The sequence below is a fragment of the Romboutsia weinsteinii genome, from assembly GCF_002250835.2.
Classification (GTDB): domain Bacteria; phylum Bacillota; class Clostridia; order Peptostreptococcales; family Peptostreptococcaceae; genus Romboutsia_A; species Romboutsia_A weinsteinii.
Map to the genome: position 1 here is coordinate 115,344 of NZ_NOJY02000001.1, position 57,671 is coordinate 173,014.

A 57,671-nucleotide genomic window follows, 5' to 3' on the forward strand; every position below is an offset into this window, starting at 1 on the left:
GATTACCCTGAGTACAATGGTGCATATTCAAGAAGTTTAGCTTCTATACAAAGTATAATGCCTAAATATAATAGTATAGACATTGCCATAGATTTACATAGAGATGCAAGGGATTTAGATAGTGAAGAAGTTAAAAAGTCTGAACATGATAAATTTACTACTACTATAGATGGACAAAAAGCAGCTAAGTTTTTCTTTGTTGTAGGTGAAAGAAATGAAAATGTAGCTCAGATAAATAAGTTAGCTCAAAGTATAACGGACTTCGCACAAAGTAAATATCCAGGTCTAGTATCACCAGTTGTTAAGAAGAAGACAGGTAAATACAATCAATTTGTAGCTAAAAATCATATGCTAATAGAAATAGGAAGCAATGCAAATAGTATTGAGGAAGCAAAAGTTACAGCTAAGTATGTAGCTACTATTTTAGATGAGTACTTCAAACAACAATAATATTAATTATTAGGTTGTGTATAATGAGTAGAGTAGAGAACAATTTAAAAAAACAAGGTGAGAAATATAAACTAAAAAAGAGAATGAAAATAGCATTTGTACTTTTATTAATTATAAATGTATCAATATGTATACTGATAATAGATTATAATGCGAAGAATATGCTAGGTGAAAAAAACATACTCTCTGAGGTAGTAGATAAAACTAGTTCAAGTATGAGAGTGATGATAAAAAACACAAATGATATCTATAAAAATATATCAAAAGAAATAGAAGAAAAATTAGGTAAATAATATATAAAAATAAGGCTTATTGAAAAAATAAGTCTTATTTTTATATATTTATAACTCAACTCTTATTTACATAAAAGAGGATATATTATAAAATAAAAGTTATGATAATAATAAAAGGAGGAAACAAGGTGGACAGCAAACAAAGTAGAACTAGAAATTTCAGTATAATAGCGCATATAGACCATGGTAAGTCTACCTTAGCTGATAGATTAATACAAAAGACAGGACTTGTTAGTGACAGAGACATGAAAGCTCAATTATTAGACAACATGGATCTTGAAAGAGAAAGAGGAATCACTATAAAGCTTCAAAATGTAAGATTAGTGTATAAGGCTAAGGATGGAAATGAATATTACCTAAATCTTATAGATACTCCAGGTCACGTAGACTTTAACTATGAGGTGTCTAGAAGTTTAGCGGCTTGTGAAGGTGCATTATTAGTAGTAGATGCAGCTCAAGGCGTTGAAGCTCAAACATTAGCAAATGTGTATTTAGCATTAGATCAAGATTTAGAAATATTACCGGTTATAAATAAAATAGATCTTCCAAGTGCTAGACCTGATGAAATAAAACAAGAAATAGAAGATATAATAGGTCTTGATGCAAGCGAAGCACCACTTATATCGGCTAAAAGTGGTTTAAATATAGAAGATGTATTAGAAGACATAGTAAAAAATGTACCAGCACCACAAGGTGATAAAGAAGCACCTTTAAAAGCTTTAATATTTGACTCTTATTATGATGCATACAAAGGTGTTGTAGCATATGTTAGAGTATTTGAAGGTACTGTTAAAAAAGGTATGACAATAAAAATGATGAATACTAACAAAAACTTTGAAGTAACTGAAGTTGGTGTTATGGCTCCTGGTCAAACAGAGCTTGATGAATTAATCGCTGGAGATGTAGGATACATTGCAGCTAGTATAAAAGACATAAGAAGCTGTCATGTAGGTGATACTATAACTGATGCAAATAATCGTACAGATGAGCCTATGCCAGGATATAAGAAGGCTACACCTATGGTTTACTGTGGTATCTACCCGGGAGAAGGAGAAAAGTATGAGAATGTAAGAGATGCACTTGAAAAATTACAAGTAAATGATGCAGCTCTTGAATTTGAAGCTGAAACTTCTGCAGCATTAGGATTTGGATTTAGATGTGGATTCTTAGGTTTACTTCACATGGAAATAATCCAAGAAAGATTAGAGAGAGAATTTAATTTAGATATTATAACAACAGCTCCGTCTGTTATATATAGAGTTACAAAGACTGATGGTGAGATTGTAATGATACAAAATCCTGCAAATCTACCTGAAGTATCTGAAATAAAGACAATTGAAGAGCCTATTGTTAAAGGTGATATAATAGTACCTAAAGACTATGTAGGTATAGTTATGGAACTTTGTCAAGAAAGACGTGGAAACATGATAAACATGGAGTACATAGATGAAAAAAGAGTTATGCTTCACTATGACTTACCACTTAATGAAGTTGTTTATGACTTCTTCGATGCATTGAAGTCAAGAACTAGAGGATATGGTTCACTAGATTATGAGATAAAAGGATATGTTGTATCTACACTTGTTAAACTTGATATATTAATAAATAAAGAACAAGTGGATGCACTAAGTTTTATAGTGCATGAAACTAGAGCTTACCCAAGAGGTAAATCTATGTGCGAAAAATTAAAAAATGAAATACCAAGACATCAATTCCCTGTGCCTATACAAGCTGCAGTTGGTAATAAAGTTGTGGCAAGGGAGACTATAAGTGCTCTTAGAAAAGACGTTCTTGCTAAGTGTTATGGAGGAGATATATCTCGTAAGAAGAAACTTCTTGAAAAGCAAAAAGAAGGTAAGAAACGTATGAGACAAGTTGGATCTGTAGAAGTTCCTCAAAAGGCATTTATGTCAGTTTTAAAATTAGACGAATAATAAAAATAAATTTTATATAAAAAAGATAGGCCAATTTAGCTTTTGTTAAATTGGCCTATTTTTATTTTATAAGAAACTTCTTAGTTTAAAAGTTACGAATACTAATAAAATTTTATATAGCAAAAAACTATCTTATTAAAATAACTTAAACGCTAAATTTTAATAATTAGAGAAAACTGGGGAATAATAAGAAAATAAAATTAAGATGTAATAATTTTATTTTCTTATTATTGAACAATTAGGAGGTCAGACATGGATAAGGAACTTAAAAAGACCCTAGGCTTCTCTGCAGCTCTTTCCACAGTTGTAGGACTAGTTATAGGGTCAGGTGTTTTCTTTAAACCGCAAGCTATATATACTGCAACTAACGGTGCACCAGGACTTGGAATAATGGCTTGGATAATAGGTGGAGTAATAACAATAACTGCAGGTCTTACAGCTGCAGAGATATCAGCTGCTATACCGAAAACAGGTGGAATGATGGTATATATTGACGAAATATATGGACCCAAATTAGGTTTTTTAACTGGGTGGATGCAGACAGTGCTGTTCTTCCCAGGGACATCAGCAGCTTTAGCTGTAATATTTGCCAAGCAAGTTGTAGAACTTTTTGGATCAGATTCAAGTAATATGGCATTTGTTTTACCAGTAGCAATAGGTGTAATACTACTTCTAGCAATCTTAAATAATATAGGTTCATCTTTTGGAGGTTCTATACAAACTATAGCAACAATAGGTAAAATGCTTCCTTTAATTTTAATAATAATATTTGGATTTATAAGAGGAAATAGTACATCTTTATTTAGTCCTATGGTAGGTCCAGGTACTACTACAGGTAGTGCATTAGGTCAGGTTTTGATTGCAACGTTATTTGCATATGATGGATGGATAAATGTTGGAGCCATAGCTGGAGAAATGAAAAATCCAGGTACAGATTTACCCAAGGCTATAGTAGGTGGATTATCTATAGTTATGGCGGTTTATTTAGCAATAAATGTAGCTTATTTATGGGTAGCACCAGCAAGCGATCTTGCGATGGCTACATCACCAGCGACTCTTGTAGCGACTAAGTTATTTGGATCTATTGGTGGTAAAATAATAACAGTGGGTATATTAATATCAGTGTTTGGGACTCTAAATGGTTACCTATTAACTGGTCCAAGAATACCGTATACTTTAGCTAGACAAGGTCTTATACCTGGAAGTAATGCTTTATCAAAGGTAAATAAGGGAGGATCTCCATCTAATGCTTTATGGTTGATTGCTATACTTGCATGTTTATATGCCTTATCAGGACAATTTAATTTACTTACGGATTTAACAATATTTGCAGTATGGGTATTTTATGTACTGACATTTATAGGGGTAATAAAGCTTAGAAAAGATAAGCCAGACTTATACAGACCATATAAGGTGCCTTTATATCCAATAATACCAGCAATAGCAATAATAGGTGGTTTATTTGTTATAATAAATCAATTATTAACAGCTACAATGATTGCATTAGGAGGTATAATTATAACTTTAATAGGTCTTCCTGTTTATCTAGTAATGAAAAAAGATAAATAACTAATAAAAAATCTCTGTCCCATATGGGATAGAGATTTTTAAATTGACAAAACTAAAAATATTACGTTAAATAAGTAGATATATTGGATAAATATAAAATGAACAGTTATAATTAACTTGGAAATATATTGAAAAGAGGAATAGATATGCTAGGATTATATATACACATACCATTTTGTGTAAAAAAATGTAACTACTGTGACTTTAATTCTTATAAAATGGATATAAATTCAAAAACTAGATACATAGAAGATTTAAAAAAAGAAATGAAACTTTATAAAACCGAACAAGAAATAACAAGTGTATTTTTAGGTGGAGGAACACCAAGTATCTTAAATTCTTTAGAATTAGAATCTATATTTGATAACATATATGAGAACTTTAATATTGCAGAAGATGCGGAAGTAACTATTGAATGTAACCCAGGTACTTTATCATTAGATAAGCTAAAAACAATGAAAAAAATAGGAATAAACAGATTAAGTATAGGTTTACAAGCTGTACAAGATTACCATCTAAAAGCTATAGGAAGAATACATACTTATGAAGAGTTTGAAAAAAACTATAGACAAGCTAAAGAGGTAGGATTTGAAAATATTAATGTAGACTTGATGTACTGTCTTCCTAATCAAACATCTGATGAATGGAAAGAAAGTTTAAATAAAATAGTAAGTCTGAATCCGTCACATATATCAGCATACTCACTTATACTAGAAGAAGGTACAGAATTATACAATATGCATGAGAATAATGAGTTTGAAGTTATTGATGAAGATGTAGATATGGATATGTATAATTACACAATAAACTACTTAAAGGATAATGGGTATAATCAGTATGAAATATCAAATTATGCAAAAGAAGGTTGTGAGTGTAATCATAATATTTTATATTGGAAATGTAAACACTATATAGGTCTTGGACCTGGAGCATCAGGTTATTTAGATGATACAAGATATAATAATGTAGAAGCGCTTGATGAATATCATACTCTATTATCTAATAATAAAAAGCCTATTGATCATAAAGAGTATTTGACTATTGAAGATAAGATTCAAGAGAAAATATTTATGGGTCTTAGAATGAATAGTGGTATAAAGTTTGAGGATTTTAAAAATGAATTTGATATTAATTTCAAAGAAAAATATAATAAAGTAATAGATAAATTAAAGTCTAGAAACCTTATAAATGAAAGTAAAGCTGGGATAAGTTTAACCCAAAAAGGTAGAGAGATATCAAATAGTATATTTATTGAATTTATAGATTAAAGCAAAAGTGTTGACAAAATAATTTTAAAATGATATATAATATATATAATCTTTTTAGCACTCGAATTTAGTGAGTGCTAACAGCGAGGAGGCAATATGATGGAATTAAACGAAAGAAAATTAAATATCCTCAAGGCTATAGTCAAAGATTATATAGAGACAGCTGAGGCAGTAGGCTCTAGAACAATATCAAAGAAACATGATTTGGGAGTAAGTGCCGCGACAATTAGAAATGAAATGGCTGATCTTGAAGAATTAGGATATTTAATACAGCCTCACACATCTGCTGGAAGGGTTCCATCTGAAAAAGGATATAAACTATATGTAGATTTGCTAATGGGTAAAAGTGAGTTAACAGCTCAAGAAAAGTTATTAATTGAACAGTCTATAGATAACAATGTAAATCATATAAATGACTTAATCCATGAGACTTCAAAACTTTTATCTCAGCTTACTAATTATACAACAGTGGCTGTTACTAAAAATATGGTAAAACAAAGTGTTATAAAACATATACAGTTAGTGAGTATGAGTGATAATAACATACTTTTAATTGTAGTAACAGATAAGGGTGACATTAAAAATGCAAATCTTTCTACTAATGTTTATTTAGATCAATCTAAGCTTAATTTGATTTCTGATAATCTTACTAATAAGCTTCTAGGGAAATCTATAACAGACTTAGATGATAGGTTAATAGCATTTATTAAATATGAAATAAGTGAATATTCTATGCTTATAGATGAACTTATAGATGCACTTAACTTTAATATGACAGAGGACGATGCTAGAGTGTCCTTAAGTGGAGCTACTAATATTTTCAGTTATCCTGAGTTTAATGATATATTAAAGGCTAAATCTTTTTTAAATATGTTAGAAAAAAAAGAGACAATAGCTAGTATGATTAAAACTGAGGGAATAAAAAAAGAAAATTTAAATATAATCATTGGTAGTGATAATATATGTGAAATAGCTCAAGATTGTAGTATTATTACTGCAACTTATAATATTGATAAAGAGCTAGTAGGTAAAATAAGTTTTATTGGTCCTACAAGAATGGATTATTCAAAGATTTACTCAATAATAAATTATATGAGCTTACTACTTAATAAAAAATAAAGCATTGCTTAAAAAATAGACTGAGAGGTGTAGAGATTGGAAGAAAAGAACATACATCAAGAAGAGGAAAATAAAGACATCAATGCTTCTGTTAATGAAGAGTGTGAAGTATGCACTGAAGAAGTTAACGAAGAGATAGAAAAAGAGGATAATGTGACTGATATAAATGAGAAGCTAGAAGAAAAGAAGTTACAAGATGAAGTAGACTCACTAAATGACCAATATCAAAGACTACAAGCAGAATATGCAAACTATAGAAGAAGAACTCAACAAGAGAAAGAAACTATAGGAGTATTTGCAAATGAAAAGATAATAAAGGATTTAATACCAGTTATAGATAGTATGGAAAGAGCATTAGATGCTTGTGAAGATAAAGAAGATACTATGTATAAAGGTATAGACCTTGTTTATAAGCAATTAAATGATACTCTAACTAAATTTGGAGTTGAAGAAATAGAATCACAAGATCAAGACTTCGATCCAAATGTACACCTAGCTGTAATGCAAGAAGCTATAGATGGTGTTGATGCAAATAAAGTAGTTATGGTTATGCAAAAAGGATATAAGCTAGGAGCTAAAGTTATAAGACCAGCAATGGTTAAGGTTTCTTGCTAATAATAAATAAACAAATTATAAAATTAATAAATATAGAAAATCCATAAGGAGGATATTAATCATGGGAAAAGTAATAGGTATAGATTTAGGAACAACTAACTCTTGTGTAGCAGTGTTAGAAGGTGGAGAAGCACAAATAATAGCAAACAACGAAGGTATGAGAACTACTCCTTCAGTAGTAGCCTTCACTAAAGATGGAGAAAGAATAGTAGGTGAGCCTGCTAAGAGACAAGCAGTTACAAATGCAGATAGAACTATAATATCAATAAAAACTCACATGGGAACAGATTACAAAGTTGATATAGATGGTAAAGGATATACTCCACAAGAAATATCAGCTATAACTTTACAAAAATTAAAAGCAGATGCTGAAAGTTACTTAGGTCAACCTGTAACAGAAGCTGTTATAACAGTTCCAGCTTATTTCACAGATGCTCAAAGACAAGCTACTAAAGATGCAGGTAGAATAGCAGGACTTGATGTTAAAAGAATAATAAACGAGCCAACTGCAGCAGCTCTTGCTTACGGAATGGATAAATTAGATCAAGAAAAGAAAATATTAGTATTTGACTTAGGTGGAGGAACTTTTGACGTATCTGTACTTGAAATAGGTGATGGTACTTTTGAAGTTTTAGCTACAGCTGGTAACAATAGATTAGGTGGAGATGACTTTGACCAAGTTATAATAAACTATTTAGCTGATGAGTTTAAGAAGACTGAAGGTGTAGATTTAAGAAATGATAAAATGGCTCTTCAAAGATTAAAAGAAGCTGCTGAAAAGGCTAAGAAAGAATTATCATCAACAATGAGTTCTAACATAAACTTACCTTTCATAACAGCTACAGCTGAAGGACCAAAACATTTAAATGTAGATTTATCAAGAGCTAAATTTGATGAATTAACTGCTAAGTTAGTTCAAGATACTATGGAGCCAACTAAGAGAGCTTTACAAGATGCAGGACTTTCTACATCTGAAATAGATGATGTATTATTAGTAGGTGGATCTACTAGAATACCAGCAGTTCAAGAAGCTGTTAAGAAATTTATAGGAAAAGAACCTCACAAAGGTATAAACCCAGATGAATGTGTTGCTGCAGGTGCTGCTATACAAGCTGGTGTTTTAACTGGTGAAGTAAATGACTTATTATTATTAGACGTAACTCCATTATCTTTAGGGATAGAAACTTTAGGTAACGTATTTACTAAGATAATAGAAAGAAATACAACAATACCAACTAAGAAGTCTCAAGTATTCTCAACTGCTGCAGATAACCAAACTGCTGTTGATATACATGTTCTTCAAGGTGAAAGAAGTATGTCATATGACAATACTACTTTAGGTAGATTCCAATTAACTGATATACCACCAGCTCAAAGAGGTATACCTCAAATAGAAGTTACTTTCGACATAGATGCAAATGGTATAGTTCATGTTACTGCTAAAGATTTAGGAACTGGAAAAGAACAAAAAGTAACTATAACTTCAGGAACAAACCTTTCTGAAGAAGAAATAGAAAAGAAAGTAAAAGAAGCTGAAATGAATGCTGAGGCTGATAAGCAAAAGAAAGACAAAATAGAAGCATTAAACCAAGCTGAATCAACTATATATCAAACAGAAAAAACTTTAGGAGAAGTTGCTGATAAAATAAGCGCTGATGATAAAGCTAATGTTGAAGCTGCAATAGCTGACTTAAAAGCTGTAAAAGATAAAGAAGAAGCTACTGCTGAAGAAATAAGAAAAGCTATGGATGAAGTAATGAACAGATTCCAAAAAGTGTCTGAGCAAATGTATCAAGCAGCTGCTCAAGAACAACAAGCTCAAGGTGGAGAACAAACTCAAGAACAAGCTTCTCAAGATGATAATGTAGTTGATGCTGACTTCACAGAGGTTAATGACGAAAAATAGGTTACAAAATTAAACACATTGTATATAATTAATATAGAGTAAGAGGAAGATTCATTTTTACAAGTGAAAGTATGCTCTATTGCTTAAATAAATTAACAATAGCTTGTAGTTTGATACTCTACAAGCTATTGTTCTGTATAATAAAGGTGGTGACAAAAATTGAGCGCTAAAAGAGACTATTATGAGGTTTTAGGTGTAGATAAAGGTGCAGATGCACAAAGCTTGAAAAAAGCATATAGAAAGCTAGCTATGAAATACCATCCAGATAGAAATCCTGGAGATAGTGAAGCTGAAGAGAAGTTCAAAGAGATAAACGAAGCATATGAAGTATTATCTGATGATACTAAGAGAGCAAATTATGATCAATTTGGTCATGAAGGTGTAAATGGTCAAGGTGGATTCGGAGGCCAAGGCTTTGGTGGTCAAGGTTTTGGAGGATTTGAAGATATATTTGGAGATATATTCGGTGATATGTTCGGAGGAGGCGGAGGCTTCGGAGGAAGACCAAGAAGAAGAGGCCCAGAACGTGGAGCGGATATAAGACAAGATGTAACTATAACTTTCGAAGAAGCATCATTTGGTAAGAAAGCTTCTATAAAATTAAATAGAAGTGAAGAATGTGATGAATGTCATGGTAGCGGATCAAAGCCAGGAACATCTAAAAAAACTTGTCCAACATGTAATGGTGCAGGAGAAGTTAGAACTGTTCAAAGAACTCCGTTTGGTAATATAGCAAGCTCTAGACCTTGTAGTGCATGTAATGGAGAAGGTGAAGTAGTAGAGTCACCTTGTGCAAAATGTCACGGAAAAGGAAGTACTAGAAAGGTCAAGACTATAGAAGTGGATATACCAGCAGGTATAGATGATGGTCAAATGATCAAGCTTTCTGGTCAAGGTGAATTAGGAAGCAAAGGTGGACCAAGAGGAGATCTTTATATAGTAATAAATGTTAAGGCTCATACTTTATTTACTAGAGAAGGAAATGACATACATTTCGAAATGCCAATAACATTTATTCAAGCAGCCTTAGGAGATGAAATAGAAGTACCTACATTAGATGGAAAAGTTAAATATACAATACCAGAGGGTACTCAAACTGGTACAGTATTTAGACTAAGAGAAAAAGGTATACCAAGATTAAGAGGAAACTCTAGAGGAGATCAATATGTAAAAGTTGTAGTTGATGTTCCTAGAAAATTAAATGAAAAGCAAAAGGACATCTTAAGAGACTTTGCAAAAGAGTGTGGAGAAGAAGTACACGAAAAAAAGAGGTCGTTTGGAGAAAAAATAGAAAATCTATTTAAAAAAAAGTAAAAAAAAGTTCTAGGATATTTTCCTAGGACTTTTTTTATGTTAAGAGATTATATTAAATTTTTATAAATCAATGATCAAAAATAATATTTTCTTTAACAATAATATTTTCTGATGATGAGTTATCGTTAATTAAATTAAAAACCATTTTTGCTGATTGATATCCAATATCGTATGGATTTTGCTCTATAACTATTGGCTTACATGGTAAAAAATCCATATACTGCTCAAATTCATTATCATATAAAATAAGTTCTATATTATTTGGACATGTAAGGTTCATAGAGTATATTATTTTTATCAAATTAAGACCAGTAATACCACCTTCACAGATAATAGCAGATATGTCTTTATTTTTGGATAGATAGTTTTTTATAGAGGAGATTCTATCCTCTAAAGTATGAGGAAGCATTAACTTGTGTTGATCTCTTAAACCAACACTTGAGCTTAAAGCTTTTTCGTATCCTAAGATACGCTCAGATATTGAACTTGCAACCTTGGGAGGAGGACTTATAAATCCAATATTAGTATGACCTTTATCTATTAAATAATTAGTAGCTTGATAAGCTGAGTTAAAGTGGTCGCTAGCTACATAACTTATATCCAATCCTTCTAACTTCCTATCAACTAAAACTGTAGGAAACTTATTCAAAGAAAGTTTTAAAATCTCGGGGTTATATAATTGATTATCGCTAGGAAAAATTATTAGCCCCTTACAGCCTAAATCTAGAGATGTCCTTATAAAATCTTTTTCTTTATTTTGATTTGCATCTGTTATCATTAGTACTAGTTTAAAGTTAGTTGATTCGAGATAAGCTTTTGCTCCATTTATTATATTTATGGCAAACCTACTATCTATTCCTGGTACTAACATGCAAATAATGTCTTTATTTAATGAAGTCGATTCTTTATCAATCTTATGTTTAGTAAATTGCTTATGAGAGTTTATATTACTGTTAATAAAAGTTCCCTTTCCTTGAAGTCTATATATTAGATCTTCATCTTGTAATGAATTCAACGCACTCTTTGCAGAAATACGACTTGCATTGAATTTTAATGCTAACTGATTCTCAGAAGGAAGCTTATAGTTTGGAATATGTTTATTTTCATCTATAAGGTTTAACAAATAGTCTTTAATCTGCTTATAGAGAGGTGTATTTTTATCACTCATATTAATTTCTCCTTAGATAACATATCAACTATATCAACTTAATATACAACTTGTTTTTATTCTGTTGACTGATAATTACACTGCTGATATAGTTTTATTAAGATAAGTATACAGGAAAAAAATGGTATAGTAAATATGTATATAACAAGTATACCAAGATGACTTTTGAAGGTAGGTGAAAAAGTGGAAGTAAAAAAAAGAAACAAAATAAACATCAATAAGAATTTAATAATTATGATACTTATCATATACTCAACTATGCTTTTATTTGGAATGACTGAAAATATAAAAGGAGTATCATTTCCATTAATAAAAGATGAATTTGGGGTAGCTTATACATCGCAAGGGGGGCTAGTTTCATCTTCTTGGTTTGGATATGTAATATTTTGTGTGGTGGCGACTTTATCGCTTGAAAGGTATGGTTCTAAAAAATCACTAGGATTTGGATATATATTTATATGTCTAGGATGTATATTGGTATCTTTTTCAAATAGTTTTTATAGTGTTAATGCATCACTAATGATATTGTGGATGGGATTTGGTTTCTTTGAAGTTGGAAGTAATGCTATGGCAACTACAGTATTTAAATCAAACAGTGCAATATATATGAATCTAATGCACTTCTTTTATGGTTTTGGGGCTGTATTAGGTCCGAAACTTGCTGGGTTAGCAGTAGAAAAGTTTGACGCAGGATTTAAAGGAATATATTTAATAACATTAGTTCCTATGGTGATAGTCTTATCTATGGTTATAATGTCTAAAACTGATGAACAAAATGAGACAGAAAGTTCATCTATGACTATGAAGGAAGCCTTAAGAAATAAATATGTATGGATGTTTGCTATATGTTTAGGATTTATGGAAGTTATTGAATTTTCAGCTGCAAACTGGGGATCATTTTACTTAAGAGATGCCTTTGGAATAGATCCACTTAAACTAGGGGCCACATTTGTATCAGTATATTATATATTTTTTACAATTTCTAGGCTATGTAGTGGTTTTGCAATTGAGAAAATAGGCTATATAAAATCAATAATTATTTCACTTGTATCAATATTTGTATTGTATATAGCAGGATTTTTATTTGGGAGTAAAGGTATATGGATACTAGCATTTACAGGATTTTTTAGTGCAATAATGTGGCCAACGCTTATGTGCATAGCTATGAATATTTTTAAGCAAGAGGCAGCTATTGCAACTAGTGTAATTATTGTTATATCAGGTAGCATTAATGGTGTTATGCAATTAGTAACCGGTATAATTAACGAATATATAGGGAATCTGTGGGGGTATAGACTTAGTGCTTTATATGTACTTATACCGATATACTTTATAATATTAATAGCAAAGAAAAGTAAAAAGAATACTCATATCAATGCTTAGCAACGAATAGAGTATTCTTTAGAAATAATATTTATGTAGTTAAATATTAAAGTATGTACTTAATTACATAGATATTATAGATAATGTTTGTATTTGGCTAAGTATACCTTGTGATAGATTGTGGATATTATCTTGTTCCATATCCATATCCTTTAAGGCTAAAAATATCATGAAAGCATTAATTACTATTTTTTCGTAAATATAGAAGTATGTATTTTTATTTTTTAGATAATCCTTATTTCTTATAGAGTCATTTACAAGAATTAATTCATCGATAGTTGGTTGTACCATTAAATTTATTGCAATAGAATTTATATTACTTTCTTTAAGTGCGTTGTACTTATGATGAGCAAAATTATTTAGATCTATAGAAGCTTTATATATATCTTTAGAATTTGAGTTTTTTAACTCATCTCTTGTTTGTCTAGAAATAAAATTGGCTCTAGATTTTAGTTCATCTATTTTAGATTTATAAAATTGAATTAACGATTGAAGTTTTAGATTAACTTCAAGTTCAGACTCATTATTTTCAAGCTCTAGGTGCTTATATTTTTCTGAAACTAGTTGTATATCTTGAAATAATTTTATAGATTCAAGTTTATTCATGATAAAAATCCTCCCCAAGGTTGTTTAATGTATATATATTATATAATAACAACAGTATAAAGCATAAAAATAAGATAATAAAGAAAATGTTTTCCGAAATTGGATGGATTTTAATGATACATAAGATATTTGTAGATAAACTTAAATATTTGAACTTTTATAAATAAAATGCATCATATAATATATAAATTGAAAGATATAAAATTAATGAGTAATGATAGCTTGAAGTTTTTAATACGTAATATTAGAAAAAGAATGAATATAACTTTATAAATTTAAAGAGCCAGATAGTTTAAGGAGGATAACTATGTATTTTGTTGGAGTAGACATTGGAGGAACAGGTGTACAAGCTGGTATTGTAGATGAAAATGGGAAAATACTTTTCAGAAAAGAATGCAAAACTGACGTAGTTGGTGGATTTGAAAAGATAATGGATGATATAAATATTCTTGTGAGAGAATTACTAGAAGAAAATAATATAGATATAAAAGAAATCAACTCTATAGGATTTGGTGTTCCAAGTTTTATAAATAAAGATGGATTAGTAACTTGCGTAAACTTAGGTTGGTCAGAAGTTCAGTTTATGGGAGCATTAAAGAAGAGATTTGAAGAAGTTAAAATATATGCTGAAAATGATGCTACAGTTGCAGCTCTTGGTGAAGCAAAGTTTGGTAGTATGAAAGACTCTAATATTTCAGTTATGTATACCCTAGGCACTGGAGTAGGCGGTGGAATAATAATCAATGGAAAAGCATTTACCGGAGCTCATGGTATGGGATCAGAAATAGGGCATGCAATAATAGGTGAAAATTATTTTGACTGCAACTGTGGAAACAATGGTTGTTTAGAAACTTTCTGCTCAGCAACATCAATTATAAAATATGCACAAAAGTTAATTTCAGAAGGCGTGGAAAGTTCTATATTGGAAAAAGCAGAAAACAATATAGAGGACATAAATGCAAAAATGGTATTTGACTCATATAGAGAAAATGACCAAGTTGCTGTAGAAACTATAACTAGATTTAAATCATACTTAGCAAAGGCTATGGGGAGCATGATAAATACACTAGATCCAGAGGTAATATCTATAGGTGGAGGAGTATCTAGAGCTAGCGATATAATTCTTGATAATATAGAAGAGCTTATTAGAGAGCATATATTATATAAAAAAGAAGACTTTGCGAAGATAGTATGTGCTACTTTAGGTGCAGATGCAGGTATAATAGGTGCAGCATTCTTAAATTAATTATAAAATAAGCTACACTTTTATTATAAAAACTATACAGAGTATAGATGAAATTTGTAGGAAATTGACATTGAAAACGTTTTTAAATATAATCAATTTATAATAAAAATAGGGGGAGAAAAAACATGAAAGATATGTTTTATACAATAGATAAATTAAGAAATAGAATACATGAATTAGAAAACTTTAGATATAGAGAAACAATAGAGTTAGAATACTTTAATACAAAATTAAATGGAGATATAGATATAGCTCCACAGCTACCAACAGAGTTTGATGGGGTAATAAGAACTGGTGAGACTTGGAAAGGTAGAGACTTATACCTTTGGATGAATAAAATTGTAGAAGTACCATCAGCATGGTCAGGAAAAACTGTAGTAGGTATATTTGATTTTGGGGAAACTGGAGCAGGAAATAACTCTGGATTTGAATCATTATTCTACCTAAATGATAAGCCATACCAAGGTGTAGATAGTAACCATAAGGAAGTATTTTTCCCAGAGAATACAGCAGGAACTAACTTGGAATTAATGTTTAGACTATGGACTGGACTTGAAGGTGGAGGAGTACCAAGAGAACAAGAACACCGTATAAATAGAGCACAACTTGCTTGGTTAGATGAAAAAATGGATGATCTTTACTACAATGCAATGGTAGTTTTAGAAACTATTATAGAATTAGATCAATATTCTCCAGATAAAGTTCACTTAACAAAAATATTAAATGATGCTTTAAAATTAATAGATTGGGCTTATCCAGGAAGTGAAGAGTTCTATGCATCAGCTCATAAAGCATCAGATTACTTAAATGAAGAAATAGATAAGATAGATAAAAACTCAGTAATAAATGTAACTTGTATAGGACATACACATATAGACGTTGCATGGTTATGGAGACTAAAGCATACAAGAGAAAAGTGCGCTAGATCATTCTCTACAGTACTTAGACTTATGGAAAGATACCCAGAGTATATATTCCTACAAACTCAACCTCAATTATATGAGTATGTAAAAAATGATTATCCAGAGTTATATGCAGCAATAAAGCAAAAAGTAGCAGATGGAAACTGGGAAGTTGATGGAGGAATGTGGTTAGAAGCTGACTGTAATATACCATCAGGAGAATCTTTAGTTAGACAAATACTAGTTGGATCAAGATTTATAAAAGAAGAATTTAACAGAGATGTAGAATACTTATGGTTACCAGACGTATTTGGTTATTCTTGGGCTTTACCTCAAATATTAAAGAAATCTGGTATAGATACATTTATGACTACAAAAATAAGCTGGAACCAATACAACAGAATGCCTCATGATACTTTCAACTGGAAAGGTATTGATGGTACTGAAATATTAACTCACTTTATAACTACTCCAGAACCATGGAGTCAGCCAGGTTCTTGGTTCTATACTTACAATGGAAGACTTACTCCAAAGAGTGTAAAAGGTGTATGGGATGCATATACAGATAAGAACTTAACTAACGATCTTATAGTATCTTATGGATTTGGAGATGGCGGCGGTGGTGTTAACCGTGAAATGTTAGAGTACAGAAGAAGATTAGATAAGATGCCAGGTTTACCAAATGTTAAGACAGGTAAAGCAGGAGAATACTTCAAGTGCTTAAGAGAAAAAGTAGAAAATACTGATGAATATGTTCACACATGGGATGGAGAATTATATCTTGAGTACCACAGAGGAACATATACAAGTCAAGCTTACACTAAGATGATGAACAGAAAATTAGAACTTTTATATAGAGAAACAGAATGGCTAGGATCAGTAAACTCATTAACTACTTCAGACTGGGCACAATATCCAAATGCTGAATTAACTAAGGGATGGAAAACAATACTTAGAAATCAATTCCACGATATAATACCAGGTTCTTCAATAACAGAAGTATATGAAGATGCTAAGATTGAATACAAAGAAGCAGAAGATATTGCACTGAAGGCTCAAGATGACTTCAATACTAACTTATTAAATGAAGATGAGAACACTTGGACAGTTATAAATAATGCTAACTGGAATAGATGTGAAGTTGTAGAAATAGAAACTGGCATAGTTGGGAACTTCTACGATGAAGATAATAATAAACTAGAAGCTCAAAGAGAAGAAGGTAAATATATAGTTGAAGTTAAAGCTGTTCCAGCAACAGGATGGAAGAGAATAACATTAAAAGAAGAGGCTATAGAAGAAGTATCATCTACTTTTGAATATACTGATAGAGGAATAGATACTCCTAACTATGAAATAAAATGGAATGAAGTTGGTCAATTAACTTCTATACTTGATAAAGCTAACAAGAGACAAGTATTAGCTAAAGGACAAAGAGGAAATGTTCTTCAAATGTTTGAAGATAAGCCAATGGCACATGAAGCTTGGGATATAGACATATACTACCAAGAAAAAATGAGAGAAGTTACAGATATACAAAATATAGAACTAGTAGAGTGTGGTAATTTAAAAGCTATAATAAGATTTAGCTACAAGTACATGAACACTACAATAAATCAAGATATGGTAGTTTATGCTGACAATAGAAGAATAGACTTCGTAACTAATGTTGATTGGAGAGAGCAAAAGCAACTTCTTAAAGTAGCATTCCCAGTTGATGTAAGAAGTACTATGGCAACATATGATGTTCAATTTGGTAATGTTAAGAGACCTACTAACTGGAATACTAGTTGGGAAATGGCTAAGTTTGAAACAGTAGCTCAACAATGGGTTGATTTATCACAAAGAGATTATGGAGTGAGTTTATTAAATAACTGTAAGTATGGCCATGACATAAAAGATAATGTAATAAGATTAACTTTATTAAAATCAGCTACTCATCCTGATCCACACCAAGATCAAGGAGAGCAAAACTTCACTTACTCATTACTTCCTCATACAGGAGACTTTGTTGAAGCAAATACTGTAAAGGCTGCATTTGAATTAAACCAACCATTAACTTATGTAAATGGTTCAATGAGAAATGACATACCAAGTAAAATGTTCAACTTCAACGATGCTTATATATTAGTTGATGCAATAAAGAAAGCAGAAGATGAAGATATGGTTATAGTTCGTTTCCATGAATATTCAGGCAGTAGACAAGAAGTAAGTATAACAAGTGATTATGAAATAGTTGGATGGATGGAAACTAACTTAATGGAAAAAGCTTGTGAAGAAATGAGAAATGAAAAAGAAATAAACTTAACAATAAACCCTTACGAAATAAAAACTGTAATGGTTAAGATGAATAAATAAGCTAACTATTTTAAAATTTTAATATATACTCCAAAGAGGTAACTTCTTTGCTAACATAGTAAGGAGGTTACCTCACCTCATATAACAGAAGAATTAAATTATAAAAACTATAAATCGGGGGAAACGATTATGAATAAAAAAGCTCACATAATATCTCATACACACTGGGACAGAGAATGGTACCTACCATATGAAACTCATCATATGATGCTTATAGAAACTATGGATACACTTTTAGATACTTTTGAAAAAGATCCAGATTTTAAATCTTATCATCTAGATGGTCAAACAGTATTACTAGAGGATTATTTAGAAGTCAGACCTGAAAGAAGAGAACTATTAGAAAAAGTAATTAAGGACGGAAGACTAAAAATAGGTCCATGGTATGTATTACAAGATGAATTTTTAACAAGCAGTGAATCGAATGTAAGAAACTTACAATATGGACATAAAGATGCAGGAAGATATGATAAAGAAGTATGCAAAGTTGGATATTTCCCAGATTCTTTCGGTAATATGGGGCAGGCACCTCAAATATTAAAGCAAGCTGGTATAGAAACAGCAGCATTTGGTAGGGGAGTTAAACCAACTGGATTTAATAATGAAGTAAGTGCAGATGATAAATTTGAATCACCTTATTCAGAAATGTACTGGGAAAGTCCTGATGGGTCAAAAGTACTAGGTATACTATTTGCTAACTGGTATTGTAATGGAATGGAAGTACCAACAGACATAGAAGAAGCTAAAGAATACTGGGCAAAGAGATTAGACGATGCAGGTAAGTTTGCATCTTCAAATCAGTTATTATTTATGAATGGTTGTGATCACCAACCTATACAAACTGATTTATCAGAAGCTATAAAAGTTGCTGAAGGTTTATATGAAGATATAGATTTTGTTCACTCAAGTTTTGATGAATACATAGATGCTTTAAAAGAAAATATGAAAGATGATTTACAAGTAATAAAGGGTGAACTTAGAAGTCAGCAAACTGATGGCTGGTATACATTAGTTAATACTGCTTCAGCTAGAGTATACTTAAAGCAGTGGAACCAATTATGCCAAACTTTATTTGAAAAAGTAGCAGAGCCAATAGCTACTATGGCTCATAATTATGGATTTGAGTATCCTCATCATTTATTTGAATATGGATGGAAATCTTTAATGAAGAATCATCCTCACGATAGTATATGTGGATGTAGTGTAGATGAAGTTCATAGAGAGATGGTTGCTAGATTTGATAAAGCTAAGGATGTAGCAAAGTACATTATAAAAGAGAGTTTAAATTACCTTACAAGTCAAATAGATACATCTGAGTTTGCTAAATTAGGAGATAAAGTATATCCATTCTTAGTTGTAAATACAGCAGGATATAATAGAAGTGGTGTAGTTGAAGTCGATGTAAATATAGTTAAAAAGTATTTCAGAGAAGGTCACCCAAATGAAATAGCAAAAGAAATGAGAAAAGTTACGCTACCTAAGTTTAAGGTAGTAGATATAAATGGAAATAAAATAGATGCAAAAATAACTGATTTAGGAATAAAGTTTGATTATGATTTACCAAAAGATAAGTTCAGACAGCCTTATTACTCAAGATTAGTTAGAGTTGAATTAGAAACGAAGAACATAAAATCTTTTGGATGGGACACTTATGCATTAATAGAAGATACACAAGAAATTGATGCTAGTAATCAAAATAGCTTAGTAAAAGAAAATGTACTAGAAAATGAATTTATAAGAGCAGAAGTACAAGAAAATGGATCAGTTAAATTATTAGATAAAACTACAAACAAAGAATTTAAAGATCTTTGCATATATGAAAATACTGGAGATATAGGTAATGAATATATTTATATGAAGCCAGTAGGAGAAACACCTTTAACGACTAAAGATGTTAAGGCTAAGATAGAAATAAAAGAAGATTTACCATATAAAGCAGTAATTGAAATAACTCATAACTGGGAAGTTCCAGCTAGTGCAAATGAATTACTACAAGAAGAAATAGAAGAAGTATTAGAGTTTAAGTATAGAAAGTCTCAAAGAGTAGATAAAATGGTACCAATGATAATTAAAACTACTTTAACTTTAGAAAAGTCATCTAAGGGATTAAAAGTTAAATCATCATTTAATAATACTGCAAGAGACCATAGAATGAGAATGTTATTTGCTACAGACATAGAGTCTGATATACATTATACAGAATCAATATTTGAAGTAGCAAAGAGAGATAATCATACTTATGAAACTTGGGAAAATCCAAGTAATTGTCAACACCAACATGCATTTGTAAATATACATGATGAAAATTATGGACTTACAATAGCTAATAAGGGACTAAATGAATATGAAATATTAAATGACGATAGAAATACAATAGCAGTAACTCTTCTTAGAAGTGTTGCAGAACTAGGAGACTGGGGTGTATTTGCTACTCCAGAAGCACAATGCCAAGGTGAGCATGAGGCAGAGTTAGAAATAATACCTCATGGAAAAAATATATATGATTCTTTCAAAGAAGCTCATATATTCCAAATACCAATGGTTACAAAAGAAATGTCTATACAAAATGCAAATCTAGAAAATAACAATAGTTTACTAGAAATTAATGGCTATGGTATAATGTGGTCAGCATTAAAGTTAGAGGGGAAAGAAAATAATAATATATTAAGGGTTTACAATTTAGAAGATAAAGAGTCGACTTTAGAAATAATAAATTGTAAGATAAAGGGATCAAAATACATATCTAATATATTAGAAGAAAAAACTCAAAATAATATAGACAGCACTGTAAACTTAAGAAAATCAGAAATAACAACTATAGGTATAGGTTAAAAAGAGTTAAAGGTTATCTGATTTCAGATAACCTTTTCTTACTTTAAAATAAAATATTTGGGGTGATATGCGTGAAAAAAGAAGGAATCTTATTAAATTTTTGCAACTGGATCTGGAGATTTATGCAACTTAACTTTTTCTGGACTATATTTACAGTATTAGGTGGAGTTGTGTTTGGAATTATGCCTGCTACAATAGCTACTTTTTACATGTTAAGAAAGTGGGTTCAAGGAGAGTTGGATTTACCTATATTTAAAACATTTAAGGATGTTTATAAAAAAGAGTTTGTAAGTGCTAACAAATGTGGAGTTTTCTTCTTAATAGTATTTGCCTTTCTTATTATAGATCTAAATATCTTGTATCAAATAGATGCAACATATTCTACAGTTCTATATATATTAGTATCGGCAGTTTTATTCTTCGTTACTATAGCATTTGTATATTTTTTCCCAACATATGTTCATTTTGATTTAACGCTTAAGGGATATATAAAGAATTCTTTTGTATTATCTTTAGCTAGTCCAATGCAAACTATATTAATTATTATAGGGCTGGGTATTATCGCATACTTTGTAAAAAGTAATCCAGGTCTAATTGCATTTTTTGCAATAGTAGTACCAGGATATTGGATAATGCATGTACTTTATAAGAGATTTAGACGTTTTGCAAGCTAGAATAAGGGGAGAACAACTTTGAAAAAGTTATATTACAAATACATAAATAAGAAGCTTTTTAATAAAATGCTTCTTATTTATTCATCTATAACAATAATATCGATATGCTTATTAGCTAATATATTTTTAAGTTATTATACAGATAATGAAATTCAAAATGAGCTAAATATACACTCAGAGGTTATATTTAATATTGAGAAAAGATTTGAAGAGCAAGATATAATCAGCAATTCTGTGATAAATGGAATAAATACTCAAAAAAAGATAACTGATGAAATTAATATGTTAATATCATCAACTTATGAAGAATATTTAAGTTATAAATTAGATAACTTCTCAGTGAATAGTAATAAAGTAGATTTAAGATATCTACTAGACACTATGTTGTCTAACAGAAGAGACGTATTAGCTGTAGTAATAAATGATAAAGATAAAAACTTTGTAGGTGAAATAGTTCTTAGCCATGATAAGTGGTATAAAATTAAAAATATCAAAGATGATAGAAATTATATTCGGAAAATAACTAAGCCAATTAAGAATGTAGATGACTTATACACTAGTGGATATATAGATATTTACTTTGATTTAAAGGAATTGAATAGCTTATTGTTAAAGTCAAATATTAAGGGTAGCTTAGGGATTATAGATGAAAACAAAGATATAATATTTGATTCAGGAAAATTATTATCTAAAGAATATATAAAAGATGATAAACTTATGGAAAAAACGATTAATGAAAGTATAGAATCTGTATATAGAAATGATTACATAACATATATAAAAGAAGATGCTCAGACAAAGTATAAATATATAAGTATAATTCCAAAGGATGATATAGGATTAAATAATATAAGAGCTAAAATATTTATGATTTCTCTAGTCTGTATATGCATGATTATACTTACTACATATGTAGTAATATACAACCATTCAAAGAAGCTTAAATATATGATGATAGCTATGAAGGATATACAAGATGGAAATTTAGATGTGAGATTTAATATAAATAATGAAGATGATGAACTAGATACTATTGCAATTGGAATAGATCAGATGTGTGAAAATCTTCAATATAATATTAATAAAACATATATATCAGAGGTGAAACAAAAACAAGCAGAGATAAATGCCTTACAAGCACAAATTAAGCCTCATTTTTTATACAATACTCTTGAAGTTATAAGAATGTGTGCTCTAGCTAGTAAAAATACACAAGTGGCACAAATGATATATAACCTAGCTTGTATGTTTAGGTATTCCACATATAACAATGGGGTATTTGTAAAGCTAAGTGAAGAAATAAAGTATTGTAAAATGTATTTAGATTTATGTTGTACAAGGTATAAGGGAGTGTTAGATTACAGCATAGAAATGGATAATAGCTTAGATGAATACATGATACCAAAGTTTGTTTTACAGCCAATAGTAGAAAATAGTATATCTCATGGAATGAGAAAAGATGTAAGTGATAATTTTATTAAAATAAAGGTAAACAAGATTGAAGAACATTTAGAAATTAGCATTGAGGACAACGGTTTCGGTATAGAGTGTGAAGTTTTAGAAAAGATAGAAAAAGAACTTGAACAAAACTTACAAAAACCTAATTCCATAGGGTTAATGAATATAAATAGTAGGTTGAAGCTAAAGTTTGGGGAAAATTATGGTATAAGTATAAACAGCGAAAAACTTAAAGGTACTGTTGTAAAACTTAAAATACCAATTTCAAAGGGTGATGAAGAGTATGTATAGTGTATATTTATTAGATGATGAACCATTTATATTAGAGGGGTTAAAGTATATAGTGCCATGGGAAGATTATGGCTTTGAAATTGTAGGTAGTGCCAGCAATGGTCAAGATGGTTTAGACGAAATTGTAACTAAAAAAATAGACTTAATAATAACTGATATTATGATGCCTAAGATGACTGGTCTAGAACTTATAAGTGAATTAAAGGCTAGAAACTATGATACTAATTTTATAGTACTAAGTGCATTTCAAGAATTTACATATGCTAAAAAAGCAATGAATATGGGAGCTGAAAATTATTTAATAAAGCCAATAGATACTGAAGAGTTGGTAAAAAATCTTCAAGACATACATAAGAAATTGAAGAAAAAGGAAAATGATGTAATAGACAGTGAGATGTTAAGAAACAATTTATTAAGTAAATTAATTTCAGATGTTCCATCTGAAGATACACTAATAAGGTTATCTAAATTAAGTTTAAATTTTAATAGAAGTGAAAAATGTGTAGCAATAGTTGAACTAAAAGACAAGTGTGAAGACTTCAGCAAGATAATTAAAGGTTTAACTAGAAATAAACCGATGAGCTATTGTATAGAGTCTGATTCAAAAGCTATGATTGTTATTGATGAAATGGATATTAATCTTTTGATTGATGAACTTAGAACATTAAAGAATGAACTTATTACGTTAACAGGAAGTATCGTATATATAAGTACAGGAAAGTTTGTTAATGGTATAGATAATTTATATGTAAGTCATAATACGGCGAAAGATATGCATGATTATAAGTTGGTATATCCAGAATTATCTTGGATTAGGACATATAAAGAAACATCATCAAAAGATGAAATAAATTATATAGATTTTGAAAATTTAAAAAAGATTCTTATGAATAAAAACTATTCTAATACCTTAGAATATGTAGAAGATATTTTTGATAAATTAAAAGATGAAGAAGGTCTTACACCAAAGCAAATTAGGATGAAATCTATAGAAATATTTTTGACAGTATATAATTTTTTCAATGAATCTAAGATGATGAAAGGGTTAAATGTTTACCTAGAAAATATAATAAATATAAACACAGTAGATGAAATAGAGTCAGAATTAATAAATATGATTAAATATATGCAGTCTAAGTTAGAAAATACAGAGGAAAGTATAAGTCCAGTTATATTAAAACTTTTAACTCATATAGAGGAAAAATATAAAGAAGATTTAAACCTAAAAGAAATAAGTGATAAGTTAAATATAAATTCTATATATCTAGGACAGTTATTCCAAAAAGAAACAGGAATTTTATTTTCAGACTACATAAATAACTTCCGAGTGAATAAAGCCAAGCAACTTTTAGCAGAAACAAGTTTAAAGGCCAGTGAAATAGGAGACTTAGTTGGATATACTAATAAAAATTATTTCTATAGAAAATTTAAGGATTTAGTAGGGATAACTCCTAGTGAGTGGAGAAAAATAAATTTATAGATAAAAAGTATAATTTTTTTTATATAAAAAGTGTTGTATATAACAAATACAGCACTTTTTTGAATAAAAGTTCACTAATTTTATATAGTAGCTATGAAAACGTATATCTTAGTAAGATTAGTGTAGCTAATCTAATAATTGTAAACTTTTCACAAACGTTTGCCTAATGATAAAATAATAGTATGAAAAGGGGTGACGTGTAAATGAAGAAATTTTTTAAGGACTTATGGAAAAATAGGGCATGGCTATTGATGGTTCTACCTGGAACTATTTGGTTATTGGTATTCTCATACTTACCTATGTTTGGTACAGTTTTAGCATTTAAAAACTTCAAGATAAGCCCGGGAGGATTCATACAAAGTTTAATCAACAGTGAATGGGTTGGATTTAAAAACTTTGAATTCTTATTCACAAGTGGTGATGCATGGCGTATAACTAGAAATACTGTTTTATATAATTTAGTGTTTATAGTGTTAGGATTAATATTTGCAGTATTCGTAGCTATAGTACTTAATGAAATAGCAAATAAAAAACTAGCAAAAGTATATCAAACTAGTATGTTATTCCCACATTTCTTATCTTGGGTTATAGTAAGTTACTTTGTATTTAGTTTCTTAAGTGCAGATAAAGGTATGATGAACTCAATATTAGGAACGTTTGGTATAGATCCAGTATCATGGTATAGTGAACCGGATAAATGGCCTGGAATATTAGTATTTATGAACGTATGGAAGGGCGTAGGCTATGGAAGTATAGTTTACTTAGCGGCAATAGTAGGTATAGATAAGACTTACTATGAAGCGGCTACAATAGATGGGGCTAGTAAGTGGCAACAAATAAAAAATATAACAATACCACTAATAATACCGCTTATGATAATACTTACAATAATGGCAATCGGTGGAATATTCAGATCAGACTTTGGTTTATTCTATCAAGTACCAAGAAACTCAGCTATATTATATCCAGTAACAGATGTTATAGATACTTATATCTATAAAGGACTTATGAACATGGGTAATATAGGTATGAGTACAGCAGCAGGTTTATATCAAGCAGTAGTTGGATTTATATTAATACTTTCAACAAATTACGCTGTTAAGAAAATAGATCCTGAGTACGGTTTATTCTAAAATAGAAAGGGGATAGGCATATGGATTCAGCAGTAGGAAGTAAAGAAATAAAAAAGCCTGGACTTTTTTCTAAAAAGAAAAAGAAAGTGGCTTACAATGAAGGATTTACAGGAGTTACAAATGTAGTAGCAAACGTGATATTAGCTATATTCTCAGTAGCATGTTTGTTTCCGTTTATATTTGTAATAATAATATCTTTAACATCAGAACAATCATTAATTCAAAATGGATATACAATATTCCCACAAGAGTGGAGTTTAGACGCATATAAGTATCTACTAACATCTGGAGGACAGTTGGCTAGATCTTACATGGTTACAATAACTGTTACTGTAATAGGTACAATAATAAATGTAAGTATGGTTTCAACTTATGCTTATGCTCTATCAAGACATAGCTTTAAGTATAGAAAACAATTTACATTCTTAGTATTCTTTACTATGCTATTTGGTGGAGGTATGGTACCTTCTTATATAGTAATGACTCAAGTATTAGGTCTTAAAAATACAATATGGGCGTTAATATTACCTTTAGCATTTAACTCATTCAACATAATAGTAATGAGAACATTCTTCCAAAGATCTATTCCTGATTCAATAATAGAATCAGCTAGAATAGATGGAGCTAGTGAATTTAAGATATTTATAAAGATGGTTTTACCTTTAGCATTACCAGGTATAGCTACAATAGCTTTATTCTCTACATTAGCTTATTGGAATGACTGGTTCAATTCAATGTTATATATTGACTATCAAGAATTAGTTCCATTACAACATATGCTTATGAAAATAGAAAAGAATATGGAGTTTATTAGGCAAAATGCAATGCTTAGTGGACAAGTAATGAGTAGTTTACCACAGGAATCGGTTAGAATGGCAATGGTTGTTATATCAACATTACCAATAGCTTGTACATATCCGTTCTTCCAAAAGTACTTCATCAGTGGACTTACTGTAGGTGGAGTTAAAGAATAAAGGCAATACTTATTTTAATATAAATTATAATCATCACAAAATAGGGGGAAGTTATTATGAAATTCAAGAAGATTTCAAGTTTATTCTTAGCAGTTACAGTTATGTCATCAGTACTTACAGGATGTTCAAGTGCTAATGGCGGAAGTGATTCAAAACAATCAGGTGATAGTACTGAATTAGTATGGTACATGATAGGAACTCCACAACCTGATCAAGCAAAGGTTATGGAAAAGGTAAATGAATATACTAAGGAAAAAATAGGTGTTACTATAGATTTAAGAATGATTGACTGGGGAGATTACGGTCCAAAGATGCAAGTTATAACATCTGGAGGAGAACCATTTGATATATGCTTTGCTAATGATTACGCTTTAAATGCCCAAAAAGGATCTTACTTAGAGATAAGTGATTTACTAGATAGCAAAGGAAAAGAAATGAAAGAAGTTATAGATCCGTTATTCTTAGAAGGTGCTTCAATAAACGGAAAGTTATATGGAGTACCAGCAAACAAAGAAGTTGGACAACAAATGGTATGGGCTTATAATGCAGAAATGGCAGAAAAAGCTGGTGTAGATATGTCTAATGTTAAGTCATTAGAAGATCTAGAAAAAGTTTTAGATGTTGTAAAGAAGAAAAATCCAGACTTAAAAATGCCTATGGCAGCAGGTGCTAACTTTGTACCAGTGTTAGATTTCGATTTATTATTAGGTGAAAACTTACCATTTGGTATATCTTTAAACGGAGATACTGATAAAGTTGTAAATATATATGAAACTGAAGAAGTTAAAAAAACATTAAAGACTTTACGTAGATTCTACGAAAAAGGATTTATACATTCTCAAGCAGCGACAGATACAGATCCACACGAAATGAAAGTTCAAAACTGGTTCGTTAGAAAAGATCAATATGCTCCAGGTGCTGCAGAGATGTGGTCATCAAATGCAGAATATGATATAAAATATTCTCCAATACATGAGCCTTTAACTATAAATAACTCAGTAACAGGGTCTGTAATGGCAATATCTGCAACTTCTAAAAATCCAGAAAAATCTATGGAATTCTTAAACTTATTAAATACTGATGAGTACTTAAGAAACCTAGTAGATAGAGGTATAGAAGATGTACACTACACTACTAATGAAAATGGAACTATAACTAAGACTGATGCAGCAAAAGGATACCAAATGCCATCTTGGGCTTTAGGTAATGTATTCTTAACTAAGAGTTACGATACTGATCCAGAAAACAGAATAGAGCAATATGAAGAGTTCAATGAGAAAGCTGTAGCATCTCCAACTTTAGGATTCTATGTAGATACAACTAATATAAGTACTGAAGTAGCTACATTATCTAACATAGTTCAAGAATTCAAGGCTCCATTATACACAGGGTCTGTAGATGTAGATAAGTACTTAGGTCAATTAAATGATAAATTAAAATCAGCTGGACTTGATAAAGTATTAAAAGAAATACAAACTCAATATGATGCGTGGAAAGCTAGCAACAAGTAAGAATAAATAAAAATAAGAATGTTTAATTATGGGTATTCTGCTATTTAAAATAGTGGAATACCTATATGTATATATGGGAGGAAAAGATGTACAACTCAGTTAATAAGCTAATAGAAAATGTAAAGGATAAATTAAAAGACGATGTAAAATTAGGAGATATGTTTGAAAAATGTTTCCTAAATACAATAAATACTACAATAAAAAGAATGGATGATGGAACAAGCTATGTATTAACTGGAGATATACCAGCAATGTGGTTAAGAGATTCAGTTTGTCAAGTAAGACCATACTTAGTTCTAGCTAAAGAAGATAAAGACATAGCGGATATGATAGAAGGATTAGTTGAAAGACAGTTTAGATATATACAAGTAGATCCATATGCTAATGCATTTAATGAAGAAGCTAATAATATGGGGCATCAAAGTGACTTAACAGAAATGAAGCCAGAAATATGGGAAAGAAAATATGAAATAGATTCATTATGCTTCCCAATTCAATTAAGTTACCTATTATGGAAAAATACTGGAAGAACATCTCAATTCAATGAGAGTTTCAAAAAAGCAGTAGATATGATAATTGATTTATGGAAAGTTGAACAAAATCATGAAGAAAACTCTCCATATAGCTTTGAAAGACTTGATTGTCGTCAATTAGATACATTAGCAAGAAGTGGTAAGGGGCCTATACATAAAGAGACAGGTATGACTTGGTGTGCATTTAGACCTAGTGATGATGCTTGCCAATATAGTTACTTAGTTCCATCAAACATGTTTGCAGTAGTAGTTCTTAATTATGTTGTAGAGATAGCAAAAGATATATTAAATGATGAAGAATTAGCTAATAGAGCGAAGGAATTAGCTGAAGAAATAAACAGAGGTATAGAAAATCATGCTGTATATAACCATCCAAGATGTGGAGATATATACGCATTTGAAGTAGACGGGTTAGGTAATTATAATCTAATGGATGATGCTAATCTTCCAAGTTTACTTTCAATACCTTACTTAGGATATGCTGACTTAGAAGATGAGAAGTATGTTAATACAAGGAACTTTATATTAAGTACAGAAAATCCATACTTCCATATAGGGAAATACGCTAGTGGAGTGGGAAGTCCTCATACACCAGAAAACTATATCTGGCATATATCATTAGCTATGCAAGGATTAACTACTAATGATATAGAAAAGAAGAGAGAGCTTTTAGAAATAATGAAAAATACAGATGCAGGAACATACTTAATGCATGAAGGATTCCATCCTGATGATCCTAGTATGTTTACAAGAGATTGGTTCTCTTGGGCTAATATGATGTTCTGCGAATTAGTACTAGATTACTGTGGAATAAAGGTAGAAAAGTAAGGTTAATAATTTGAAAAGATAATCATGATTTAGGCTATAATACTAATCCTTAGTAGTATAGCCTCTTATAATATAGATGATATATGGAGGATTTAAAAATGAATTATAAATTTCCAAAAGATTTTTGGTGGGGAAGTGCATCTTCTGCAACGCAAATGGAAGGTGCATACAATAAAGATGGTAAGGAACAAAATATATGGGATTACTGGTATGAGATAGCACCTGAGAAGTTCCATAATAATATAGGACCACATAATACTAGTAATTTCTACTATAAATATGAAGAAGATATAAAACTAATGAAAGAACTTGGTCACAACTCTTTTAGATTTTCTATAAGTTGGTCAAGGCTTATAAAAGAAGATCAAAGTGTTAATGAAGAGGCAGTTAAATTCTATAATAATGTAATAAATACAATGTTACAAAATGGGGTAGAGCCTTTTATAAATCTATTCCACTTTGACATGCCAATGTATTTACAAAATATAGGTGGATGGGAAAATAGAGAAGTAGTAACTCGCTATCAAAATTTTGCAAAGAAATGTTTTGAGTTATTTGGAGATAGAGTAAAAAAATGGTTTACTCATAATGAACCAATAGTGCCAGTTGAATGTGGATACTTAGGTCACTATCACTATCCTTGTGTGGTTGACTTTAAAAGAGCTGTACAAGTAGGTTATCATATAATGCTATCAAGTTCATTAGCTATTATGGAATATAAGAAATTAAATCAAGGTGGGGAAATAGGTATAATAATAAACCTAACACCATCATATCCAAGAAGCAATAGTGAAGAAGATCTAAAAGCTTCAAATATCGCTGATTTAATACTAAATAGATCATTCTTAGACACATCGGTGTTAGGGGAATTTCCTGGGGAATTAATAGAATTTGTAAAAGAACAAAACTTACTTCCTGAATATACAAAAGAAGATATGGAAGTGATAAAGAATAATACAGTTGACTTACTAGGTGTTAATTACTATCAACCGAGAAGAGTAAAAGCTAAAGAGAGCAAGATTGAAGAAGGAGCACCACTTACTCCAGAATCATTCTTTGATTTCTATGATATGCCAGGTAAAAAAATCAATCCTCATAGAGGATGGGAGATATATGAAAAAGGAATATACGATCTATCAATAAATATTAGAGATAATTATAAAAATATACATTTCTTTATATCTGAAAATGGAATGGGTGTAGAAGGCGAAGAAAAGTTTAAAGTAGATGGAAGAATTGAAGATGACTACAGAATAGAATTTATAAGTGAACATTTAAAATGGGCAAATAAGGCATTAAATGAAGGGTGTAACCTAAAAGGTTATCATCTATGGACTTTCATGGATAACTGGTCTTGGTTAAATTCATATAAAAATAGATATGGGTTTGTAGAAATTGATTTAAATAATGATTATAAAAGAACTCCGAAGAAGAGTGCTTATTGGTTTAAAGAACTTATAACAAATAATGGATTTTAATAAATAATAAAAAGTTTTAAAATTTTAACTTTATGACTTATAAATATGGTCAGTATATTAGGAGGGGTATATGTATTACTTAGTTTTTGACATTGGTGGTACGTCTATAAAATACAGTTTGATGAATAAAGAGGGAGATATGATAGATTCAAACTCTGTTGATACTCCAGAACAAGGGCAAGGCAAAACTTTAGGAGTGCTTGTAAATATAATAAATGAATATAAAGAAAAACATGATTTAGAAGGTGTGGCTATGAGTGTGCCTGGAGGAATAGATGATGATGGATATATTCATTTTATGGGACAAGTTACTGATTTACAAGATATGTATCTTAATAAATATATAAAAGAGCATACAGGACTTGAGTGTACATATGACAATGATGTTAACTGTGTAGCAATGGCTGAAAAATATAAAGGAAATGCGGTTAATAATAAGAATTTTGTTTGTATAACTATAGGTACTGGAATTGGTGGTGGAGTTTTTATAAACGACCAACTATATAGAGGTCATAGAGGTATGGCTGGAGAGTTTGGAATAAACATATTAGAACATAGATTGTCACAGTTAAATGATATAGAGTATAGGACTTTTAGTAGATTAGGCTCAACTTATAATTTAATTGCTAGAGTTAACAAGCTTAAAAATAGTAATTTAGATGGAAAAGGTGTATTTAAACTTGCTGAAGGTGGAGATAAAGAAGTACAAGGGTTAATAGAAGACTTTTATTTCTCTCTAGCTATAGGTATTTATAATATAGTATATAGCTTTGCACCTGAGAAGGTATTAATTGGTGGTGGAGTTAGCGTCAGAGATGATTTAATTTCAAATATTGAGAATAAATTAAAATTACTGAACCCAGATATATTAAACTTTGTAGAAATTGATACTTGTAAGTTCCAAAATGAATCTGGGAAAATAGGAGCATTATATAATTTTATAACTAAAAACTAGAAAAATCATATGGAGAGTCATAGTATATTTGACGTATATAAATAATATGACTCTCTAGTAATTTGAGTGAAATAAATACTATTGTTAAATAATAAAAAATATCTGCTAGAGGATTAAATTTATTTTAAATTTAGGGGGATTTAATAGTGAATTATAAAAAATATGTGTCATCAGCTTTAGTAGCGGTATTGCTATTTTCATCAACATTAAGAGGAGAGGCTCTTATTGATTCAGATATAGCTACACAAGAAAAAACGGGACAACCTTTTGCATCTTATTGGTATCCAAATGAACTCTTGAATTGGAATCCTAATAATGATAAAGATGCAAAGTTTAATGTTGGTACGGTTGAACTTCAAGAAAGAACAGATGGTGAGGAATTAAAGGATTCTCAAGACGACGATGCCAAAGTAATATCACTGGCTATAGCGAATAAAACAACTAGTTCAACCCCATCACAGGGTAAGGATGATTTTGAAGGTTATAATTTTAGTTACTGGCAATACATAGACACATTAGTAGCTTGGGGTGGTTCGGCAGCTGAAGGATTGATACTTCCGCCTAGCGCAGATTTAATAGATGCTGCTCATACAAATGGAGTTCCAGTATTAGGTACTGTATTTTTCCCGCCTTTAGAATACGGTGGTAAGTATGAATGGATGGAAGAGTTCCTTCAAAAGAATCCCGATGGAAGCTTCCCGATGGCAGATAAATTATTAGAAGTGGCAGATTATTATAACTTTGATGGGTGGTTTATAAATCAAGAAACTGGCGGAAGAGGAAGCGAACATGTAAAACCAGAGCTAGCAAAATTAATGAAAGAATTTTTAAAGTATTTACAAGATAAGAAGCCTAAAGAAATGGAAGTAATCTGGTATGACTCTATGATTGATGACGGTAGAGTATTTTGGCAAAATAGGCTAAATGAATACAACAAAAACTTCTTAGGTGATAATAAAAATAAATTGTCTGATGGTATGTTTTTAAATTTCTGGTGGACTGATGAGAAATATTCAATTGTAGACCCAGAAAATGCAGATAAGAGAATACCTTATACTGTTACAGGTAAAGAGCTTAAAGAGTCAGCAGATTTAGCAAAATCTATGAAAAGAGACCCATATGATTTATATGCTGGTGTAGATGTTCAAGCAAATGGATATAACACAAAAATAAAATGGGATTATTTATTCCCAGAAGGTAAGGATGCAAATACATCTTTAGGATTATATTGTCCATCTTGGACTTATGATTCTTCTAAGACGTTTGAAGAATTTTTAGAAAAAGAAAATAGATTCTGGGTTAATGAGTCTGGAGATCCAAGAAATGAAAGTACTGAAAATTGGAAAGGTGTATCAAATAACTTTGTAGAAAAGAGTCCGGTAACATCTCTACCTTTTGTAACAAACTTCTCAATGGGGAATGGTAAGTTCTTTAATGTAGATGGAAAACAAGTCTCTAGTGAAAAATGGAATCATAGAGGGATGATGGATGTATTACCTACGTATAGATGGGTTATTGATAATAAAAATAATAACTTAAGTGCGGACTTAGATTATACAGAGAGTTACTATGGTGGGAACTCTATATCATTACAAGGAAAATTAGTTAAGGGTGGCAATACAAATATAAAACTTTATGCATCAGAAGTTGATATTACTAACAATAGTGAGATAAGTGTTATGTATAAAGAAAATGGTGGTAATGCAAAAATAAAGTTAGAATTAACTTTTGATGAAGATGATAAGAAAGTATTAGATTTGAATACTACTAAGGAAGGTGATTGGACTAAAGCTAGTACATCTTTAAAGCAATTTAAAGGAAAGGAGCTTACAGAAATATCACTAATAGTAGATGGTCAATCAAATACTGACTCGTATAAATTGAATTTAGGTCAATTAGCTATAACAGATAAAAACAAGGGAACTAAATTATCTAAAATATCAAACCTAAATGTTGAAGATTTTAAGATAGTAGATAACTACTATGGAAATGTAAGATTAACATGGGACAAAGCAAAAGGAGATATAAGTCATTACGAAATATATAAAGAAAATATTGATGGTAATAGAACTTTAGTAGGCTCAACTCCAAGTAATGCATTTTATATTAAAGATATTGAAAGAAACCTAGAGCTTGATTCTACAACTAAATTTGTTGTTACTCCTGTAAGTAATGTATTTGACTCCTCATCTAAATATGAAGCTAGTGTATCTGTTGCTTGGGATAAATTAGAAAAGCCTCAAGCTAACTTTGAAGCAAGTTCATCAATAATTACTCCAGGAGAAAAAATAACTCTTAGTGACAAGTCTGTTGCCGGAGAAAAAATAAAGTGGATAGTAGAAGGATCAAATGAAGGTGAACTAGAAGGGAAAACGGCTGATTTTTCTTTTGCTAAGCCAGGAGTGTACACTATAAAGCAGATTGTATCAAATCCAGCAGGCGAAACTGAAAATATTAAAGAAGATGCAATAGTTGTTAGCAGCCAAGCAGAGGGTGGACTTGTAAATTTAGCTCTTAATAAAGAGGCTAAGGCAAATGCACAGGTAAATGATAATGAAGCTGCAAAATTTACAGTTGATGGTGATATAAAATCTAAGTGGTGTGCATTTGGGGGTGAAGGAAACTGGATAGAAATTGATCTTGGAAAAGAAAACATATTGAAAGAACTTCGCATAAGCCATGCTGAAGCTGGAGGAGAAGCTAGAAGTCTTAATACATCAGACTATACTATTGAAGTTAGTAATGATGGTGAGAACTGGAGAGAAATTCAAAACATAAAAGGTAATGTAGATGCTATTTCTAAAGATGATTTAAAATTTGAACTTGCTAGATATGTAAGATTAAAAATAAATAAGTCAGAACAAGGATTAGGTGGAGCTACAAGATTATATGAAATAGAAGTGTTAGGATTAAATACAGATAAATTAACAGTATTAGATAATAGAGAAGCTTTATCTAAACTTAAAGAAACCGTATCAAATATTGAAGAGGAATATAAAAAATTAGATTTTTCAAATGTAGACACTAATAAAGTTGAAGAGTTCAATAATAACTTTGATAAAGTTAAATCAATATTAGACATTGTTGAAGTAGAAAAGGAAGAAATAGAAAAAGCTGAAAAATATGTAATAGGGTTATTTGATGAATTAAAACAACTAATAACTGAATAATAATAAAGTTAATCTAGCTGATATCAAAAGATATCGGCTAGAACTTTTGTAGTAAAATAAAATTTATAAGGGGAAATAACAAGTATTTATCTTGTTAGACTTAAGATATGTTTGGACGTATACTAGGATATGAAATATTAGACAATAAAGTAAAAATAAATTTTTCTAATAATATAGAAGCTAAAGTAGAAATAATAAACTCTGAAATAATAAACTTTTTTGTTCCTATTTTTAAAAAGGAACAAAAATCTAAGGCAATTGAGAACTTAAAGTGTGTGGAAACTAAGTTCACTGTTGAATCATTAGATAACTTCATAAATATAAAAACTAATACACTAGAAATAAAAATTTATGACGAGTTTAAGGTGGATATATATAATAACCAAGGAAAACTAATATGTGCTGACTACAGAGAAGAGAGAAATCCATATGTAAAAAACACAGCAGGAAGAATAGATATAGCTCTTCAAGAAGGTCATAAGCCAAATGAACATCAAGAGTATAAGGTATTTATTCCTAAATGTATGGAAGACAATATGTACTTTTATGGATTTGGAGAGAAAACTGGTCATCTAAATAAAAAAGGGTATCATTATAAAAATTGGAATACTGATGATCCAAGTCCTCATGGAGAGACTTATGACAAATTATATAAGACTATTCCATTTTTTATAACATTAAAGGAAGAAGAGTCTTTTGGTATATTCTTTGATAACACATTTGAATCTGATTTTGACTTAGGAAAAGAAAATGCAAATTATTATTATTTTGCAGCAGTTGATGGAAATATAGATTATTATTTCATATATGGACCAACTATTAAAAAAGTAATAAAAGGATATACATATTTAACAGGTACTACTCCTCTACCTCAACTTTGGTCTCTTGGATACCAGCAAAGTCGATGGGCATATTGTCCTGATACCAATGTATATGAGATAGCGAATAAGTTTAGGGAAAAAGATATACCTTGTGATACTATTCATCTAGATATAGAGTATATGGATGATTTTAGAGTCTTTACATGGGATAAAGAAAAGTTTAAAAATCCAACTAAAATGATTTCTGATCTTAAAAACGATGGATTTAAGATAATTACTATAATAGATCCAGGAGTTAAAGTAGATAAAGGCTATAAAATTTATGATGAAGGTCTAAAAAATGGATACTTTGCAACTGATAAAAATGGTATAACTTATACTAACTGGGTATGGCCAGGTCATTCTGTATTCCCAGATTTCTCAAACACTGAAGTAAGAAACTGGTGGGCAAATAACCAAAAGATAATGATGGATTATGGTGTGTCAGGTATCTGGAATGATATGAATGAACCTGCAAGCTTTAATGGTCCTCTTCCTAATGATATAAAATTTAATGAAGATGGAAATATTGTTGACCATAAGGAAATACACAATGCATATGGTCATTTAATGAGTAAAGCTACTTATGAAGGTATAAAAAAAGAAACTAACAAGAGGCCTTTTGTAATAACTAGAGCTTGCTACTCAGGAACACAGAAGTACTCAACTGTATGGACAGGGGATAACCAAAGTACTTGGGAACATCTGAGAATGTCTATACCGATGCTTATGAATCTAGGGTTAAGTGGTTTATCTTTCTGTGGTACAGATGTAGGTGGATTTGGATTTGATACTACAAAAGAGTTACTAAGTAGATGGGTACAAGTAGGTGCATTCACTGCATTATTTAGAAACCACACTTCAATTTATACTAGAGACCAAGAGCCATGGGCATTTGATAAAGATACTGAAGATATTTATAGAAAGTATGTAAAGTTAAGATATAAATTACTTCCTTATATATATGATGTATTCAAGAGTGGAGAAGTCACAGGGTTACCACTTATGAGGGCACTTTTATTGGAGCATCAAGATGATGAGGAAACTTATGAAATAAATGATCAGTTTTTAGTAGGAGAGAATATACTGGTAGCTCCAGTTGTTGAACAAGGTAAAAAAGCAAGGATGGTTTATCTTCCAAGAGGAAGTAAATGGATAGACTACTGGACTAAAGAAATACTTGAAGGTGGTCAGTATATAATAAAGAGTGCTCCACTAGATACTTGTCCAATATACATAAAAGAAGGAAGTATTATACCTAACTATCCAGATATAAAATATGTTGGGGAAAAAGATATTGATATACTAACTATTGATGTATATAGAGGTGATAAAGATACTAGCAGTATTCATTACCAAGATAATGGTGAAGATTTTGATTACAAAGATGGAAAGTATAATCTTTATAAATTTGATATGAATAACAAAGAAAGTTTAGAATTTGATATTAACATTACTCATAATGGCTATAATAAATTTTACAAAGGATATGAAATCATATTTAATAACTTTGTAGCTAAAGAAGTATTAATAGATGAAAAAGAAGTTGAATTCAGTGTTTTAAGTGGAAACACAATTATAAATGTAAATGAAACGGAATGTAAAATTGTATTAAATTAATATGAGTAGAACAGGTAGTCCTTATGGCTACCTATTTTAATTATAAAAAGTATATGCTATATAAAAAACTTAGAAAATTATTAAGAAATTGTCTGCGATTTTGTATGAATAAAATTAACTATTATATATATGTTAGAAATAGATTAAAGAATGGTATTAAAGATAATAATAATTATGATATAATAAAATTTACGGAAAATAGTAAAGGTAAAGGACGGTATGCACATATGAAGTGGACTGAAATAACAATAAAAACTTCAACAGAAGCGGTTGAGGCAATAACTAATATATTATATGAACAAAATGTAGGTGGAGTATCTATAGAAGATCCAAAGGATTTTAAATTCCAAAAGAAAAACGACTATGATTGGGATTTTGTAGAAGAAGAAATATTTAATAGTGGATACGACGGAGTAATAATAAAAACTTACATAACTGAAGAGAGAGATGTTACAGAAGATATAAATACAATAAAAGAAAAAATAGATAATTTAAAAGCATTTGGGATAGATGTTGGAGAAGCTATAGTTGAACTTTCACAAGTTGATGAAGAAGACTGGGCTAATGAATGGAAAAATTACTATAAGCCTACAAAAGTAGGAGAAAAAATTGTAGTAAAACCAACTTGGGAAGAATATGACAAGCAAGATGGAGACTTAATAATAGAATTAGATCCAGGTATGGCATTTGGTACAGGTACTCATGAAACTACTACAATGTGTATTAGAGAACTTGAAAAATTTGTAAAAGAAGATACAAAGGTATTTGATATAGGATGTGGTAGTGGTATTCTTGCAATAGCTGCTGCAAAGCTTGGAGCAAAAGATGTTTTAGCAGTTGATTTAGATGAAGTTGCAGTAAAAGTATCTAAGGAAAATATAGAATTAAATAAAGTAGAAGATAAAGTAGTTGCAATGTACGGAAACTTAATGGAAGTAGTACATGAAAAGGCAGATATAGTAGTTGCAAATATTATAGCTGATATAATCAAGATATTAGCTAAAGGTATCAAAAACTTTATGAAAGATGATGCAGTATTTATTTCTTCAGGAATAATACACGCAAAAGTTGATGAAGTTAAAGAAGCGTTAGTAGAAAATGGACTAGAGGTACTATATGTTGAATCTCTAGGTGAGTGGAATGCAATAGTATCGAAGATTAAGTAGGTGAAATTATGGATAGATTTTTTGTTGAAAAGAATAACATTAACTTAGAAAATAACACTTGTATAATTGAAGGTGAAGATGTTAAGCATATTTCAAAAGTTTTAAGATGTAAAATTGGAGAAGAACTTGAAGTATGCGATAAAGACAATAATGAATATATATGTGAAATAACTAATATAGATAAAAATATTGTTAACCTAGATATCTTAGAAAAGGCTGATATAAAAAGAGAATCTAATTTGAAAATAAGGCTATATCAAGGTCTTCCAAAAGGACCTAAAATGGAAATGATACTTCAAAAACTTACCGAAGTAGGTGTTGATGAAATAGTATTAGTTCAAACAAAAAGAAGTGTAGCAAAAGTAGACGATAAAAAAGAAGATAAAAAGTTTGATCGTTGGGAAAGAATAATATATGAAGCAGCGAAGCAAAGTAAAAGAGGTAAACTACCTAAGTTAAGAGGAGTATTATCTTTTAAAGAAGCTTTAGAAGAAATGAAAAATAATGATATGAATATATGCCCTTATGAAAATGAAAGAACAGTTTCCATAAAAAAGGCAATAAAAAACTCAGACATAAAAAATATTGGTATTTTTGTAGGTCCAGAAGGTGGATTTGCTGAAGAAGAAATAGAAAAGATACAAGAAATAGGATCAAAAGTAGTTTCTTTAGGTCCTAGAATCTTAAGAACTGAAACAGCATCAGTAGTTGCTTCTTCAATAGTATTATATGAGTTAAGCGACTTAGGAGGAGAGGAATAAATTGAAAAAAGTAGCATTTTATACTTTAGGATGTAAAGTAAATCAATATGAAACAGAAGCCATGCTTGAAATGTTTAAAAAAGATGGCTATGAACAAGTTGAGAGTGAAGAATATGCGGATGTTTACGTAATCAATACTTGTACAGTAACACATATGAGTGATAGAAAATCACGTCAATATATTAGAAGGATGAAAAAGAAAAATCCTGATGCAATAATAGCTGTTGTAGGATGTTATTCTCAAGTATCACCAGAAGAAATACTTGATATAGAAGAAGTAAATTTAGTTATGGGTACTAATGAGAGAAGAACAATAGTAGAAGAAATAAAGAAAATAGATTCTACAAAAAAGGCAAGTACAGTAGATGACATAATGAAGGTTAAAGCATTTGAAGAAATAGAAGTAAGCCAATCTAATGGTAAAACAAGAGCATTTATGAAGATTCAAGATGGATGTGATAGATTCTGTACTTACTGTATAATACCTTACGCTAGAGGTGGAAGAGTAAGAAGTAGAGATATTGAAAGTATACTTACAGAAGCTAAGACTTTAGCTGAAAATGGTTATAAAGAAGTTGTATTAACTGGTATTCATGTGGCATCATATGGAAAAGACCTTAGAGAAAGTCAAATAAAATTACTAGATGTAATAAAGAAAATAAATGAAATAGATGGAATTGAGAGAATTAGATTAAGTTCAGTTGAGCCTATATTATTTACAGATGAATTCGTAAATGAAGTTAAAAACATGAAGAAAGTATGTCCTCATTACCATTTATCTTTACAAAGTGGATGTGATGAAACTTTAAAGAGAATGAATAGAAGATATACGACAGAAGAATATAAGGTAATAGTTGATAGATTAAGAGAAAATATACCTAATGTAGCAATAACTACAGATGTAATAGTAGGTTTTCCTGGGGAAACTAATGATGAATTCAAAAAAACTTATGAATTCTTAAAGGACATAGAACTTTCTCAAATGCATATTTTCAAGTATTCACCTAGACAAGGTACTCCTGCTGCAACTATGGAAAATCAAATTGACCCACAGATGAAGCAAATGAGAAGTGACCAACTTTTAAATTTAAGTAAAGAAAATTTTGAGAAGTTTGCAAAGAAATTTGTTGGAGAAGAGTTAGATGTATTATTTGAAGCAAATATAGTAGAGAATAAATTTGAAGGTCTTACACCAAACTATATAAGAGTTGTAGTTGATAGTGATAAAGATTTACAAGGTAAGATATTAAAAGTTAAAATAACAGACGTAAAGCATGAGTACGTAGAAGGAATTTTGGCGTAACATGTAGAAATAAACTTTTATATTAGGAGGTGTTAAGATTGAGTTGTATATTTTGTAAAATTATAAACGGAGAAATTCCATCAAGTAAAGTTTATGAAGATGATAAGGTCCTAGCGTTTAATGACATAAATCCAGTAGCTCCACACCATATATTAGTAATACCAAAAAAACATTACGACAGTATTATCGATATAAATGATGAAGATATGGGGATTATATCACACATTCATAGCATAATTAATAAAATAGCTATAGAGAAGGGATTTAGTGAAACTGGATTTAGAATTATAAATAATTGTGGAGATGATGGAGGTCAAGAAGTTAAGCATATTCATTACCATATATTGGCTGGAAAGAAGCTTCCACTTTACGAATCTCTACAAAAATAGACTAAATTTAAAATTAAACTTTCTTCTTGGAGAAAAATACTTGAAAAAAATTAAAGATTAGTTTATAATAAAAAAAGTGTGAGGTTGTAATGCATTTATGCAGATATAATCGTAGTTACAGTCCCAGCATAATTCGCGCTATCGGAGGGAGGGAAAAAGAAATGTCAGAAGTAAGAGTAAGAGAAAATGAAACATTAGACAGCGCTTTAAGAAGATTCAAGCGTTCATGTGCAATGTCTGGCATCATGTCTGAAGTTAGAAAAAGAGAGCACTATGATAAGCCAAGCGTTAGACGTAAGAAAAAGGCAGAAGCAGCAAGAAGAAAAAACGCTAAGAAATAGTAAATAAAGATTTAAAGAGGTGAAGGGAATGTCCCTTAAAGTAAAGTTACAGGAAGATCTAAAGTCTTCTATGAAAAATAAAGATACAGTTAAAAAATCTGTAGTAACTTTAATAAGAGCTTCTGTAAAGCAATTCGAAGTAGATAATAGAGTCGAGCTTGATGATGAAGCTATTATAGATATAATAGCTAAACAAATGAAGCAGAGAAAAGACGCTTTGGTTGAATTCGAAAAAGCTGGAAGAGAAGACTTAGTAAATGAAACAGAAGCTGAGATCGAAGTTTTAAAAGAGTACCTACCTCAACAGTTAAGCGAAGAAGAGCTAAACGAAATTGTAAAATCTACTATATCTGAAGTAGGAGCTACTTCTATGAAGGATATGGGAAAAATTATGTCAGTTATAAGACCTTTAACTAAAGGAAGAGCTGATGGAAAACTTATAAATGAGTTAATTAAAAAAAACTTACAATAGATTAAAAACCTAGAGAGCAATCTCTAGGTTTTTTTATATTATAAAAAATTAGAAATAACTGATAAGAATAATAAAGACTCCTTGTACATATTTATTAATTAAAAGAAGATATTGAAAGAGGGGGAATAAATTGATTATATCAGTAAAACAAGTTAGAAATTTTTTTATATGTGTGTTAATTCCTTTAGCAGTAGGTTATGCAAGTAGTGTTATTTCTAATTTAATAGCTGGAATAGATATCTCAACTTACTATACACAACTTATAAAGCCAAGCTTTGCACCTGTAGGTTTTGTATTTCCAATAGTGTGGACAATACTATACATACTTATGGGAATATCATCTTACTTAATAATTAAAAATGGATGTGAATTAGCAAAAGTAAAAGATGCCATGTTTTTTTATTGGCTTCAACTAGCACTAAACTTTATATGGAGCATACTATTTTTTGGACTAGACCTAAGATTAACGGCAATGGTAGATTTGGTAATTTTATTATTAGTAGTTATAAATATGACTTTAAAATTTGCTAAAATAAATAAGAAAGCTGCTTATTTAAATATACCATACATAATTTGGTTAATATATGCTGGCTTTTTAAATTATTTTATATGGATAATTAACAGATAAACTTTGAGTAATAATAATAAATTTAACACATATATTTAACTAATATTAAATATAGTATTAAATTATAGGCTTGAAGGGAGACGTTAGTATGGAAACAAACATATATGCAAGGCAGATAAAGCTAACTGAAGGAATAGAGGAATATATATGTAGTAGCATCAACAGGTTAGAAAAGTACCTAAATCCTGATTCACAAGTCAAAGTAAGAATAAGCACCAAAGATAATAGGCAAAAGATAGAAGTAACAGCTATACTTACTAATGGGCCTATTTTAAGGGCTGAAGAATGCCACGAAGATTTATATTCGGCTATTGATATGGTGTGTGATAGATTAAATGATCAAGTAGTAAAATATACAGATAAAATTAAAGAAATAAATATTAAGAGGGCTAAATCAGATATTGAGAATCTAGAGGTAGAAAATGAAAATAAAAAAGATATAATCTTTTACAAAAAGAAAAAATTTCTTGTTAAACCAATGAGTGTAGAAGAAGCTATACTTCAGATGGAACTCTTAGGACATGATTTTTATATGTTTAGAAATCAAGACACCTATGATATAAATGTTACATATAAGAGAGATAGCGGAGGTTATGGGTTAATTGAAGAAGAATAAGAGTGACAGTTCGTAAAAAATACTGAGATAATATCTCAGTATTTTTTTGTAAGTAGAATTAGTATTTTGATATGTTTTTTATAATAAATAAATTTCTTGGATTGCCATATATTTTGTATTTATAGTCACATAGATACTGCTAAAAGGATTATCTTTTTCTTTAGGTAGATTTAGATTGTATCTAAATTTATAATTTATAATATTTTCTATATCTGAAGAGATAACAGTATAATTTTCATCAAAACTTAAGTAATTAAATAAACTATTGAGTTTTTCTTTTAAGTAATTATGAGAAAAAACTATGGATTCTTGTTTTGACATATTTAAATTTATTTCTTTTGATTCATTTATAGATTGAGAAATATAAAATACAGTAGCATCTTTTGCGAATAATTTGACATTAAAGTATCTATTATTTGATATAAAAAAATATTGATAAAATTTGCTTTCTGAATTATTTTCAAAAAATACTTTATAGTATTCATCACATATGTTTTTTTCTAATAAATTATTATTAAAGAAAAACTTTATGGCGTCAATAGATACTGACCTTAAATATTTAGTGGATATTTCTAGTTGGTCTTTATCTTTTAATTTACTGTAGATAGGATTGAAAAGCTTAAACTGTGATTTATCAGAGGTGGTATTTATAGGATGAACACAGTGAATAGATGATATAAAGCTTAGATAACTATTAATTAGACCTATTAAAATCTGATAGTAAAAAGTATTTTTAACATATTTTTTTAAAGTTTCTAGTTCGCTAAGTACCTTTAAATTAAATTCAAGCAAAATATTAAGATCACATTCAGAGTATTTACTTATTTTTAGAGAGGTTATATCGTCTATAGGTAACACATCTTTAGATAAATATTCATATAAATAACACATGATTTTAATATTTCTTAGATTTTCCTCCTTTATATCTGAAAGGCAGTTTAGATAATTGTATGAGTTAGTATTTATTAGGGTGTTAATCATAAAATCTATGCAGGTACATTTTTGTATTATGCTTATAAAATCATTTTTCATAAACATCATCCTTTCAATTTAGATTTAAAATATTATATTATTTACTTTATTCAAAAAATCAAAATAAGTTTACAAGGATATTTATTTAAAAATTAATATTTGTAATTAGTAGCTATTAAATATGGTTTTATTTATTTATTTCTAAAATATACTTTAAATATATAGATAATAATTAAAAAAGTAATTTAACAATATTATAAACATAAAATATATTAAGGAGGTATAGGCATATGGTAGATATATCAACAGATTTGCAGGTAAATCAACCTACGGTAACTATTATAGGTAATACATTTGTAAGCATAGAGAATTATTTATCGATAATAGTATACGATACAGTTTTAATAAAAATTAAGACTAAAATTAGAACGGTTAAAATAACTGGGGATAAGCTATCACTAAAATATATTACTGATGGAGAAATAGGCATAAAAGGTATTATATATAGTGTGGAATATATAGATTAGGGGGAGATACAAGTTGATAAGTTATATTAGGGGATACTATGTGATAACTGTAGAAGGAATAGGGACTGAACAATTTTTAAATCATCTTATTAGAAATAAGGTAAATGTATATAATGTGAATAGAACAAGTAATACTAAAATTGAGTTTTGTGTTGAACGAGAAGACATGAAGCGATTTAAACAAGTTTATAGGGGTAGTAAATATGAAATAAAGGTAAAGCAAAAGACAGGAATTCCATTTGTACTAAAGAGAATATATAAGCATAAGGGGATGTGGATTTTTGCATTGGTATCCTTAGTTTTATTAATGCTAACATCTCAATTTGTAACAGATATATATATCCAGTCTCCAGAGGGTATTAAGCAGGAAGAATTAAGAAAAGAGCTTTACAATGCGGGATTAAAACCTGGAATGTATAAAAAAAGTATAGATAGAAAAGAGATTAGGGATTACCTGATGTCTAAATTTGATGATATAGCCTATGTTTCGCTTAACGTAAAGGGAACAAATATATTTGTTACAGTAACAAAAAAAGCAGAGACCTTAAAATCTAATGAAGACTCTAATTATTGTAATATAATTGCAGAGAAAAATGGTATAATAGAAAAAGTAATACCAAGAAGTGGTAACCAAGTAGTAAACCCTGGAGATATTGTACAAAAGGGTGATGTTTTATTAAATGGAGCTGATACGAAATCTATACCTGAAGTATGGGCTAATACATTTTATGAGGTCAAAAAAAGTGCAAGCTATATAGAGAATGAAAAAGAAAAGACAGGCAATAGCAAAAAAGTATTCACATTTAAGTTTTATGATAATAAATACATGCTTAGGAGAAAAATAAATTATAGTGACTATACTGTAGAAAATAAAGAGTACAAATTAACGTTAGGTAATTATACATTTCCTTTATCAATAAACGTAAGTACTTTTCATGAAACTAAAAAAGTCGAAGTGAAAAAAGATAAAGAAGAACTTAAAAAAGAATTATCTAAACAAGCATTAAAAGAATTAGAATATATACTACCTGTTTCAGCTAAAATAATAGATATAAAACATGGGCACAAAGTTAATAAAAATATGTTAGAATATGTAGTAACAGTAGAAACCAGTGAAAATATAGCAGAAGTTTATAAACTTAGTAAATCAGAGGCAGAACAAATAATTAAAAATCAAAGTAAAGCACAAGATGGTGAAGAAGTTCCTTCTAATCCAGAAAAAAGACCAATAAATGATATAAGAAATGAATTTGAGGATAATAGTAATAATAATAATGAAAGTAATGAGAGTAATTAATATTAATACATAATAAGTTTAGAGGAGGCAAATTCAATTGATAGTACAAAAGAAATTTATAGTGTCTGAGAAAACTTTTGAAAGAGAATTGTTTGGTAATATTGATGAAAATATAAAACTTATAGAATCAACTTTGAAGATAGATGTTATTTTAAGGGAAGGTAATATAGTTTTAATGGGAGAGGAAAAGAATGTTGACTCGGCATTAAAACTTATGAATGAATTACATAATACAGTGTCTAATGGGAAAAAATTAGACAAACAGAGTATATCTTACTCTTTATCTTTGCTATTTGAAGGAAATGAAGATAAAATCAAAGAACTAGAAGATACTATTCTTGTTAATCAAAAAGGTAAATCTATTCAGCCTAAAACACTTGGGCAAAAAAAATACATAGAGTTAATAAATAGAAATGAAATTACATTTGGCATAGGTCCGGCGGGTACAGGTAAGACATATCTTGCAGTTGCCATGGCAGTAAAAGCATTGAAAAGAGATGAAGTTAGCAAGATTATTCTTACAAGACCTGCTGTAGAGGCAGGTGAAAATTTAGGATTTCTACCTGGGGATATGAAGGATAAGGTAGACCCATATCTAATACCTTTATACGATGCATTGTTTGAGATGCTAGGAGCAGATAGATTTAATAAATATTTAGAAAGAGGAACAATAGAAGTTGCTCCGCTAGCTTTTATGAGGGGGAGAACACTTAGTAATGCTTTTATAATACTGGATGAGGCTCAAAATACGACACCTCAACAGATGAAGATGTTTTTAACTAGATTAGGATTTGGTTCTAAAGCTATAGTAACAGGAGATTTAACTCAAACTGATTTGCCAGAAAAGAAAAAAAGTGGTCTTATTCATGCTACAGATGTACTACAAGATGTTGAAGGTATAGGTATAATTACCTTAACTCAAAGGGACGTTGTAAGACATGAGTTAGTGCAAAGAATTATCAGAGCTTATGAGAATTATGATGAAATAGCGGAGAATAATAAAATAAGGAACTTTGAAAAAATAAAAAAGTAACACAAGATAAATATAACTAATGAAAAGTAGGTGCAACAATGGAATTAATATTTGATGACAGACAGAATAAAATAGAAACTAGCGATGCCTTAATAGAGAAAATAAAGGATATAATACTAGAGTGTTTAGACTATGAAGGATATGATGATGATTATGAAATAAGTTTATCTTTTGTAGATAATAAAGAAATACATGAACTTAATAGAGATTATAGAGGTGTAGACAGAGCCACAGATGTTTTATCTTTTCCACTTTTAAGTGATGAATTTGATATAGAACTGGAAGAGGAGTCTTTAGGGGATATAGTTATATCTCTTGAAAGAGCTTTAGAACAAAGTATTGAGTATAATCATAGTTTTGAGAGAGAAGTATGTTTCTTAGTATGTCATAGTATGTTCCATCTTTTAGGATATGACCATGATACTGATGAGAATACAAAAGAAATGAGAGAAAAAGAAGAGTATATACTTAATAAGCTAAACATAACAAGGGAGTAAGTTTTATGAAACCAGGAAAAACTCGCCAAGGAATAACTAAAGCGTTTAATGCAGCAATAGAGGGGATATTATATACATTTAAATTTGAAAGAAATATGAAGATACACTATGTAATGGCAGCAGTGATACTAATAGCAAGCCTGTTTTCTGGTTTTGACAAAATAGAAATGCTGTTATTGATATTTTCTATAAGTTTAGTGATCATATCTGAGATGTTTAATACTGCTATAGAAAAAACAATAGATATGATTACGGATGAGTATCATGTCTTAGCCAAAATAGCAAAAGATGTAGCTGCTGGTGGAGTTTTGATAGCTGCACTAAATGCTGTAGTAGTAGGTTATATTTTATTTTATGATAAATTAACGAATGTATCAAACTCGCTATTTAACATGATAAGAAGTTCACAGTTACATGTTACATTAATTTGTATAGCTTTAGTTTTGATTGCTGTAGTTGTTGTAAAAGCATTAACATCAACTGGAACACCACTTAAAGGCGGAATGCCAAGTGGTCATGCAGCTTTAGCATTTGCATTTGCAACAATAATAACATTTCTTATTAATAACACAGTCGTATCAACACTTGCTTATCTTATGGCATTGTTAGTAGCGCAAAGTAGAATAGAAGGAAAAATACATACTTTTTGGGAAACTGTAGCTGGCGCTTTATTAGGAGTATTGGTTGCAATATCAGTACTACAAATTGGCCAATTCTTCCCAATGAGGATACATTAAAGTGGCGGTCTCTAAATAAATATTTTATAAGAAATAAGCGATTAGTGAAATTTCAATATAAAACATTTATATTTTGAGACGGTCACTTTTGTGTTATAATGAAAGATACTTAATTAAAATGCTGTTAAAAATCATTAAATTGTGATAAAATAAGAATATTTATTATGTATTTACTATAATATAATTTAAAACGATCAAAATTAAGATAAATTAAATAATCAACTAGAGACGTTAGGAGAAACAATATGTTTAAATCAGGATTTGTCAGTATAGTAGGAAGACCAAATGTAGGTAAATCTACTCTTATGAACAATGTTGTAGGAGAAAAAATTGCAATAATGAGTGATAAACCTCAAACAACAAGAAATACAATACAAGCAGTATATACGGATGAAGGGTGCCAAGTAGTATTCTTAGATACGCCGGGTATACACAAACCGAAAAATAAGTTAGGTGAATTCATGGTTAAATCAGCTACAGATGCATTTAGAAATGTAGATGTAGTACTATTTGTAGTAGATGATTCTAAAACTATAGGGCCTGGAGATAGAAAAATTATAGAAGATTTAAGAGGAGTTAAAGCACCTATAATTTTAGTGTTAAATAAGATGGATCAAATAGAAGAATCAGATTTATTTGATATGATGAAGATGTATCATGCAGAAGGAGTATTTAAGGAAATAGTTCCTATATCAGCTCTTAAAGGTAGAAATACGAAGGAATTATTAAAGGTAGTACAAAAATATCTAGAAGAAGGTCCAAAGTACTTCCCAGATTATATGATAACAGATCAACCAGAGAGAGTATTAGTATCAGAGCTTATAAGAGAAAAAGTTCTTCACTATGTTCACGATGAAATACCTCATGGAGTTGCAGTAGAAATAGAAAAAATGAAATCAAGAAAAGATAAAGAAATAGTTGATGTATCAGCTGTAATATACTGTGAAAGAGACTCTCACAAAGGTATCATTATTGGAAAGAACGGAAGAAAACTTAAAGGAATAGGAAAATCTGCAAGGGAAGATATGGAATTACTTTTAGGATCACAAATAAATCTTCAATTATGGGTTAAAGTAAAGGAAAATTGGAGAAATTTACAAAATTACGTAAGTAATTTTGGTTATACTGATAAATAAAGGTGGGTAATATGGATAGGAAAGATGAAGCTTCCAAGGATTTGTTAAGTGAAGTAAAAGTATTAATTGATAGTAATAAAATATTAGAACTGAGAGAATTATTAGAAGAGTATCATATAATAGATATATTCGATATAATGGAGTATCTTGATGAAAGTATGAAAATAAAACTATTTGAAATACTTCCAATAGATATGGCAGCATCTATATTAGAAGAAAGTGATGCTGAATTTTTTAGCACTATATTATCTAAAATAGATATTGACCACAGAAAAAATATTTTAGAGCTAATGTCTCTAGATGATATGGCTGATATTTTAAGTCAACTACAAGAAAAAGAAAGAGAAGAAATAATGGAACTATTAAGTCAGGAAGATGCAGATGACGTAAAAGAACTATTATTTTATGAAGAAGAATCTACTGGTGGTATAATGACTACAGGGTATATAGAGATAAATAAGCATATGACAGCTAGAGAAGCAATAGAGCATATGAGAGCCAATGCAGAAGAAGCTGAGACTATTTACTATATATATGTAGTTGATAATGAAGAAAGATTAGTAGGTGTATTATCTTTAAGAGAACTTATAACATCAAGAGATGCTAGTATTGTAGAAGACTTAATGAGTGAAAATATAATTTCAGTTTATGTAGATGAAGATAGAGAGGAAGCTGTTAGATTAGTATCGAAATATAATCTTATAGCAATCCCTGTTATAGATAGAGATGAAAAGCTAAAAGGTATAATTACTGTAGATGACATAATAGATATAATGGAAGAAGAAGCTACGGAAGATATGTATAAGTTTGCAGGAACTTCAGAACATGAAAGAGAAGTCGTAGAAAAAGTAAATCCAACACCTAAGGAACAGATTTTCTCATCAGTAAGAGCAAGAATTCCTTGGCTTATTATGACTCTAATAGGTGGGCTTATATCAACATCAATACTTTCTAACTTAGATTTTATAATGAATCCAACTTATGCATCATTAGTATTTTTTATACCAGTAGTGATAGGCATGGGAGGCAATATTGGAACACAATCGTCAGCTTTAACTGTGATGGCTTTGTCCAATAAAAATTTAGATTTTGATAATGTGATAAGAGAGGGTATAGTAGGACTTATTACTGGAATTTTATGCAGTATAGTAATAGGTTTAGTGACATCTATATTCATAAAAGATATAAGTATTGTTTTAGTTGTATCTATATCATTATTTATAAATATGATAGTTGGGGCTATGATAGGTGCATTTATGCCTGTTTTATTAAAAAAGTTGGACTTAGATCCATCTATTGTTTCAGCTCCATTAATATCTACAGCACTTGATATGACTGGGATAACTATATATTTTATAATAACAACCATATTATTGACAAAAATTGCTTAATAACTTAATGTATTATTTACCCTCTTCTTACTAAAAATATAATATAAGCGTAAGAAGGGGGTTTTTAAAAATGAACAATTTATGTTGGGAAGTTTTTAAAAAGACGGGTAGTATAGAAGCCTATCTATATTTACGCGACTGTAAAAACTTAGATACTGAAATAGAAGATATAAGGGAGATCGATAACGACCATGATAATGCTGAATACCCAGGGGATAGTACTTAGAGCTGTAAGGTATGAGGAAAATGACGTAATATTAACTCTGTTTACAAGGAAACTAGGAAAAGTAGCTGCGTTGGCAAAAGGAGCTAAAAAAAATAAAAGTCCTTTGTTACCTTCATCGCAGCTATTTTCTTATTGTAACTACACACTTAAAAAACAGGGTACTATGTACCGAGTAAATCAAGGAGATATAATAAAAAGTTTTTATGATATATCTTATGATTTAGATGCATTTTCATACGCTACATACATTACAAAACTAGTAGAGAACTCTACGGTGGAAAATCAAACTAACAACAGGTTATTTATTCTCCTTGCTCAAACGCTACATCTATATACTCAAAATGATGTTGACAAAAAATATATAACTCATGCTTTTGAATTGAAGTTTTTAGATTATATAGGATTTAAACCTGTAGTAGATAGATGTGCTAATTGTCAAAGTAAAAGTTTGGAAAAATATGTATTTAATATATATGAAGGTGGTATAATATGTAATAAGTGCAGTGATATGTTTGAAAATAATCTTAAGATTGATTTAACAACTGTAAAGCTTATGGAATATATATTAAGTAATGACATAATAAAGTGCAGTAAAGCTAAAGTATCTAAGTATATAGTTTATGAGCTACAAAACATACTTAGAGGTTATTTACAGGTCTACATTGAAAATGTAAATCTAAAATCATTACACTTTTTACAAAGTATCCAAAATGATAAGGGAGTTGATAAGGGTGAGTAACAAAGTAACTATAGAAAAGCTAGATGCAATATTAGAAAGAATTCCTAGTGCAACATATGCAGATGCAAAGCAAGCTCTTATGGAATGTGATGGGGATGTAGTTGAGGCTATTATTTTAATAGAATCATCTAAAAACTTTAGCAAGACAAGTAAAGCAAAGAAAACAATGGAAGAAGTATTTAATAAAGACAGTGAAGATATAAAAGAATTAAAAAATCAGGTTAAAGAGCTTCTTAAAAGGAGTAGTGTAATAAGAGTAATAGTTGAAAGAAATTCAAAAGTTATTGTTAATATACCTCTTACATTAGGAGTTGTTGGATTAGCTTTAGGACCATTATATACACTTGTAGGTTTATCAGCAGCAGTAATAGGAAAATGTCGTATCAAAATACAAAATGAAGATGATGGTTCCGTTGTTGACTTAGGTGAATTAAATGAAGAAAAAGTAAATATGTTAAAAAACATGTTAACTAATACAGCCAAGGAAGTAAAAGATGTTGTAGTAGATAAGAAAAAAGATGATAAAGATATAACTGATGAATTAATGAAGGAATTCGATAATCAAGAAAATAAAGATGACAAGGAAGATAAATAGGGTCAATCCTAGTATATTGACAAAATTTATACTATTTGTTATTCTAAAAGTTATAAAAGAACTATTAAACGGCCTTTCGTGTAGACGAAAGGCTTTGTTGCTATAGATTATATATATAGGAGGTATTCTTATGAATTTTCAAAATATGATACTAACTTTGCAAAATTATTGGGCAAATCAAGGATGTATCATGATGCAACCTTACGACGTTGAAAAAGGTGCGGGGACTATGAACCCAAATACATTATTAAGATCTTTAGGTCCTGAACCGTGGAAGGTTTGCTACGTAGAGCCATCTAGAAGACCGGCAGATGGTAGATATGGAGAAAACCCAAATAGATTATATCAACATCATCAATTCCAGGTAATACTTAAGCCATCTCCAGATAATATTCAGGAATTATATCTAGGAAGTTTAAAGGCAATAGGAATAGATCCAAATGAACATGATATAAGATTTGTTGAAGATAACTGGGAATCAACTACTGTTGGTGCTTGGGGACTTGGATGGGAAGTATGGCTAGATGGTATGGAAATTACTCAATTTACATATTTCCAACAAGTTGGTGGCATAGAGTGCGAACTTGAAACTGGTGAAATTACATATGGATTAGAAAGACTAGCTATGTACATACAAGATGTTGATAGCGTATATGATTTAAAATGGAATGATGAAATAACATATGGAGATGTATTCAAAGTAGCTGAATACGAAAATTCTATGTATGCATTTGAAGAATGTGATGCAGAAATGTTATTCAATTTATTTGATATGTATGAAAAAGAAGCTACAAAGCTTATGGAAAAGGGTCTTGTTATTCCATCTTACGATTATGTATTAAAATGCTCTCATACTTTTAATACACTAGATGCTAGAGGAGCTATAGGTGTTAGTCAAAGGGCTTCATTTATAGGAAGAGTAAGAACTATGGCAAGAACTGTTGCAAGTATTTATGTGAAGCAAAGAGAAGAAATGGGATATCCTCTTATAAAGGATGGTGACAAATAATGAATAATTACCTTTTATTTGAAGTTGGTGTTGAAGAACTACCATCAAGATTTGTTAGTAGTACTTTAGAGCAAATAAAAAGCAACTTAACTAAGCAATTTAATGAAGACAGAATAGAATTTGATAATATAGAAACTTATGGAACACCAAGAAGATTAACTTTTATAGTCAAAGGAATAAGTGAAAGACAAAGTAACTTAGAAGAAGAAGTAAAAGGACCGGCTAAGAAAATAGCGTTAGATGAAAATGGTAACTTTACTAAACCAGTACTTGGATTTATGAGAAGTAAAGGTCTTAAAGAAGAAGATGTATACTTTAAGCAAGTTGGTAAAGATGAGTATGTATTTGGAATAATAAGACAAGAGGGTAAGAAAACTTGTGAAGTACTAAAAACAATATTACCTGAAGCTGTTAAGAATACTACATTCCCTAAATCTATGCGTTGGGGAGGAAAGAACATAAGGTTTGCTAGGCCTATAAGATGGATAGTAACTTTATTAAATGATAATATACTAGAATTTGACTTAGAAGGAATTATATCTTCTAACGTAACAAAAGGACATAGATTCTTAGGACAAAGCGAGTTTGAAGTTAATTCTTTAGAAGATTATCTTGCTAAATTAGAAGAGAACTATGTAATACTAGATCAAGATACAAGAAAAGAGCTTATTAAAAAGCAATGTATAGAAGTTGCAAACTCACTTGGTGGAGAAGTTGAATTCGATGAAGATTTACTTGAAGAAGTAACTCACTTAGTAGAATATCCAACGGCTTTCTATGGTGAATTTGATGAAACTTATGCAAATCTTCCAAAGGAAGTTGTAACAACTCCGATGAAAGAACATCAAAGATACTTCCCAGTATTAAAAGATGGTAAGTTACTTCCTAACTTTATAGCAGTTAGAAATGGTAATGATTACTGTATAGATAAGGTTAAATCAGGAAATGAAAAAGTTTTAGTTGCAAGACTTGAAGATGCTCTATTCTTCTATAAAGAAGATACTAAGAGAAATTTAGAGTCTTATATAGAAAAATTAAAAACAGTTGTGTTCCAAGCAAAACTTGGTACAGTATACGATAAAACTGTAAGAATGGAAAATTTAAGTACAAATATACTTGAAGCACTAAACTTATCTAGTGAAAAAGAAGATGCTATAAGAGCTGCTAAGTTATCTAAGGCTGACTTAGTTACAGGAATGGTATTTGAATTTACAGAGCTTCAAGGTATTATGGGTAGAGAATATGCAAAGGTAAGTGGAGAAAATGAAGCTGTAGGTGAGGCTATATTTGAACACTACCTACCAAGATTTGCAGGGGATATACTTCCTCAAACTAACCCTGGTATAGCTTTATCTATAGCTGATAAATTAGACTCTATAGCAGGTTTCTTTGCAATAGGCATACAACCAACAGGATCACAAGATCCATACGCTCTAAGACGTCAAGCATTGGGTATACTAAGTATACTAATGGATAAAAAATTAGATGTAAATATACATCAATTAGTAGGTTATACTTTAGACAACTATTCTAACCTAGAATTTAATAAAGAAGAAATAACTACTCAAATAATAGAGTTCTTTAGAGAAAGAATCAAAAACTTATTTAGAGAATTAGGAATAAGATATGATGTTATAGATGCTGTATTAAGTTCAGATATAAATGATATAAGTGACATGCATACTAGAGCTGTAGAGCTTAACAATTGGCTTCAAACAGATGGACTAGTAGAGATGTTAACTGCATTTAATAGAGTTTCTACTTTGGCACAAAAAGCTACTAGCAGTGTTGTTAAAGAAGAATTATTAAAAGAAGATGCAGAAGTTAAGTTATATAATGAATTTAAAATAGTAAAATCTACTGTTGAGAATTTATTAAATGATAAAAAATATAGTGAAGCTTTAGATGCATTTGCATCTCTAAGGCCTGTTATAGACAATATGTTTGATTCTGTAATGGTTATGGATAAAGATGAAGCTATAAAAGAGAATAGACTTGCTTTACTTAGACAGATATATGATACTATGTTAATGATTTGTGATTTATCTAAAATAGTATACAAATAAGCTTAACTGTGAAATGATTGTAATATATTATTAAAATATATTACAATCATTTTTATTTTGTAGTAAAAAATAAAAAATAATGTAAAATATATTAAATATATGGAATTATATATTATAATATTAAGGTAATATAAATATTTAAATGTATTACTATGATAAATAGACCCCATTAATATACACTATATATCTTAATAATATGTATAAATAAGTAAAAAACATCGCATTTGTATGAAAAAATATGTTTACAGAGTACCATAAATACTTATATAATATATAATATAAGTGTGGTATTACTTGAAAAGTATAGCACAATGAAAGTAGGTGATTATTATTCAACTTAACCAAAGACAATTGAAAATAATTGATATAGTTAAAGAAAATGAGCCGATAACTAGTGAAAGTATTGCTGCAAGTTTAAATGTTACTCGTGCTACACTAAGATCAGACTTGGCTATATTAACTATGACAGGAATATTAGATGCAAGACCAAAGGTTGGATATTTTTACTCAGGAATTAATGAACTTAACCTATTAGGTAATAAGTTAAAAGATAAAAAAGTAGAAGACATAATGGCAATGCCAATATTATTAAAAAAAGATACAAATATATATGAAGTTATAGTTAATATGTTTTTATCTGATGTAGGTAGTATATTTATTATAGATGACAATGAAAACTTATGTGGAATTGTTTCTAGAAAAGATCTACTAAAAGCAACTATAGGTGGTGCAGATATTAATAAAATGCCTATAGGCATGATAATGACTAGGATGCCAAACATAGTAACTATAAACAAAGAAGATGATGTTTTACTAGGTGCTAGAAAAATAATAGAGCACGAGATAGATTCTATGCCAGTAGTAGAAATAGATAAAGAAAATCAAAACTATATGAAGGTTATTGGTAGATTATCAAAAACCAATATAACTAAGCTGTTCTTAGAAATAGCAGACAATTAAGGAGGATTATATGGAGAATTTGATTATTTATGTAATATCAGACTCTGTAGGAGAAACGGCTCAGCAAGTTACAAAGGCTGCCATATCACAGTTTCGTATGAAGGAAGATTACGAAATCAGAAGATTCCCTTATGTTGTAGATAAAGACTTTTTATTAGATATATTAAATAGTGGAAAAAATGAAGAAGCTATAATAGTATACACTTTAGTTGATGAAAAATTATTAAATACAGCAAAAGAATATTGTGATAAGGAAGGATTAAGTCATATTGATTTAATGTCACCTATACTTACTGAAATAGCAAATAAAACAAAATTAAAGCCTAAGAGAGAGCCTGGTATCATAAGAAAACTGGATGAATCTTACTTTAAAAGAGTAGAGGCGATTGAATTTGCAGTAAAATATGATGATGGTAAGGACCCAAGAGGTATATTAAAATCAGATATTGTTTTACTAGGAATCTCAAGAACTTCTAAGACTCCACTTAGTATGTATTTAGCTAACAAAAACATAAAGGTAGCAAATGTACCTTTAGTACCAGAAATACCAATACCAAAGGAAGTATTTGAAATAAATCCTAAAAAGATAATAGGATTAACAAATACTCCAGAAAAACTAAATGCAATAAGACAAGAGAGACTTAAAGCTTTAGGCTTATCAAGCAATGCTAGTTATGCTAATTTAGAAAGAATACTTTCAGAATTAGATTATTCAGAGAAAGTAATGAAAAGAGTAGGATGTCCTGTGATAGACGTATCTAGTAAGGCTATTGAAGAAACAGCTGGGATAATACTAGACATAATGAAAGAAAATGGACTAAAGGTATATAAAGAAAGCGATAAATAAAAACATACAAATGCGATGAAAACTTAACAGTTAAAATA

Annotated in this window: 49 protein-coding genes (1 of these 49 only partly in view); 46 read left to right on the forward strand and 3 right to left on the reverse strand. The window is 29.8% G+C overall.

Annotated features, from left to right (window positions below; translation table 11 throughout):
* From spoIIP to dnaJ, 9 genes are all read left to right on the forward strand, one after another.
* Positions 1-450, forward strand: the final stretch of a protein-coding gene (gene spoIIP, locus CHL78_RS00530) for a stage II sporulation protein P (RefSeq protein ID WP_094368743.1). The gene continues 495 nt to the left of window position 1, outside the view; the window shows 450 of its 945 coding nt (coding positions 496-945); the start codon falls outside the window, past its left edge; its stop codon occupies positions 448-450.
* A 23-nt stretch (positions 451-473) separates the two neighbouring features.
* On the forward strand, positions 474-743 hold the full coding sequence (locus CHL78_RS00535; protein WP_094368742.1) for a hypothetical protein: 270 nt from the start codon (positions 474-476) through the stop codon (positions 741-743).
* A gap of 128 nt (positions 744-871) precedes the next feature.
* Positions 872-2,677, forward strand: a complete 1,806-nt coding sequence (gene lepA / locus CHL78_RS00540) for a translation elongation factor 4 (RefSeq protein WP_116041146.1) — start codon at positions 872-874, stop codon at positions 2,675-2,677.
* A 252-nt stretch (positions 2,678-2,929) separates the two neighbouring features.
* Entirely contained in the window at positions 2,930-4,246 is a 1,317-nt protein-coding gene (locus CHL78_RS00545; protein WP_116041148.1) for an APC family permease, read from the forward strand.
* A 146-nt stretch (positions 4,247-4,392) separates the two neighbouring features.
* On the forward strand, positions 4,393-5,514 hold the full coding sequence (gene hemW / locus CHL78_RS00550) for a radical SAM family heme chaperone HemW (RefSeq protein WP_094368777.1): 1,122 nt from the start codon (positions 4,393-4,395) through the stop codon (positions 5,512-5,514).
* 99 nt (positions 5,515-5,613) lie between these two features.
* Entirely contained in the window at positions 5,614-6,633 is a 1,020-nt protein-coding gene (hrcA, locus tag CHL78_RS00555) for a heat-inducible transcriptional repressor HrcA (protein WP_094368776.1), read from the forward strand.
* A gap of 36 nt (positions 6,634-6,669) precedes the next feature.
* Positions 6,670-7,248: a nucleotide exchange factor GrpE gene (grpE, locus tag CHL78_RS00560; protein ID WP_094368775.1), complete on the forward strand. Its 579-nt coding sequence runs from the start codon at positions 6,670-6,672 to the stop codon at positions 7,246-7,248.
* A gap of 61 nt (positions 7,249-7,309) precedes the next feature.
* The gene (dnaK, locus tag CHL78_RS00565) at positions 7,310-9,154 is read left to right on the forward strand and encodes a molecular chaperone DnaK (RefSeq protein WP_094368774.1); all 1,845 of its coding nucleotides are present in this window, start codon (positions 7,310-7,312) and stop codon (positions 9,152-9,154) included.
* Positions 9,155-9,313: 159 nt separating this feature from the next.
* Positions 9,314-10,468 (forward strand): molecular chaperone DnaJ, encoded by a 1,155-nt coding sequence (dnaJ, locus tag CHL78_RS00570; RefSeq protein ID WP_094368773.1) that lies wholly within the window; start codon positions 9,314-9,316, stop codon positions 10,466-10,468.
* A 67-nt stretch (positions 10,469-10,535) separates the two neighbouring features.
* Here dnaJ and CHL78_RS00575 read toward each other — a convergent pair whose 3' ends face one another.
* Complete coding sequence (locus tag CHL78_RS00575; RefSeq protein WP_094368772.1) at positions 10,536-11,636, reverse strand: GntR family transcriptional regulator; 1,101 nt, start codon at positions 11,634-11,636, stop codon at positions 10,536-10,538.
* Positions 11,637-11,819: 183 nt separating this feature from the next.
* Here CHL78_RS00575 and CHL78_RS00580 point away from each other — a divergent pair, with 183 nt between their 5' ends.
* Positions 11,820-13,019 carry an MFS transporter gene (locus CHL78_RS00580; RefSeq protein ID WP_094368771.1) on the forward strand — a complete coding sequence of 400 codons (1,200 nt, stop codon included), beginning with the start codon at positions 11,820-11,822 and terminating at the stop codon, positions 13,017-13,019.
* A gap of 63 nt (positions 13,020-13,082) precedes the next feature.
* On the opposite strand, the gene CHL78_RS00585 is transcribed toward CHL78_RS00580, so the two are convergent.
* Entirely contained in the window at positions 13,083-13,625 is a 543-nt protein-coding gene (locus CHL78_RS00585; protein WP_094368770.1) for a hypothetical protein, read from the reverse strand.
* A gap of 307 nt (positions 13,626-13,932) precedes the next feature.
* On the opposite strand from CHL78_RS00585, the gene CHL78_RS00590 reads away from it, so the two are divergent.
* From CHL78_RS00590 to hpf, 22 genes are all read left to right on the forward strand, one after another.
* Positions 13,933-14,871, forward strand: a complete 939-nt coding sequence (locus CHL78_RS00590; RefSeq protein ID WP_094368769.1) for an ROK family protein — start codon at positions 13,933-13,935, stop codon at positions 14,869-14,871.
* A 125-nt stretch (positions 14,872-14,996) separates the two neighbouring features.
* The gene (locus CHL78_RS00595; protein WP_094368768.1) at positions 14,997-18,128 is read left to right on the forward strand and encodes an alpha-mannosidase; all 3,132 of its coding nucleotides are present in this window, start codon (positions 14,997-14,999) and stop codon (positions 18,126-18,128) included.
* A 129-nt stretch (positions 18,129-18,257) separates the two neighbouring features.
* Complete coding sequence (locus tag CHL78_RS00600; protein WP_094368767.1) at positions 18,258-20,960, forward strand: alpha-mannosidase; 2,703 nt, start codon at positions 18,258-18,260, stop codon at positions 20,958-20,960.
* A 71-nt stretch (positions 20,961-21,031) separates the two neighbouring features.
* A complete protein-coding gene (locus tag CHL78_RS00605) occupies positions 21,032-21,634 on the forward strand; it encodes a YesL family protein (protein WP_094368766.1) in 603 nt (200 codons plus the stop codon).
* A gap of 18 nt (positions 21,635-21,652) precedes the next feature.
* On the forward strand, positions 21,653-23,383 hold the full coding sequence (locus tag CHL78_RS00610) for a sensor histidine kinase (protein WP_094368765.1): 1,731 nt from the start codon (positions 21,653-21,655) through the stop codon (positions 23,381-23,383).
* Positions 23,376-24,863, forward strand: coding sequence for a response regulator transcription factor (locus CHL78_RS00615; RefSeq protein ID WP_158540600.1), 1,488 nt, complete (start codon positions 23,376-23,378; stop codon positions 24,861-24,863). Before CHL78_RS00610 ends, CHL78_RS00615 begins: the two co-directional genes overlap by 8 nt.
* Positions 24,864-25,066: 203 nt before the next feature.
* Positions 25,067-25,996, forward strand: coding sequence for an ABC transporter permease (locus CHL78_RS00620; RefSeq protein ID WP_094368763.1), 930 nt, complete (start codon positions 25,067-25,069; stop codon positions 25,994-25,996).
* A gap of 20 nt (positions 25,997-26,016) precedes the next feature.
* A complete protein-coding gene (locus CHL78_RS00625) occupies positions 26,017-26,970 on the forward strand; it encodes a carbohydrate ABC transporter permease (protein ID WP_094368762.1) in 954 nt (317 codons plus the stop codon).
* A 56-nt stretch (positions 26,971-27,026) separates the two neighbouring features.
* Positions 27,027-28,481 carry an ABC transporter substrate-binding protein gene (locus tag CHL78_RS00630; protein ID WP_094368761.1) on the forward strand — a complete coding sequence of 485 codons (1,455 nt, stop codon included), beginning with the start codon at positions 27,027-27,029 and terminating at the stop codon, positions 28,479-28,481.
* 86 nt (positions 28,482-28,567) lie between these two features.
* Positions 28,568-29,842, forward strand: a complete 1,275-nt coding sequence (locus tag CHL78_RS00635; protein ID WP_243446345.1) for a glycoside hydrolase family 125 protein — start codon at positions 28,568-28,570, stop codon at positions 29,840-29,842.
* A gap of 98 nt (positions 29,843-29,940) precedes the next feature.
* Positions 29,941-31,320 (forward strand): glycoside hydrolase family 1 protein, encoded by a 1,380-nt coding sequence (locus CHL78_RS00640; RefSeq protein WP_158540601.1) that lies wholly within the window; start codon positions 29,941-29,943, stop codon positions 31,318-31,320.
* A gap of 70 nt (positions 31,321-31,390) precedes the next feature.
* A complete protein-coding gene (locus CHL78_RS00645) occupies positions 31,391-32,275 on the forward strand; it encodes an ROK family protein (RefSeq protein ID WP_094368758.1) in 885 nt (294 codons plus the stop codon).
* A 146-nt stretch (positions 32,276-32,421) separates the two neighbouring features.
* Complete coding sequence (locus CHL78_RS00650) at positions 32,422-35,445, forward strand: endo-beta-N-acetylglucosaminidase (protein WP_094368757.1); 3,024 nt, start codon at positions 32,422-32,424, stop codon at positions 35,443-35,445.
* A 107-nt stretch (positions 35,446-35,552) separates the two neighbouring features.
* Positions 35,553-37,925, forward strand: coding sequence for a glycoside hydrolase family 31 protein (locus CHL78_RS00655; RefSeq protein WP_094368756.1), 2,373 nt, complete (start codon positions 35,553-35,555; stop codon positions 37,923-37,925).
* A gap of 227 nt (positions 37,926-38,152) precedes the next feature.
* Complete coding sequence (prmA, locus tag CHL78_RS00660; protein WP_094367210.1) at positions 38,153-39,091, forward strand: 50S ribosomal protein L11 methyltransferase; 939 nt, start codon at positions 38,153-38,155, stop codon at positions 39,089-39,091.
* 8 nt (positions 39,092-39,099) lie between these two features.
* Entirely contained in the window at positions 39,100-39,852 is a 753-nt protein-coding gene (locus tag CHL78_RS00665) for a 16S rRNA (uracil(1498)-N(3))-methyltransferase (protein WP_094367190.1), read from the forward strand.
* Position 39,853: 1 nt separating this feature from the next.
* Positions 39,854-41,155, forward strand: a complete 1,302-nt coding sequence (mtaB, locus tag CHL78_RS00670; protein ID WP_094367191.1) for a tRNA (N(6)-L-threonylcarbamoyladenosine(37)-C(2))-methylthiotransferase MtaB — start codon at positions 39,854-39,856, stop codon at positions 41,153-41,155.
* Positions 41,156-41,193: 38 nt separating this feature from the next.
* Complete coding sequence (locus CHL78_RS00675) at positions 41,194-41,544, forward strand: histidine triad nucleotide-binding protein (protein ID WP_094367192.1); 351 nt, start codon at positions 41,194-41,196, stop codon at positions 41,542-41,544.
* Between the two features lie 161 nt (positions 41,545-41,705).
* Positions 41,706-41,885: a 30S ribosomal protein S21 gene (gene rpsU, locus CHL78_RS00680; RefSeq protein WP_021125460.1), complete on the forward strand. Its 180-nt coding sequence runs from the start codon at positions 41,706-41,708 to the stop codon at positions 41,883-41,885.
* 28 nt (positions 41,886-41,913) lie between these two features.
* A complete protein-coding gene (locus CHL78_RS00685; RefSeq protein WP_094367193.1) occupies positions 41,914-42,357 on the forward strand; it encodes a GatB/YqeY domain-containing protein in 444 nt (147 codons plus the stop codon).
* Between the two features lie 130 nt (positions 42,358-42,487).
* Entirely contained in the window at positions 42,488-42,985 is a 498-nt protein-coding gene (locus tag CHL78_RS00690; RefSeq protein ID WP_094367194.1) for a TspO/MBR family protein, read from the forward strand.
* Positions 42,986-43,073: 88 nt separating this feature from the next.
* Positions 43,074-43,601 carry a ribosome hibernation-promoting factor, HPF/YfiA family gene (hpf, locus tag CHL78_RS00695; protein ID WP_094367195.1) on the forward strand — a complete coding sequence of 176 codons (528 nt, stop codon included), beginning with the start codon at positions 43,074-43,076 and terminating at the stop codon, positions 43,599-43,601.
* Positions 43,602-43,679: 78 nt separating this feature from the next.
* Here the strand turns inward: hpf and CHL78_RS00700 are convergent, their stop codons facing one another.
* Positions 43,680-44,633, reverse strand: coding sequence for a hypothetical protein (locus CHL78_RS00700; protein WP_094367196.1), 954 nt, complete (start codon positions 44,631-44,633; stop codon positions 43,680-43,682).
* Positions 44,634-44,863: 230 nt separating this feature from the next.
* On the opposite strand from CHL78_RS00700, the gene CHL78_RS00705 reads away from it, so the two are divergent.
* The 14 genes from CHL78_RS00705 (at position 44,864) to CHL78_RS00770 (ending at position 57,633) form a co-directional block, all read left to right on the forward strand.
* Positions 44,864-45,100, forward strand: coding sequence for a YabP/YqfC family sporulation protein (locus tag CHL78_RS00705; protein ID WP_094367197.1), 237 nt, complete (start codon positions 44,864-44,866; stop codon positions 45,098-45,100).
* 13 nt (positions 45,101-45,113) lie between these two features.
* The gene (gene yqfD, locus CHL78_RS00710; protein WP_094367198.1) at positions 45,114-46,397 is read left to right on the forward strand and encodes a sporulation protein YqfD; all 1,284 of its coding nucleotides are present in this window, start codon (positions 45,114-45,116) and stop codon (positions 46,395-46,397) included.
* Positions 46,398-46,434: 37 nt separating this feature from the next.
* Positions 46,435-47,430 carry a PhoH family protein gene (locus CHL78_RS00715; protein ID WP_094367199.1) on the forward strand — a complete coding sequence of 332 codons (996 nt, stop codon included), beginning with the start codon at positions 46,435-46,437 and terminating at the stop codon, positions 47,428-47,430.
* Positions 47,431-47,468: 38 nt separating this feature from the next.
* Entirely contained in the window at positions 47,469-47,927 is a 459-nt protein-coding gene (gene ybeY / locus CHL78_RS00720; protein WP_094367200.1) for an rRNA maturation RNase YbeY, read from the forward strand.
* A 5-nt stretch (positions 47,928-47,932) separates the two neighbouring features.
* Positions 47,933-48,664 carry a diacylglycerol kinase gene (locus CHL78_RS00725; RefSeq protein WP_094367201.1) on the forward strand — a complete coding sequence of 244 codons (732 nt, stop codon included), beginning with the start codon at positions 47,933-47,935 and terminating at the stop codon, positions 48,662-48,664.
* A gap of 245 nt (positions 48,665-48,909) precedes the next feature.
* Positions 48,910-49,800, forward strand: coding sequence for a GTPase Era (gene era, locus CHL78_RS00730; RefSeq protein WP_094367202.1), 891 nt, complete (start codon positions 48,910-48,912; stop codon positions 49,798-49,800).
* 11 nt (positions 49,801-49,811) lie between these two features.
* Positions 49,812-51,191 carry a magnesium transporter gene (mgtE, locus tag CHL78_RS00735; RefSeq protein WP_199533960.1) on the forward strand — a complete coding sequence of 460 codons (1,380 nt, stop codon included), beginning with the start codon at positions 49,812-49,814 and terminating at the stop codon, positions 51,189-51,191.
* A gap of 70 nt (positions 51,192-51,261) precedes the next feature.
* Positions 51,262-51,417 carry a YqzL family protein gene (locus CHL78_RS00740; protein ID WP_094367204.1) on the forward strand — a complete coding sequence of 52 codons (156 nt, stop codon included), beginning with the start codon at positions 51,262-51,264 and terminating at the stop codon, positions 51,415-51,417.
* Positions 51,383-52,156 carry a DNA repair protein RecO gene (recO, locus tag CHL78_RS00745; protein WP_094367205.1) on the forward strand — a complete coding sequence of 258 codons (774 nt, stop codon included), beginning with the start codon at positions 51,383-51,385 and terminating at the stop codon, positions 52,154-52,156. Before CHL78_RS00740 ends, recO begins: the two co-directional genes overlap by 35 nt.
* Entirely contained in the window at positions 52,149-52,751 is a 603-nt protein-coding gene (locus tag CHL78_RS00750) for a DUF4342 domain-containing protein (RefSeq protein WP_199533961.1), read from the forward strand. Before recO ends, CHL78_RS00750 begins: the two co-directional genes overlap by 8 nt.
* A 130-nt stretch (positions 52,752-52,881) precedes the next feature.
* Positions 52,882-53,760: a glycine--tRNA ligase subunit alpha gene (gene glyQ, locus CHL78_RS00755; RefSeq protein ID WP_094367207.1), complete on the forward strand. Its 879-nt coding sequence runs from the start codon at positions 52,882-52,884 to the stop codon at positions 53,758-53,760.
* Complete coding sequence (gene glyS / locus CHL78_RS00760; protein ID WP_116041151.1) at positions 53,760-55,826, forward strand: glycine--tRNA ligase subunit beta; 2,067 nt, start codon at positions 53,760-53,762, stop codon at positions 55,824-55,826. The genes glyQ and glyS overlap by 1 nt, the downstream gene beginning before the upstream one ends.
* Positions 55,827-56,147: 321 nt before the next feature.
* Positions 56,148-56,786, forward strand: a complete 639-nt coding sequence (locus CHL78_RS00765) for a helix-turn-helix transcriptional regulator (protein ID WP_094369293.1) — start codon at positions 56,148-56,150, stop codon at positions 56,784-56,786.
* A 10-nt stretch (positions 56,787-56,796) separates the two neighbouring features.
* A complete protein-coding gene (locus CHL78_RS00770) occupies positions 56,797-57,633 on the forward strand; it encodes a pyruvate, water dikinase regulatory protein (protein WP_094369294.1) in 837 nt (278 codons plus the stop codon).
* The last annotated feature ends 38 nt before the right edge of the window (positions 57,634-57,671 follow it).

Excerpts from the sequence above, each read along its gene's own strand:
- CHL78_RS00535 (WP_094368742.1), top strand. The coding sequence starts at position 474 with ATGAGTAGAGTAGAGAACAATTTAAAAAAACAAGGTGAGAAATATAAA.
- CHL78_RS00545 (WP_116041148.1), top strand. The coding sequence starts at position 2,930 with ATGGATAAGGAACTTAAAAAGACCCTAGGCTTCTCTGCAGCTCTTTCC.
- hemW (WP_094368777.1), top strand. The coding sequence starts at position 4,393 with ATGCTAGGATTATATATACACATACCATTTTGTGTAAAAAAATGTAAC.
- hrcA (WP_094368776.1), top strand. The coding sequence starts at position 5,614 with ATGGAATTAAACGAAAGAAAATTAAATATCCTCAAGGCTATAGTCAAA.
- dnaK (WP_094368774.1), top strand. The coding sequence starts at position 7,310 with ATGGGAAAAGTAATAGGTATAGATTTAGGAACAACTAACTCTTGTGTA.
- CHL78_RS00575 (WP_094368772.1), bottom strand. The coding sequence starts at position 11,636 with ATGAGTGATAAAAATACACCTCTCTATAAGCAGATTAAAGACTATTTG.
- CHL78_RS00585 (WP_094368770.1), bottom strand. The coding sequence starts at position 13,625 with ATGAATAAACTTGAATCTATAAAATTATTTCAAGATATACAACTAGTT.
- CHL78_RS00590 (WP_094368769.1), top strand. The coding sequence starts at position 13,933 with ATGTATTTTGTTGGAGTAGACATTGGAGGAACAGGTGTACAAGCTGGT.
- CHL78_RS00595 (WP_094368768.1), top strand. The coding sequence starts at position 14,997 with ATGAAAGATATGTTTTATACAATAGATAAATTAAGAAATAGAATACAT.
- CHL78_RS00600 (WP_094368767.1), top strand. The coding sequence starts at position 18,258 with ATGAATAAAAAAGCTCACATAATATCTCATACACACTGGGACAGAGAA.
- CHL78_RS00615 (WP_158540600.1), top strand. The coding sequence starts at position 23,376 with ATGTATAGTGTATATTTATTAGATGATGAACCATTTATATTAGAGGGG.
- CHL78_RS00620 (WP_094368763.1), top strand. The coding sequence starts at position 25,067 with ATGAAGAAATTTTTTAAGGACTTATGGAAAAATAGGGCATGGCTATTG.
- CHL78_RS00625 (WP_094368762.1), top strand. The coding sequence starts at position 26,017 with ATGGATTCAGCAGTAGGAAGTAAAGAAATAAAAAAGCCTGGACTTTTT.
- CHL78_RS00630 (WP_094368761.1), top strand. The coding sequence starts at position 27,027 with ATGAAATTCAAGAAGATTTCAAGTTTATTCTTAGCAGTTACAGTTATG.
- CHL78_RS00635 (WP_243446345.1), top strand. The coding sequence starts at position 28,568 with ATGTACAACTCAGTTAATAAGCTAATAGAAAATGTAAAGGATAAATTA.
- CHL78_RS00640 (WP_158540601.1), top strand. The coding sequence starts at position 29,941 with ATGAATTATAAATTTCCAAAAGATTTTTGGTGGGGAAGTGCATCTTCT.
- CHL78_RS00645 (WP_094368758.1), top strand. The coding sequence starts at position 31,391 with ATGTATTACTTAGTTTTTGACATTGGTGGTACGTCTATAAAATACAGT.
- CHL78_RS00655 (WP_094368756.1), top strand. The coding sequence starts at position 35,553 with ATGTTTGGACGTATACTAGGATATGAAATATTAGACAATAAAGTAAAA.
- prmA (WP_094367210.1), top strand. The coding sequence starts at position 38,153 with ATGAAGTGGACTGAAATAACAATAAAAACTTCAACAGAAGCGGTTGAG.
- CHL78_RS00665 (WP_094367190.1), top strand. The coding sequence starts at position 39,100 with ATGGATAGATTTTTTGTTGAAAAGAATAACATTAACTTAGAAAATAAC.
- rpsU (WP_021125460.1), top strand. The coding sequence starts at position 41,706 with ATGTCAGAAGTAAGAGTAAGAGAAAATGAAACATTAGACAGCGCTTTA.
- CHL78_RS00685 (WP_094367193.1), top strand. The coding sequence starts at position 41,914 with ATGTCCCTTAAAGTAAAGTTACAGGAAGATCTAAAGTCTTCTATGAAA.
- hpf (WP_094367195.1), top strand. The coding sequence starts at position 43,074 with ATGGAAACAAACATATATGCAAGGCAGATAAAGCTAACTGAAGGAATA.
- CHL78_RS00700 (WP_094367196.1), bottom strand. The coding sequence starts at position 44,633 with ATGAAAAATGATTTTATAAGCATAATACAAAAATGTACCTGCATAGAT.
- CHL78_RS00705 (WP_094367197.1), top strand. The coding sequence starts at position 44,864 with ATGGTAGATATATCAACAGATTTGCAGGTAAATCAACCTACGGTAACT.
- ybeY (WP_094367200.1), top strand. The coding sequence starts at position 47,469 with ATGGAATTAATATTTGATGACAGACAGAATAAAATAGAAACTAGCGAT.
- CHL78_RS00725 (WP_094367201.1), top strand. The coding sequence starts at position 47,933 with ATGAAACCAGGAAAAACTCGCCAAGGAATAACTAAAGCGTTTAATGCA.
- era (WP_094367202.1), top strand. The coding sequence starts at position 48,910 with ATGTTTAAATCAGGATTTGTCAGTATAGTAGGAAGACCAAATGTAGGT.
- mgtE (WP_199533960.1), top strand. The coding sequence starts at position 49,812 with ATGGATAGGAAAGATGAAGCTTCCAAGGATTTGTTAAGTGAAGTAAAA.
- CHL78_RS00740 (WP_094367204.1), top strand. The coding sequence starts at position 51,262 with ATGAACAATTTATGTTGGGAAGTTTTTAAAAAGACGGGTAGTATAGAA.
- recO (WP_094367205.1), top strand. The coding sequence starts at position 51,383 with ATGATAATGCTGAATACCCAGGGGATAGTACTTAGAGCTGTAAGGTAT.
- glyQ (WP_094367207.1), top strand. The coding sequence starts at position 52,882 with ATGAATTTTCAAAATATGATACTAACTTTGCAAAATTATTGGGCAAAT.
- glyS (WP_116041151.1), top strand. The coding sequence starts at position 53,760 with ATGAATAATTACCTTTTATTTGAAGTTGGTGTTGAAGAACTACCATCA.
- CHL78_RS00770 (WP_094369294.1), top strand. The coding sequence starts at position 56,797 with ATGGAGAATTTGATTATTTATGTAATATCAGACTCTGTAGGAGAAACG.